Raw genomic sequence first — 47,761 nt, forward strand, 5'->3', positions numbered from 1 at the left:
GCATTCTACAGTTTGTCATCAGTCTCAAAGGCCTGCATCAACAGGCGATTCGGACTCATACTTGCCGGGTGACGCTAACGCGTACCCGGCTTACAACATTGTTATGTTTTTAGACAACATCCAGACCCAGACGGCGATACTGCTCCGCCGGAGCGTCATTTTCTTTCATCAAACGGATAAGTAAGTTGATCATCCTTGCTTCGATGGCCTCATCATGAATAGGATGTTGCTGCTGCGGATCGTCTCTGAGATCAAACAAGAGATGACCAAAGCTATTCACACCTTTATATTTTTCCCTGGCCGGAATACGTAATACCTGAAGCCCTTTAGTGAATTTAAACGGAGGTGCCAGAGATAATTTTCCCAGTTCATCCACGTCATAACGCGCATTCATCTTGATCGGCATTAACGTGTAGTTCGCAATGTCATGCTCACGCCCCGGCTGCGCGGCCCGCATATAAACATAGCGTCCGTCGGTAACATTAACATGTCCGCTAAACACGCCAAACAGCGCGCCTTCCCTGACGGGTTCATCACTGGCAATGACTTTCGCCAGAGGTTGGCCCTGCATATCTGCGGGAATAGGTTGCTGAAAATAATCCAGTAGCGTTGGCGCCCAGTCAATCATCTGCACCAGCGACTGCCGTCGCGCTCCGCATACCGCGCTGCGCGGGTCCCAGATAAACAGCGGGTTATTCGCCACCTCGTTATAATAGGGCATTTGATTTTTAGCCCACCAACCGTGCTCCCCCAGCAAGAAGCCGTGATCGGTACCGACAATCAGCATCGTATCGCGCCAGAGATCGTGTTCATCCATCAGATCAAGGATACGTCCCAGATTGCGGTCGCACATGGAAACCAGGGCCCGATAACGACAGCGAATATGCGCTATCGCCTCCTCACTTTCACTGACTTTGCCGCGCGGCCAGTCATAATGCGAGCCTTGCCACTCATCGTCATAGAGCGATAAATATTCCTCGGTGGTATAAAACGGCTCATGCGGATCGAACGTCTCAACCTGCAATAACCAGTTATCTTCGGCATGATTTTTATGGATAAAATCGCACCCGGCGTCAAAAACTTTCGTCTGGGGGAAATCGGCTTCCTGCTGGATGTATTCGCGGTTCGCCCAGTCATGACGCCATAGCCCGGAAACGCCGCCTCCGGTTTGTTTTTGTGGAACGCGCAGTACTTCCGGAATGGGCGGCTCGCCAACACTTGCCTTCCAGTGATCGCCCTCCTGACCGCGTACTACGTCCCAGGAGCTATAGCGGTTATGGTAGTTACCGCCGCCGTCTTCCCAGTAATGCAGATGATCGCTGATAAGATGGGTGTAGATCCCCGCTTTTTTCAATAATTCCGGCATGGAATCATCAAAGGGTTCCAGCGGCCCCCACTCACGATGCAGGAAATTATAGCGCCCGGTGTGCAGTTCCCGACGGGCTGGCATACAGGGCATACTGCCGACATAACTATTGTCAAAGGTGGCGGCATGTGCCGCCAGGCGTTGAAAGTTAGGCGCTTTCGTTAGCAAATCACCATAGGGCGGCAAATAGTTTTTATTCAGACTGTCAAACAGCAGAATAATCGCTTTCATGACTCACCCTCATTTGTTGAGCAGGTGCGGAAAATTTTTCTCTACCACATCGTAAATCTGTTTACCTATTGATTCGCTATCCATGATATTTTCAATGGGAATGAGATATTGTCCGTGTTTAGGATCGAGGCTAACAACATCAAGCAATTTTTTCGAAATCGCATAAATATCTGCCCAGTCGGTAAATCCACCGACCTCTCCCGCTGCCGTATGCTCCATATCAAAAGAGAAGTCATATTTTGCTAACGCTTTTTTAACAACAGTCTGTAACATTACGCTACTGCCTACACCATAACCGCATACGAATAAAATATTTACAGAATCTTTCATAATAAAATCCTTTATATATAAACCGAATCAATTAAATGGAATAAGGACCAAGATGGAACGTTGAAGCAATAAATTTCAGTAATTCACAAATCGCAGGCCACAGAGTCGCCCAGTCAAATATTCCCGTCCAGCCCACGCCTTCTTTTGCCAGCCCGGTTAAAGGAATGGCCCATACCGTACCGAAAGTCTGAATAATCCCTAACAGGAAAGTACAAATAATAACGGAACGATATCCCCCCATTCGGTTGGCTAATACGCCGATGGGACCGCCGGAAAAGAAGAGCGGAACAAAACCAGGCAATACCATAATAGGGCTATGGATGAGCAGCAGGATGCCCATGGAAAAAATCGTGCCGAAAGTACAAAAGACGAATCCCAGCGTGGCCGCGTTAGGCGAAAAAGGTAATAAAGCAGCAACATCCACAGCCGGTATGGCGTTAGGAATAAAGCGATCCTGCCATCCTTTAAACGAACCGTTAATTTCACCAACCATCATCCGCACGCCCTGCAGCAAGATGACCATATACATAGAGAATTGCAGGCCCAGATTGATAATATAGATATACCAGGGTTTGCCTTTCGCCATTAACTGTACGTTATCGATCCCTGTCGCCAATAGAAAACCGCCAACGAAGAGCGTCATCACAATGGCGATTGCCGTCACGTTGTGGTTAAAAATAGCTAACCAACCGGGAAGTTTCAGGTTTTCGGCGTCATGCTTTTCCGGATCGCCGAATTTATGCGCGAATTTCGAGAAAAACCACAGCCCCAGCATCTGGTTATGCGCGATGGTAAAACCGGCGTTATTGGTCACTTTGGCGATGGGTTTAACAATAAGCGTGGTTGAAAACGCCCAAAAGACCCCGGTCAATACCCCGGCAATCACAATGGATTGTACCCAACCGAACCCTAGCCAGAAGACGATTAACCACAGTACCGCCTGTGAATGAGAGACCCCGGTATTACCGGTAAGAAATATACCTTTTGCGCCGGTATAACGGCCAAATAAAACTAATATCAGGTTAGTAAAAAACGCCAGTACAAAAACGTATCCTACATAGCCGAAATTATCGCCCAGCGCTATTTGCGTCGCAGCTTTCATGGCGTATGAATCCATTAAGTATCCATGTACGCCATAAGCCTTGCTGACTGCTTCTGCAACCGGTTTAAAAGTGGCTGAAAATTGAAAGCCGCCAAATAACACCATCATTAAACCGACCATCGCGCTGATCATACCGGTGATAATTTTTATAGGCGTCTTTTTATCCAGCGCATAGCCAACACCGACTAATATCCCAATTAATATTGCCGGTTCAGTTAAAAACGTTTGAATAACATCTATAAATTTGGCAAACATCGTCTGAACGCCCTCCATAAGCGTGTCTATTCGTTGTCATAATTGACCCCTTTACTGACGTTACGTATTGCTTCGCTGATGCTATTGAAAGTTACCCGATAAACCACCTTGTCTAATTTTGCCTTACACGCACTGTAATAATCAAAATTAGTCATTAAAAGATTTAAAGTGATTATTTGTGATTTGATTTGCAAAAATAGGGTAATATATAACCATGATCGATCGGAGTTTTTCATCGATCGATCATGGTTATTATTATTTATGGATAATTAGACAGTTAATATAGATATTTTGTATGCTTGGCTTTTGGCGCTACAGCCTGCAAAGCAGTGTTAACACTTCATAATGCGCGGTATGGGGGAACATATCGAAAAGCTGAACACGTTGAATACGGTAGTTCGGCAGATGGCGAATATCCTGCGCCATCGTCTGCGCGTTACAGCTCGAATAAATGATAAAACGCGGCGCCATTTGTGCAAGGTAATCGCACAACGGCTTGCCAATGCCGCGGCGGGGAGGATTCACCAACACCAGATCGGGCGTTTCGCCTTGTGCGGTGGCGAATTGGGTGGAATCCAGCGCCTGGAAATGAAGGCGGGTTAATCCCAGCTCGGCAGCGGATTGCTTCGCGCAGGCAATCGCCTCCGGCGCGATCTCAATACCGGTTAATTGCATCTGCGGCGTCGCGCAGTGCAGGCCGAATCCGCCCACTCCGCAAAAAAGATCCCACATATGGCGTACCGGCAATTGCCCTACCCAGTCGCGCGCCGTCGCATATAATCGGCTGGCGACCGTAGGGTTGGTCTGAAAGAAACTTTGCGGACGAATCCACAGCGGCACATCGTTAAAACGTTCCGCCAGCGCCTGCTGATCCGTCAGATAGATTTCCGTCTCCCCTTCCATAATCGCCATATGTACCGGCTGGATATTCGCGGTGATCACTCTGAGCTGCGGCAGTTGCGCGCGCAGCCACGGTAACGCCGCGCGCAGTTGCGTAAGTTTGGTTTCTGAACGCAACACGAAGCGTAGCATCATGCCGCCATCGAACTGACTTTCCGTCAGCAACAGGTATTTCAGTTCGCCGCGTTTTCGCGCCACGTTATAAGGCGTGAGTCCGGCACGGGCAATAAAAGGTTTTAGCGCGCTGAATACGGGGGCAAAGGAGGCGGGATACAGCGGGCAAGCGCAAAGATCGACCGGCGTACCGTCGCGATGCAGCATCCCGAAGAGCGGTTTTTCTACACTACCGCTCACGACCATTTTCGCTTTGTTGCGGAAATGCTGTTCCGGGCCGCTAATCGGCGCGCACCACTGTTCAACAGGCAGCCCGGCCAGCAAACGATGTAAATCGGCTGTTTTTGCGGAAAGTTGTTCGTTAACCGACTGCGTAATCCATTGACAGGAACGGCAGCGACCCGCGTCATAGAGTGCGCACTGCATACCAAAAAACCTTCATATTATCCGGGGTGACGATTATACACATTATTGCAGCCGGAAGAACCGACGGCTGGGAGCGGGAATAAACAGCAGAAACAGAATTAAAAGATCGGGGAGTTTTTGCATGACCAGGGAATGCAGGATATCACGCTTCGATTCTCCCGCGATGCTAAACAACTCCGGATACCCGTAGCCTAACGACGCCGCCCACAGATACCCACTCACAATAATTTGTGCCGCCAGGTACACCCAGCGCGCCCAGCTACGGCCTTTCACCAGCGAAAACGCACAATAAATTTCAATAAAGACCAGCACTAAGCTGGCCAGAAAGACCAGGGTTAAGCTCCACGTCTGCACGCTGCGATGAATAAACTCGCCCATCCCGCGTATGCCGAGGGTATTCATAATCATCAGCACATCGAGACCGCGAATCAAAATAATCGCCATAGCCGCAACCTGCACCAGCGTAGGCACATTTAAACGGGCATGTGATGAGGTTGATTGCTTTATAAATCCCAATGAATGTCTTCCCTGAAAATGATGCCGCGACTCGCGCGGCAACGCATTGCCATAGTGGAAGATTTTAGTGGCTTCAGCCGCGTCTTGCACGCTGGATATCGCGAATCCGCTGTTTTTCCGCTCGCGCCATCAGGTACCAGGCAATAAATCCGATGATTCCTACCACGCCGAGGATTAACGTCGCCAGCGCGTTGATTTCCGGGTTCACACCCATGCGCACGCTGGAGAAAACCAGCATCGGTAGCGTGGTGGCGCCGGGACCGGAAACGAAGCTGGCAATCACCAGATCGTCAAGGGAGAGCGTAAAGGCCAACAGCCAGCCCGAGATCACCGCTGGCATGATCATCGGTAACGTAATGACAAAAAAGACCTTCAACGGCGCCGCGCCAAGATCCATCGCCGCCTCTTCAATCGAACGATCCAGTTCGCGTAATCTCGAAGCGATCACCACTGCCACATAGGCGGTACAGAAAGTGACGTGCGCCAACCAGATGGTCAGCATTCCGCGATCGGAGGGCCAGCCGATAGTATGACCGAGCGCGACAAACAGCAGCAGCAGCGACAGCCCGGTAATCACATCCGGCATCACCAGCGGCGCGGTGATCATAAACGCAAAGCCGTTTGCGCCGCGAAATCGTCCAAATCGCACCATCACCACCGCGGCGATAGTACCGAGCACCACCGCCATCGTCGCCGCGCAGGCGGCAATTGTCAGGCTTAGTCCCACTGCGCTCATCATGGCGGTATCCCGAAAGAGCTCGCCATACCAGCGCGTCGACCATCCCGCCCACACCGTCACCAGCTTCGAACTGTTAAACGAGTAAATCACCAACATTAACATCGGCGCATAGAGAAAAGTAAACCCCAGCACCAGAATCAGAATGCGCCAGGGCGAGCGAACGACCGGTAAGTTATTCATCCGTGCTCCCCCACACTTTTTTGCTGATGTTTATGGAACCACATGATCGGGACTATCAGCAGCAGCAACATAATAATGGCGACCGCAGAAGCCACCGGCCAGTCGCGGTTATTGAAAAACTCCTGCCACAGGACGCGACCAATCATGATACTGTCCGGCCCGCCAAGCAGTTCCGGGATCACGAACTCGCCCACCGCCGGGATAAAAACCAGCATCGAGCCGGCGATGATTCCGCCTTTGGTGAGCGGGACAATGATGCTAAAAAATGTTTTCATCGGTCGGGCGCCGAGATCCAGCGACGCTTCCACCAGCGAATAATCAATGCGCGTCAACGCGGTATAAATGGGCAGAACCATAAACAGCAGATACGCATAAACAATGCCGATATAGACGGCCAGGTTAGTGTGCAGGATCGTCAGCGGCTGATCGATAACCCCTAGCCACAGCAACACATTGTTCAGCACACCGTTGTTTTTCAAAATGCCCATCCAGGCATAGACGCGTATTAAAAAAGACGTCCACGAGGGCAGAATCACCAACAGCAGCAGGATATTGCGCGTGGAGGGCTTGCTGTGCGCCACCGCCCACGCCAGCGGGTAGCCCAGCAGCAGGCAGCAGATTGTGGAAATACCGGCAATTTGTAACGATTGCAGACAGGCTTCGAAATAGAGCGGATCGTCGGTCAGTTGCAAAAAATTGCCGAGGTTGAGCGTAATCGACAACTGACCGTCAGCCCATTCCAGCAGATCGGTATACGGCGGGATCGCCCGCGCCATTTCCGCCAGGCTTATCTTAAAGACGATAAGAAACGGCAGTAAAAACAGCAGAATGAGCCAGATATAAGGCAAAGCAATAACCAGCTTACGCCCATGTTTCATTTGCATTCGCGCCAACCATAGCGCCGCGCCGCCAGGTTTACTGATGCGTGCCGGAGGTTCAAGTGTGCTCATGTTTCCCCCTTATACCGTCAGGACCACGCAGCTATCCGCTTCCCAGCACAAACGCACTTCATCGCCCCAGGTCGGTAACCCTTTCCGGTAACGGTGCGCATTCTGCAGTTGAGCGCTGATCATCTGCCCGCTTTTTAGCCGCACATGATAAATAGACAGATCGCCGAGATACGCAATATGCGCCACTTCGCCGACGGCGAAATTATAGCCATCGGCAGGCGGCGACTCACACAGCATGATTTTTTCCGGACGTAGCGCCACATATACCGGCACATTATCAACGACAGAGGCATCTGCATCGACTTTTAACGGATGAACCAAACCGGGCGCGTCAATGACCAGACCGTCCTCTTCACGCGCTTTCAGTAAGCCCTCAAAAACATTTACCGATCCGATAAATTCGGCGCTATAGCGGGTTGTCGGATGCTCGTAAATCTCCTCCGGTTCGCCAATTTGCACAAATTTTCCACGGTTCATGATGGCAATGCGCCCCGCCATCGTCATGGCTTCTTCCTGATCGTGCGTCACCATGACGCAAGTCACGCCGACGCGCTCAAGGATATCCACCACTTCCAGCTGCATCCGGTCGCGTAATTTTTTATCCAGCGCGCCCATCGGTTCATCCAACAAGAGCAGCTTAAGACGTTTCGCCAGGCTGCGCGCCAGGGCCACGCGCTGACGCTGACCGCCGGAAAGCTGATGCGGCTTACGTTTTGCAAACTCCTGCATGTGCACCAGACCCAGCATCTCATTGACGCGGCTGGTAATCTCCGCCTTCGGCAGTTTGTCCTGCTTCAGACCAAAAGCGATGTTCTGCTCTACCGTCATATGCGGAAACAACGCATAGGACTGAAACATCATATTAATCGGACGCTGATACGGCGGAACATGCGCCAGATCGACGCCGTCGAGCATAATTTGCCCGCTGCTCGGCGGTTCAAAACCCGCCAGCATCCGTAACAGAGTCGATTTTCCACAACCTGACGCGCCCAGCAGGGCAAAAATCTCACCTTTATAGATAGTCAGACTGACATCATCGACAGCATGTTGCCCGTCGAATGACTTCGTCAGGTTGCGAATTTCCAGAAGCGGCGTCAGCGCTTTACGGGTTTTCACCTGCGGGCGGTGGGGGGCATCATTCACAAGGCGCTCTCCGGCATAACACAATCAAACGATACAAACGGTGGAATGCCCGATAGCGCACGCTTATCAGGCCATACCGTTAATAAATTACTTACCGCTTTTCACCTTCGTCCATGCGCGGGTGCGGACGCGATCAATCTTCGGCTCCTGCACTTTCAGGGTAAACAACTTGGCCCGCACATCCGCCGGCGGATAAATTCCTGGGTTATCGCGCACCTGCTGGCTGACCAGCGCCGTCGCCTCTTTATTCGCATTGGCGTAGAAAACGTGATCGGAAATATGAGCAATCACATCAAGGCGCAGCAGATAATTAAGGAACTGGTAGGCCTCGTCTTTATTTTTGGCGTCAGCCGGCATGGCAAACACATCAAAAAATGCCATTACCCCCTCTTTGGGGATCGAGAAAGAGATATTGACGCCATTTTTCGCCTCTTTCGCCCGGTTAGCGGCCTGCCAGACATCGCCCGCCCAGCCGATGGCCACACAGGTATCGCCATTAGCCAGATCGTTAATGTATTGCGAGGAGTGGAAATAGCGAATGTTTGGCCGTAGCTTCAACAACAGATCGGTTGCCGGGCCGGTGTAGTCATCCGCTTTGCTGCTATTCGGATCTTTACCCAGATAATTCAGCACGGTGGCAAAAATTTCTTCAGGCGCATCAAGGAAAGAGACGCCGCAGCTTTTTAGCTTCTCCAGATTTTCCGGCTTGAGGACTAAATCCCAGCTATTCACTGGCGCATCATCCCCCAGCACCGCTTTCACTTTATCAACGTTATAGCCAATGCCCGTCGTGGCCCACATATAGGGCATGGCGTATTTGTTGTCAGGATCGTGCTTCGCTACCAGTTTCAGCAGTTCAGGATCGAGGTTTTTCCAGCCGGGAAGTTTGCTTTTATCCAGCGGCTGAAAAACGCCCGCGGTGAGCTGGCGCTCAAGAAAACTGGCCGATGGCACCACCAGATCGAACCCGGTGCTGCCTGCCATTAACTTGCCTTCCAGCACTTCGTTAGAGTCAAAGACATCATAGATAACGTTAATCCCGGTCTCTTTTTCAAAGTTCGCCACCGTGTCCGGCGCGATATAATCTGACCAGTTATAAATGTGCAGCGTTTTTTGTTCGGCAGCGAGCGTGCCGACAGAGACGACCATCAGAGCACCCGCAACCAGACCCGATAGCCATTTTTTCTTTAAGGCGGTCATCATCGCTTTCCTTCTAAAATCCGTTAACAAATGAACCCATTAGGCGTGGTTTAAAACATGCCTGAAATGTGCATACCTTTTCATTTGATACAAATGAAGAAGAGAGGTCGCCCTCCCTGCCATCAAGCTCGCTATAGAAGCTTCGCAAGAATAACTTTAGCTAAGGTTTGAGGCTATAGCCCAGATTAAAAAACGCCTTTTATCAATTTTTTATGCAGGTTTTGTCTATGTGATAAAGCGAAATGGCCAGAAAGGAGGTGAATAATTCTTTAAATAAAGGTTAACAGCAGCATAAAAAAACGTAAACAGCAGCCGCGCTGGCAGCGACTGCCTGATTATCGGGAGGGATCAGTGAAGAAAATGGTCAACCGCGCTGGTTTTTTGCGCGTCTTCTTCCGCGTTAAACAGAAGCTGATGCGCCCCGGCCTCAAGGATCACCATAGAAATCTGCTCTTCACTTTGGCGAACAAACCATTCGAACTGCTCGTAGGTGACGCCTTGCATAACGGATAAAGACTGGCACACAACCAGTTTTGGCAGATTATCATCCTGCATATCGAGAAAGGCTTTTACCGTCAACGAACTGGCGTTGATAGCAGAGAGATCGGCCGCCAGCGGCAGCAACGCGGAAGGCCTGACCTCCGCCATCGCGGAAAAAAGAACGGTGTTGTCCACCAAATTGATTTTAGCATCGTAGACGCCGTCAAAATTCTGCATATGCGGCAAATGCAGCGCCTGGCAGGTATCACATTCGAAGAAATTCATGCCCAGGTCGTCGAGCCATTGACGCAACGTATCCAGAGTGGGAACGACCAGTGATATCATAATAATGTGCTACCTCTTACGATGACGATGAAAAAATTACCGGCACAGCTTACGCAAAAAGCGTGCTTCGTACTACGGCGGAATCCACGATTGCGATTAGCCGCCGATTTTAAGGCAAAATTCAGGCGTAGCGTGACGTTCTATCCACTGAATCATTCGCCCCGCGATATCCACGCCCGTAGTCTTTTCGATACCTTCCAGTCCCGGCGAGGCATTCACCTCCATCACCAGCGGCCCGCGCGCGGCGCGTAAAATATCGACACCCGCCACATCCAGCCCCAGCGTCTGTGCGGCTTTGATGGCGATATCCCGTTCACGGGGCGTGATCGTCGCGATGCTGGCCACCCCGCCACGATGAAGATTGGAGCGAAAATCACCGGCTTTCGCGCACCGCTCAATCGCCGCCACAACCTCATTGCCGACGACCAGACAACGAATATCGCATCCTTTAGCTTCGGCAATGTATTCCTGAACCAGGATATGGGCATTCAGCCCCCGAAACGCATCAATAACGCTTTCAGCAGCCTGACGCGTCTCCGCCAATACCACGCCGATCCCTTGCGTGCCTTCTACCAGCTTCACGACCAGCGGCGCCCCGCCAACCATCTTAATAAGATCGCTGGTATCATCCGGCGAATGGGCGATCCCGGTAATGGGGAGATCGATCCCCTGGCGCGCCAGAAGTTGTAGCGATCGCAGCTTATCGCGCGCGCGGGTAATAGCGACGGATTCATTCAGCGGATAGCTACCCAGTAGCTCAAACTGACGTAGCGCAGCGGTACCATAAAAGGTAATGGCCGAACCAATACGGGGAATAACGGCGTCAAAATGGGGCAGACGACGCCCCTTGTAATGGATCGACGACGCTGCCGGATTAATATTCATATAGCAGGAAAGAGGATCGAGTATCTCGACCAGATGGCCGCGCCGCATCGCCGCTTCGCGCAGACGTTTGCAAGAATAGAGCGTTCCATCCCTAGACAATATGGCAATTTTCACCCTGCACCTCGCTGAAAACCCTGAAAAGCCCGCGTATCATACACTGGCCCGCAGGTTTTAGCGCGTCGCCCAGCCCTGTTTATGCAAATATTCAAGGATAAATGGGCGATTTTCTTTAATCAGGGTGCGACGGATATGATCGCTCCAGGTATCGCGTCGCGTATTACTGCCGCGGGTCAGATAATACTCAGCCAACTGCTCGTCATAGCGCGCCAGCAGCTTTTCATCAAGCGGTTGATACTGGTTCTCATGAACCACAAGCTCGGCAGGCAGGCGCGGTTTCAGATCCGGATTATCCGCAGGCCATCCCAAACACAGGCCAAAGAGCGGCAATACATGCTTCGGCAATTTTAATAGTTCGGTAACAGATTCAATATTATTACGGATGCCGCTGATATACACGCCGCCTAACCCCAGTGATTCCGCCGCCGTCAGCGCGTTTTGCCCCATCATCGCCGTATCGACGACACCGAGCAGCAGTTGTTCGGCAAGCCCCAACTGCGCGTCAGGACAGATCTGCAAATGACGATTAAAATCGGCACAAAATACCCAGAACTCAGCGGCCTGCGCCACATGCTTTTGCCCGCCCGTCAGGGGCACTAACGCCTCGCGCAGCGCCCGATCGGTAATACGGATTATAGAGCTGCACTGTAAAAAACTGGAACTGGACGTGCTGCGCGCGGCGGCAATAATGGCCTCTCGCTGCGCGTCAGTCACGGGTTCATCGGTGAAATGGCGAATAGAACGATGGCCACAAAGAAGTTCAATGGTCGGACTCATTATGCTTTTCTCTATCTGAACGGGAAGAAATGTCGGGTGGACGTTTCATCAACTGCGGCGCCAGTAACTGCGCAATACGCCACATCATCGCCACCGCGGCGGGGAGGATCAACACGACGCCCAGGAAAACCATCAATACGCCAGCCAGCGACGTATTGAACGGCGCGGGCAGCGTAAGGTAATGATTAAGCGATAGCAGAGCAAGCGCCAGCAAAATCATACCGAGGCATTCCAGTATCAGTACGCTTTTGGGTAACACGCCGATCGTGCGCATATCAAGCCTCCCGGTTAACTGACGCACAGTGTAGAACGTTCTGGTCCGGCGTGCTTAACAGATATAGCCCTGAGTTATCAAAGGAACAGGCGTAACCTGCTTTTCATCTGCCGTAAATCGCGGCATGATAACACCTGTTCGCCGTCTGGCTTTATGTTCGAGGAGAGATATGTTTACTGTTATTTTTGGCCGCCCAGGGTGCCCTTATTGCGTGCGTGCAAAAGAGTTGGCGGAAAAACTGAGCAAAGAACGCGACGATTTCAACTACCGCTATATTGATATCCATGCCGAAGGCATTACTAAAGCGGATTTGGAAAAAACCGTAGGTAAACCTGTAGAAACCGTACCGCAGATTTTTGTCGATCAAAAACATATCGGCGGCTGTACGGATTTTGAAGCATGGGCAAAAGAAAATCTGAATCTTTTCGCCTGATTGCTCTGGCGACGCCCTCTGCCGGAGGGCGCTATCGGCGTTTTTTTCGCCGGTGGCTAAACAGGCTGCTAATAAACAAATAGCAGAGCGCGCCTAACGCACACCAGAATACGGCGCTAAATAACCACGCCAGTTCTTGCCAAAACGATCGGGTAGGCATAAATACCACGCGCATTAACACCAGGCAAAACGGCGCCGCCAGCATCGCCCCGATCAGCGGTCGGATCACCTCGCGTCGGTGAGAACAAAAACTGGCCACCGCACCAAGCAACGTAAAAAATAACAGTCCAATCTCAGGATGCCCTGCCGCGCGAAAAGCGCCTTGTACATGCATAGTTAATGAAAGACACACCACAATAAAGAGTACAAAGCAGCAGACAACGCTTGCCCACCCGTGTTTATGTTTCAACCGTTCCTCCTGACACTCTCTATCGAACACGCTTTCCGCCGTGAGGCATCCAGTCAGATAAAGTCATGTGGCATTCCATGCCAAAAACACACCTGCACAATTCTTATAGCCGTTAGTACGCAATAAGATTAAACTAGCAGGATATATTGTTGTGTTGTTTTTATTTGGATGCTGTATGCAATACGATTGCACCCTTAATTCATGATAAAAACAGTAGCGTAAATTACCATTTCTTTCAACAGCTTACTCGTAAACAAGAAGTTAGTCTCCGTGAATATAAACGTCGCAGATTTGTTAAATGGGAATTACATCCTGTTATTATTTGTGGTCCTGGCTCTTGGCCTGTGTCTTGGCAAGTTACGTCTGGGTTCAGTCCAACTTGGTAATTCCATTGGCGTTTTAGTGGTCTCTCTATTATTAGGGCAGCAACACTTTAGTATTAACACCGACGCGCTAAATCTGGGATTTATGCTGTTTATTTTTTGTGTCGGCGTCGAGGCTGGCCCCAACTTTTTTTCGATTTTTTTTCGCGACGGTAAAAATTATCTGATGCTTGCCCTGGTCATGGTCGGTAGCGCTCTGCTAATCGCCTTAGGCCTTGGTAAGCTATTCGGCTGGGATATCGGCCTGACGGCCGGTATGCTGGCCGGCTCAATGACATCCACGCCCGTGCTGGTTGGCGCAGGCGATACCCTGCGACATTCCGGCATCGCCAGCACCCAACTCTCCTCCGCTCTTGATAATCTGAGCCTGGGCTATGCCCTGACCTATCTGATTGGGCTGGTCAGTCTGATCGTGGGCGCGCGTTACTTGCCTAAACTACAGCATCAGGATTTGCAAACCAGCGCCCAGCAAATTGCTCGCGAGCGCGGTCTGGATACCGATGCTAATCGCAAGGTTTATTTGCCGGTTATCCGCGCCTATCGGGTTGGCCCGGAACTGGTGGCCTGGACTGACGGTAAAAACCTGCGCGAGCTGGGTATTTACCGCCAGACAGGCTGCTATATCGAACGTATTCGTCGTAACGGTATTCTGGCGAACCCGGATGGCGATGCGGTGCTGCAAATGGGCGATGAGATTGCGCTGGTCGGCTATCCGGACGCGCACGCCAGGCTCGATCCCAGCTTCCGTAATGGTAAGGAAGTGTTTGATCGCGATCTGCTTGATATGCGCATCGTGACGGAGGAAATTGTGGTGAAAAACCACAATGCGGTCGGTCGCCGCCTCGCTCAGCTCAAGCTGACCGATCATGGCTGCTTCCTTAACCGCGTCATCCGCAGCCAGATCGAAATGCCTATCGACGATAACGTCGTGCTGAATAAAGGCGACGTGTTACAGGTGAGCGGCGACGCCAGACGCGTAAAAACCATCGCCGATCGCATTGGTTTTATTTCGATCCATAGTCAGGTGACGGACCTGCTCGCCTTCTGCGCTTTTTTTATCATCGGGTTAATGATCGGGATGATTACCTTCCAGTTCAGAAATTTTAGTTTCGGCATCGGCAACGCGGCCGGATTGCTGTTCGCCGGGATCATGCTCGGTTTCCTGCGCGCTAACCATCCTACCTTTGGTTATATTCCGCAGGGCGCGCTTAACATGGTGAAAGAATTCGGCTTGATGGTATTTATGGCAGGCGTTGGTTTAAGCGCCGGCAGCGGTATCAGCAACGGTCTGGGCGCGGTCGGCGGACAAATGCTGATCGCCGGGCTTGTCGTCAGCCTGATACCGGTGGTGATCTGCTTCTTGTTTGGCGCTTATGTGCTGCGCATGAACCGGGCGCTGCTGTTCGGCGCCATGATGGGCGCGCGTACCTGCGCCCCGGCGATGGAAATCATTAGCGATACAGCGCGCAGCAATATTCCAGCGCTGGGTTATGCGGGGACTTACGCCATCGCCAACGTTCTGCTAACGCTGGCGGGGACGCTTATTGTCATCATCTGGCCGGGATTAGGATAAAACTGAAGTTTGCCTTTAAGTGAAAAAATTTTGCCAATAGGTCGAACTTTTCGTTAAAGCATCAGTCATACCTATTGCCACTGCTTTTCTTTGATGTCCCCATTTTGTGGAGCCCATCAACCCCGCCATTTCGGTTCAAGGTTGGTGGGTTTTTTGTTGCCCGACGCAGAGTGACACGACATTGACTCTCCGGCTATTCGCTTTACCATCTGTAAAATCGCTTCACGCGCCAACGGCGTTCGATCCGTCACAAAATGCAGCGTCATCCCCTCGATAAACGCATCCAGCGCGCGGGCGGTCTGTGCGTCAAACCACTGCGCCAGCGTATTCTGGCTACGCTGCATCCAGTTTTGCATGACTATTTTTAACGCTGGCTTATCGCTGGCATAGGCATATAACTGATACATTAACGCCATATTATCCGGCGTCGTAACCTGCGAGCCGTAAATCATTTCCGTTATCGCCTGGCACGCCCCCTCCACATCCGTCACCTGCGCAAAAAAATCCTGGTATTGACGCGACATGTTCTCGGTGAAAAGTGTAAAAGCTTCACTCAATAACGCATCCATACCGGCAAAATAGTAGGTCATCGAGCCAAGCGGCACCTGAGCGATAGCGGCGATTTTCCGGTGCGTCACGGCATGAACGCCATAGGTCTTTACCGCTTCCAGTGTGGCCTGAATTATTTTTTCCCGTCGCTTAGGATCATTGGCGCGTCTTACGGCATTTTCTTTCATGATGAGTTCCACATCTCATTCAGGATGCAGGCGATAGTAGCCTGCCGCTTACGCTGAAAAAACAGACAGCAAAAACTGTCTGCACAACGAAGTATGACGACGATATGTACAAATGTACACAAGCTTGCTAATGTTTACCTCTCGCTTCTATTTTCTGGCCTGACGCTATGACCGTCCTCTCCTCACGTAACGCCTTAAAACGCCGTACCTGGGCGCTGTTTATGTTCTTCTTTTTACCCGGACTGCTGATGGCCTCCTGGGCAACCCGAACGCCTGCTATTCGGGATATTCTTTCCGTCTCTACCGCGGAAATGGGGACGGTCTTATTCGGGCTTTCTATCGGTTCAATGAGCGGTATTCTTTGTTCCGCCTGGCTGGTGAAACGATTTGGCACCCGGAAGGTTATTCACACGACGATGACCTGCGCAGTAACCGGGATGGTTATTCTTAGCGTCGCGCTGTGGTGCGCCTCGCCGCTGATTTTTGCCCTTGGATTAGCCGTTTTCGGCGCCAGTTTTGGCGCCGCCGAAGTGGCGATTAATGTCGAAGGCGCGGCGGTCGAACGCGAGCTGAATAAAACCGTTCTGCCGATGATGCATGGTTTCTACAGTTTCGGCACGCTGGCGGGCGCTGGTGTCGGCATGGCGTTAACCGCATTAAGCGTCCCGGCTAACATCCATATCATCCTCGCGGCTGCCGTGGCGATCGCGCCCATTTTTATCGCCATTCGGGCGATCCCTGACGGTACGGGTAAAAACGCATCGGAAGGTTCTCACCTTCAGGAAAAAGGATTACCTTTTTATCGGGACATCCAGCTTTTGCTTATTGGCGTGGTGGTGCTGGCAATGGCATTCGCCGAAGGATCTGCGAATGACTGGCTACCGCTACTGATGGTAGACGGACACGGTTTTAGCCCAACCTCCGGCTCTCTGATCTACGCCGGTTTCACGCTTGGTATGACCGTTGGCCGCTTTACCGGCGGCTGGTTTATTGACCGCTATAGCCGGGTGACGGTTGTTCGCGCCAGCGCGTTGATGGGAGCGTTGGGCATTGGCCTGATTATTTTTGTCGATAGCGACTGGGTTGCCGGCGTCTCGGTCATTCTTTGGGGCTTAGGCGCTTCGCTCGGCTTCCCGCTGACCATTTCCGCCGCCAGCGATACCGGTCCCGACGCGCCGACGCGCGTGAGCGTTGTCGCCACGACCGGCTATCTGGCGTTTTTGGTCGGGCCGCCGCTGTTGGGCTATCTGGGAGAGCACTATGGATTACGCAGCGCCATGATGGTTGTGCTGGCGCTGGTTATTCTGGCAGCGCTGGTGGCGAAGGCCGTCGCCAAACCTGTATCGACTCCGCAACCGGTGATGGAGCATAACGCATGAGTATTAAATTAATCGCCGTCGACATGGACGGCACTTTTCTGAGCGATCAAAAAACCTATAACCGTGACCGGTTTATGGCGCAGTACCAACAAATGAAGCGGCAAGGCATTCGCTTTGTCGTGGCCAGCGGCAACCAGTATTACCAGTTAATCTCCTTCTTTCCGGAAATTGCGCACGAAATCGCTTTTGTCGCGGAAAACGGTGGCTGGGTGGTCAGCGAAGGAGAGGATGTTTTTAACGGCGAGCTGGCAAAAGCCGACTTCCAGGCGGTTGTCGAACACCTGCTCACACGCGCCGATGTGGAGATCATCGCCTGTGGAAAAAACAGCGCCTACACGCTGAAACGGTACGACGATGCGTTAAAAGCCGTTGCGGCAATGTATTATCATCGTCTGGAGTTTGTGGATAATTTCAACAATATCAGCGATGTTTTTTTCAAATTCGGCCTTAATATTACCGATGAACGGATACCGGAAGTACAGGCGGCGCTGCACGACGCCATTGGCGATATCATGGTCCCCGTTCATACCGGCTATGGCAGTATTGATTTAATAATTCCCGGCGTGCATAAAGCCAACGGCCTGCGTCTGTTACAGCAGCGCTGGGGCATTCATGATAGTGAAGTGGTGGTATTCGGCGACGGCGGCAACGATATTGAGATGCTGCGTCAGGCCGGGTTTAGTTTTGCCATGTCGCACGCCAGCGAAGCGGTCGCGGCGGCGGCGAAATACCGCGCCGGATCGAACAATCAGGAAGGCGTGCTGGATATCATCGACAGCGTATTAAACAACGAGCCGCCGTTCAACGTCTAGCGGATGCCTCTCTACGCCTGATAACAGAAAGCTTATCAGGCGTAGCCGCTCTCTCAGACTGTTTGCAAATTCCCCGTCCGCTTATCTTTTAAGAAGACCAGCATCAGCAGTAGCCAAAGAATACCGTTTGCCAGATTAAACAGGCTAAATAGCCCATTGCCGCCGCTTAACCAGGCGTGTTTACTGACTTCAATGCCAACGGTAAAAATCAGCATTTGTAGCATTCCCATCGCCGCCGAGACCGTTCCTTTACTCATATCGCTGGAAAAGAGCGTCAGACGCACCAGTCCGGCATTCGCCAGCCCAATGCCAAAAGCGTATACGCTTAATCCCGCCGTCATCCATAAATAAGCATGGGATGAAACCACCGTCGCCGCCGCGGCGATGATCAGCCCCGCGACGATAGGCCAGCCGCCCATCACGATCAGCGAGCGAACCGTACGTCGGGAGGTTAAACGCGCCAACACCAGATTACCGGCAATGAGCGCGCCAAAAACGGGCACCTGCAGCAAACCATATTCATAGCTGCTGAGCTGTTCGCCGCTAATGATGATAATCGGCGACTGCGCAATCCAGGCCAACAGCGGCAGGCTGACAAATCCCAGCGCTAACGCCCCTGCGACGAACCGCCGATTTTTTATCACCAGCCGATAATCCCGGCCAAGCGCCTTAAATGACAGCGTTTCGCCCCGCCGCGTGGCGGTCTCCGGCATTGCGCGCTGTAGCCCGAAAAAGGCGATAGCGGCCAGTGCGGCAAATAAAATAAACATCCCCTCCCACGGCAGAACATGCACCCATGCCGCCCCAACTAGTGGTCCCAGTAGCGGCGCGATTAACGCCACGTTCGCCATCAGCGCGGTAATTTTTATACACACCGCCTCCTCAAAGGATTCCTGAATCGCGGCATACCCTACAGCGCCGATAAAACACAGGCTAATCCCTTGCAAAAAACGCAGGAATGTAAATTGTTCGATGTTTTTCGCCAGTAACGTCGCCAGGCAGGTGACAATAAACCACACGACGCCCGCCAGCATCACGGGACGACGGCCAATCCGGTCAGACAACGGGCCAAGCAGCCATTGTAAGAACATACCGCCCGCCAGATAAGCGGTCATGGACGTCGGAACCCAGTCCAGGCCCGCCTGATACTGCTCAACCACCGCCAGCATACCCGGTTGGATCATGTCGTTGCCAATATAAGTAGAAAACTCGTACAGCACCAGACAGAGAGGAAAAAGCAGCGCCTGACGTCCCAGCCTGCCGCCTGATTGTAAACGATTCTGCATACCATCTCTTCGCCAATAAAAACCGCGCAGAGTGTAATGAAAGTCGGGGAACTGAGATAGCGAATTATGAGGCTGCAAGGGAAATAGCGCACATTTTTACAGAAAGCTGCTTAGCGCTTGCGTACTTTAAGGTTAATTTAAGTTTGCGCCGTTATCATCAACGTTATTTTATGCCATTGTCTTAAATCTCTTCATGTTGCCGCCAAATAAGACAATACTGCTTTTCCTCCCTGTTACGCTGCATTTATGCTCAGTTTGCACGGGGATGAGCTGGCTATCCCTTTTGATTTCATTGCTCCGAGCCTGGATGTTATGCTGGAAAACCTTAACAACTCGCTGTTTTATTTTATTAACGCCACGCCTGATTCCGCGCAGTGGATAATTTCGCTCGCTATCTTTATCGCCAAAGATGTCATCAACATCGTCCCGCTCTTAGCCGTGGTACTCTGGCTGTGGGGGCCCCGCGATCGGGTCTGCGCCCAGCGCCAGCTGATCGTTAAAATCGGCATCGCGCTGATTATCAGTCTGGCGGTCTCCTGGACAATGGGACACCTTTTCCCGCACGACCGTCCGTTTGTCGATCATATCGGCTATAACTTCCTGCATCATGCCGCCGATGACTCGTTCCCCAGCGATCACGGTACGGTGATTTTTACCTTTGCGCTGGCGTTTTTGTTCTGGCACCGCCTCTGGTCAGGCATCGTGATGATGGCGATAGCCATGACCATCGCCTGGTCGCGCGTCTATCTCGGCGTACACTGGCCGTTAGATATGATTGGCGCGCTGCTGGTAGCGATGCTTGGCTGCCTGAGCGCACAGCTGATCTGGCAATGGTACGGCGCGCCGCTCTACCAGGCGCTGCAACGTTGTTACCGTTTCTGTTTCGCATTGCCCATTCGAAAAGGCTGGGTACGTGACTAAATAGCGAAAAAAAGAGTAATATTAAGCGCTCTGTATGGTGCGGAGCGCTTATTTAACTCTCCAGGGGAACTATGGAAACGCGACGCGACGAGCGTATTGGTCAATTGCTGCAGGCCTTAAAACGCAGCGATAAACTTCATCTTAAAGAAGCCGCGACCCTGTTGGGCGTCTCTGAAATGACCATTCGTCGCGACCTGAACCATAAAAGCGCGCCTGTCGTGTTGCTGGGCGGCTATATCGTACTGGAGCCCCGCAGCGCCAGTCATTATCTGTTAAGCGATCAAAAATCTCGTCTGGTGGAAGAAAAACGCCGTGCCGCTCAGTTGGCTGCGGGCTTGGTACAAGCGCATCAGACGGTATTTATTGACTGCGGCACCACCACGCCGTGGATCATTGAAGCTATTGATAATGATCTTCCCTTTACGGCGGTGTGCTATTCACTTAATACCTTTCTGGCGCTGCAGGACAAACCCCATTGCCGCGCCATCCTCAGCGGCGGGGAGTTTCACGCCAGCAACGCCATTTTCAAACCGCTTGATTTCCATGAAACGTTAAACAATATTTGTCCGGATATCGCGTTTTATTCCGCCGCCGGCGTTCATACCAGTAAAGGCGCTACCTGCTTTAATCTGGAAGAGCTGCCGGTAAAACATTGGGCCATGACAATGGCCCAGAGCCATGTACTGGTGGTGGATCACAGTAAATTCGGCAAGGTACGTCCGGCGCGGATGGGGGAATTATCACGCTTTGATACGATTATCAGCGACCGCCGTCCCGATGAGGCCTTTGTGGCCTACGCTAAAGCGCAACAAATTACTCTGATGTATTAACCGCAGGTTTGCCGGATGCGACGCGCACCCGGCAACGGGGTTATTTTACGAGAACCAACTGCCAAACCACTGATGGAGTTTCATCAGCACAAAATCCCACATACGGCTGAAAAATCCCCCCTCCTCGACGTTTTCCATCACCATTAACGGGCGTTGCTCAATGGATTTTCCGTTAAGCTGGAAATCGATGGTGCCGACAACCTGCCCTTTCTTCAATGGCGCCGTGAGCTGTGGTTCGTTCAACGTAAAGCTGGCCTTCAGGTTTTTAAGCTGCCCACGCGGAATCGTCACAGACCCCGCATCGCCCGCTCCCAAATTGACCTCACGCTTATCGCCAAACCAGACCCGTTGCGTCACGAATGTCGCGTCAGGTTTAATCGGCGTGACCGTTTCAAAGAAGCGGAAACCCCAGGTCAGCAGTTTTTCTGACTCATTAAAACGAATACGGTCCGTTTTCGCCCCCAGCACGACAGAGATCAGGCGCATATCGCCCTGGGTGGCGGAGGCGACAAGGTTATATCCAGCGCCTGCCGTTGTCCCCGTTTTCATGCCGTCGACATGCAGATTGGTACTCCACAACAGGCGGTTGCGGTTTGGCTGACGAATATTATTAAAAGTAAATTCTTTCTCTTTATGAATGGCGTATTCGTCAGGCACATCGTGAATCAAGGCCTTGCCGAGCAGCGCCATATCGCGAGCGGTACTGAACTGCCCTGGCGCATCAAGGCCGTGTACCGTCTGGAAGGTTGTATTGGTTAACCCCAATCGTTTCGCATAGGCATTCATCAGGCCGATAAAGGACTCCTGGCTTCCGGCGACGTAGTCGGCAAGCGCGATACAGGCATCATTACCTGACTGAATGATGATGCCTTTATTAAGATCCGCAACCGACACCTGATCGCCGGGCTTCAGAAACATCACCGACGACCCACGTAGCGCCGGGTTCCCCGTCGCCCAGGCATCTTTGCCCACCGTCACCATATCGGTCAGCTTGATTTTGCCTGCCTTCAGCGCCTGGCCCACCACGTAGCTGGTCATAATTTTTGTCAAACTGGCAGGGTCGAGTTTCTCATCGGCGTTGCCTTCCGCCAGTACTTTACCGCTGGCGTAATCCATTAAGATCCAGGCTCGCGCATCAACGCCCGGCGGCGCGATCGTTTGTTCCTCTGCCTTTACAGGCGAAGCGAAAAGGAATAAGAGAACCGAACCTGCCGCGAGGCTACGAAGGGAAGAAGCGTATTGCGTCATAGTACCACCCGAGTATCCATTCCAAAAACACACGTCACACCACCGTGTAATAAGTGCGGTGAGTAATAACGCACTCACGACGTTAAAGAAACCGTAACTTGGTAAAGTTTTTAAAGTTTATGCAATAACATCCCGTTACGCTTCCTTCATAACGATTTTTTTACAGACCATTGTGTAAATGTTAGGTTTATCTCACGGTAGGCCGATTACTGTCATCATCCTGATAAAACAGAAGGGGTTAATATGATTACGCTGTGGGGCCGGAACAACTCGACTAATGTTAAAAAAGTGTTGTGGACGCTTGAAGAGCTGGAACTGCCATACGATCAAATTCTGGCAGGTGGAAAATTCGGCGTTAACCAGGATGCCGACTATCTGGCGATGAATCCTAATGGGCTGGTGCCGCTGCTTAAAGATGATGAAACCGACCTGTTATTGTGGGAATCCAATGCCATTGTCCGCTATCTGGCGGCGCAATACGGCCAGAACCGGCTATGGGTTGATAATCCGGCACGGCGTGCGGAGGGCGAAAAATGGATGGACTGGGCGAATCAAACGTTAAGCCCGGCGCACCGCGTGATCCTGATGGGACTGGTCAGAACCCCGCCGGAAAAACGCGACCAGGCGGCAATTGAAGCCGGTATCGAAAAGTGTGATAGCCTGTTTGCGCTTCTTGATGATGCGCTGGCCCACCAGCCGTGGTTCTCAGGGGATAACTTTGGCACCGGCGATATCGCTATTGCGCCCTTCGTCTATAACCTGCTGAACGTGGGTCTGAAGTGGACGCCGCGCCCGAATCTGCAACGCTGGTATCAACAGCTTACCGAGCGCCCTGCTTTTCGCAAAGTGGTGATGATCCCGGTGACCTAACGCGTGGCTGCAGGACTTACCTTGAGTAACTGCCCGTCGGACTCATCGGTTAACACATATAAGTAGCCGTCAGGTCCGACACGCACATCCCGAATACGCTGCTTTCTGTCACCCAGAATACGGCCTTCTTCCGTCACCGTATTGCCATCGACGCGCATCACAATGACCTCTTTATCTTTTAGCGCGCCGATAAACAGTTTGTGCCGCCACGGCGCAAAAACGTCGCTGGCATAAAAAGCCATCCCGCTGATCGCCGGAGAATCCTTCCAGTAGTAAACCGGTTGCTCCGTTCCCTCGACAATTTCACCTTTGGCTTCCGGCACTTTCAGACCACTATAGTTGACGCCCCATGTGGCCAGCGGCCAGCCATAATTTTTGCCTTTTTCCGGGATGTTAATTTCATCGCCGCCGCGCGGACCGTGTTCATGCAGCCATAGCGCGCCGCTCCAGGGATTGATGGCCAGCCCCTGCGGATTACGAATACCGTAAGACCAGATTTCCGGACGCGCGCCCGCCTGATGTACAAACGGATTATCCGGCGGAATTTCGCCCTGCCCGGTCAGGCGCACCAGCTTACCCTGTAATTTATCCAAATCCTGCGCGGTAGCGCGCTGGTTATTTTCACCCAGGGCAATAAAAAGAAACCCTTGCGCATCGAATACCATACGTCCGCCGAAATGGTTGCCGGTAGACAGCTTAGGCATCTGGCGAAACACGGTACGAAAATGCTCCAGACGCTGAAAATCGTCGCTCAGCCGTCCAAAGCCGGCTGCCGTACCGGCGTTTCCTTCGCGGTCAGCTTCAGCATAGCTCAGCCAGACGCGGCGCGACTGGGCAAAATCAGGCGCCAGCACGACGTCCAGCAAACCTCCCTGCCCGTTTGCCCACACTTTCGGTACGCCAGCCAGCGGATCGGAAAGTCCCCGCCCCGTCTGCCAGTGGCGCAGTTGTCCCCCTTTCAGGGTAATGAGCATCCCACGGTTATCCGGCAAAAAAGCCAGCGACCACGGGTGATCGAGTCGGGTTTGCAGCACCTCAACGTTCACCGGCGCAAGATTGGCGTTCGCCCATGAAGAGAAAAGAGAGAATGAAACTATCGCGAGAAGTATTCGACGCATACCGCCTCCTTCAGGGCTCTGCGTTAAAGCGTAGTCAGCATCGCAAGAGGTCGGGTTTATTTTTACAAAACATTAAGCGGCGCGGTCCGGTAAAAAGGGGGAGTCGCCTCCCCCTTATTCAGACCTGTGTAAGCGGTGAATGTGCTTTCAGACTCTGAATACTCAGCGTCAAAGTTGTCAGACAGTTTTCAAGTTTATCTGCGTTGACGGCAATAAAGGTCGGACAATCATGGTGTCCACTCATTAAACAAACGGCGGCGGCTGCAAGCGCGCCTTCGGCACGGCGCAGCGCGTTCCACTCTTCCTGATCGAGATGCAGTCCCTGCCGTAAAGCGTGATCGTGGAGCTCGCGATTCAGTTCAAAAAAATTGTCACGCAGAGTGTCACTTTCGCTGACTGACATATACCCCTTCGCTTTTCGCAATTGCAGATAAGCGGCAAGATCGATACGCGCGTTTATCAGCTTGTTGAGAAGATCGGTTCTCAGTCTGTCAACGACCATACCTTTTTTCCTCCTCTTTTCTACCAGGGTTCAACTTAATAGTATGGTCGTTTTTTAGACAAAGGGGTGTCAGAGATCAAGAATTTTCTTAGAATTGCCCTTTTTCACCTTTTGCTGATAACCACAACGGTTGATGCCGCCGCTCCTGATGAGATTGCGATACAATTTTTGTTCGGATATCTGTAGAATCCCTGCCCTGACCATTCCAATAAATGAACACTTTTTAAGCTATGAGTAATGTAACCCACCAGCCAAAGATCGGCTTCGTTTCCCTGGGCTGTCCGAAAAACCTCGTTGATTCGGAACGAATCCTGACTGAGCTGCGTACCGAAGGCTATGACGTTGTGCCACACTATGACGATGCGGATATGGTTATCGTTAATACCTGTGGCTTTATTGACAGCGCGGTACAAGAGTCACTGGAAGCCATTGGCGAAGCGCTGAACGAAAACGGTAAGGTAATCGTCACCGGCTGCCTGGGCGCAAAAGAAGATCAGATCCGCGAAGTGCATCCGAAAGTACTGGAAATCACCGGGCCGCATAGCTATGAGCAAGTTCTGCAGCACGTACATCATTACGTACCGAAGCCGAAGCACAATCCATTTTTAAGCCTCGTACCGGAACAGGGTGTAAAACTGACGCCGCGCCATTATGCGTATCTGAAAATTTCTGAAGGCTGTAATCACCGCTGCACGTTCTGCATCATCCCGTCGATGCGCGGGGATCTGGTCAGCCGTCCGATTGGCGACGTATTAAGCGAAGCGAAACGTCTGGTTGATGCCGGGGTCAAAGAGATTCTGGTGATTTCGCAAGATACCTCCGCCTACGGCGTAGATGTGAAGCACCGCACCGGATTCCATAATGGCGAACCGATGAAAACCAGTATGGTGAGCCTGTGCGAGCAGTTATCAAAACTGGGCGTCTGGACACGTCTGCACTACGTCTACCCCTACCCACACGTTGATGATGTGATTCCGCTAATGGCGGAAGGCAAAATCCTGCCTTATCTGGACATTCCGCTGCAACATGCCAGCCCGCGGATTCTTAAACTGATGAAACGTCCTGGTTCCGTTGACCGCCAGCTGGCGCGCATTAAGCAGTGGCGCGAAATCTGCCCGGAACTGACCCTACGCTCCACCTTTATTGTCGGCTTCCCCGGCGAAACGGAAGAAGACTTCCAGATGCTGCTCGACTTCCTGAAAGAGGCGCGCCTCGATCGTGTAGGCTGCTTCAAGTACAGCCCGGTGGAAGGCGCAGGCGCGAATGAGCTGCCGGATCAGGTGCCGGAAGAGGTGAAAGAAGAGCGCTGGAACCGCTTTATGCAACTGCAACAGCAAATCTCCGCTGAGCGCTTGCAGGAAAAAGTGGGCCGCGAAATTCTGGTGATCGTCGATGAGGTTGACGAAGAAGGCGCTATCGGGCGTAGCATGGCGGATGCGCCGGAAATTGACGGCGCGGTCTATTTGAACGGCGAAACCAACGTCAAGCCGGGCGATATCGTGCGCGTGAAAGTGGAAAACGCCGACGAATATGATTTGTGGGGCAGTCGGGTTTAACGCCACTTCCCCCGGCGCGGGTGCCGAATGTGTTACCCCACCTGGCGAGCCGGTTCCAGGCCCGCCAGGCGTCAACGCCACCGGGCTGGCTTACCCCTTAATCTTCGGGTCCAGCGCATCGCGCAACCCGTCGCCTAACAGATTAAACGCCAGCACAGTCAGGAAAATCGCCACCGCCGGGAAGAGCGCCACGTGCGGCGCGATGACCATATCCGCCCGCGCTTCATTAAGCATCGCTCCCCACTCCGGCGTTGGCGGCTGCGCGCCTAACCCGAGAAATGACAGGCTTGCCGCGGAAATAATTGACGTACCGATACGCATCGTAAAGAAAACCACAATTGACGAGACCGTTCCCGGCAAGATGTGGCTAAACAAAATCGTCGTGTCGCTGGCGCCGATACTGCGGGCAGACTCAATAAACGTCTGCTGTTTTAAGACCAGGGTATTTCCGCGCACCAGACGAGCAAACGCCGGAATAGAGAAAATCGCCACCGCAACGATCACATTAGCAATACCGCTGCCTAACACCGCCACAACGGCAATCGCCAGCAAAATGCCGGGGAAGGCGAACAACACATCGCAAATGCGCATAATGAAACGATCCCACCAGCCTTCATAATATCCCGCCAGCAATCCCAACACCGTGCCGATTATCGCGCCGATAAATACCGCGAACACGCCCGCCGCCAGTGAGATCTGCGCGCCAACGAGAACCCGGCTAAAGATGTCTCTTCCCAGCGAGTCAACGCCAAACCAATGCTGCAAAGAGGGGCCATTGTTCAGGCTATCGTAGTCAAAATAGTTTTCCGCATCGTAGGGCGTTAGCCAACGGGCAAAAATCGCCACCAGAATTAACGCCAGTACGAATCCCCCGGCGACCAACGCGACATGCTGGCGGCGAAAACGACGCCAGAACTCCCGCCACGGCGTGCGTATCTGGTCGGGTTTTACCACCGGCATAGCATGTAAAATCGCCTGACGGCGCCAGTTAAATAATCGCATCCTTACTTATACCTGATAGCCGGATTAATGGCGGCATAGAGGACATCCACCACTAAGTTGATAAGAATAAATTCCAGAGAAAACAGCAGCACTTCTGCCTGAATCACGGGGTAGTCGCGCATGTCGACGGAGTCGACCAGTAATCGCCCAAGCCCCGGCCAGTTAAACACTTTTTCGACGACGATCGATCCGCCAAGCAGAAAGCCAAATTGCAGTCCCATCATGGTGACGACCGGGATCATTGCATTGCGCAGGCCATGTTTTAACACCACCCACGTTTCACTGACGCCTTTCGCCCGCGCGGTCCTCATGTAATCCTCGCTCAGCACATCGACAAACGAGGAGCGCGTAAAACGCGCCATGACTGATGCCACCGCCGCGCCAAGCGTCAGGGAGGGTAAAATATAATGTTGCCAGCTATCCGCCCCCACGGTCGGTAGCCAGCCCAGATCCACGGAAAAAATCTGCATTAACAACATTCCCAGCGCAAAAGCCGGGAAAGAAATGCCGGTCACGGCAAGCGTCATTCCTACCCGGTCAGGCCAGCGATTACGCCACACGGCGGCGGCGATGCCGATCGCCATGCCAAACAACACCGCCCATATCATACTGGTTATCGTCAGCCACAGCGTCGGCAAAAAGCGGCTGGCGATCTCCTCAGAAACCGGGCGGCGGGAAACCATTGACGTCCCGAAATCGCCTTGTAAAACATGGGTGATGTAATGCCAAAACTGGACATGAAGCGGCTGATCAAGCCCCAGCTGCTGACGAACCAGCGCTATCACCTGCGCGTCGGCTTCCGGTCCGGCTATCAGCCGCGCCGGGTCGCCGGGCAACAAATGAACAAATAAAAACACCAGCACTGCCACAATCAACAGCGTAGGAATTAATCCCAGCAGGCGCTTGAGAACATAGTTAAGCATCACACGAACCTTTTACCGGATGGCGGACAACGCGCGCGCCATCCAGCCCCATCGCATTACTTACTTCAAATCCGCATCGTCAAAGCTGAAACCGGTATCCGGCATAATCCAGAAACCGGTCAAATTTTTACTGTGCGCAGAAACCAATTTCTCCACCACCAACGGTATCCAGGGCGACTCTTTCCAGATAATATCCTGCGCCTCTTTGTATAATCGTGTTTTCTCCTGCGGATCGTTAGTCTTTAAGGCCGCCGCCAAATCGCTGTCGACCTGCTTGTTGCTGTAAAAAGCGGTATTAAACTGCGTCGGCGGCCAGTTTTGTGATGCGAAGAGCGGCGATAACGCCCAGTCAGCTTCGCCCGTCGACGCCGACCAGCCGGTATAGAACATTCGCACGCCGCTCTCTTTTTGCCCTTTGCCCTCAACTTCCGCGGCGCGCTGGCCGGCGTCCATCGCGGTTATCCGGGCTTTAATGCCAATCTGCGCCAGTTGCTGTTGGGTAAACTGCAACACTTTTTGCGCGGTGCTATGGTTGTGCGATGACCACAGCGTGGTACTGAAACCGTCTGGATACCCCGCCTCTTTCAATAGTTCGCGCGCTTTAGCCGGATCATAGGGCCACGGCTGATAGCTTTGCGCATAGGCTATCGACGGCGGCACCACGCCCGTCGCCGGCGTGGCGTATCCGGCAAACGCCACTTTAACCAGCGCCTGACGATTGATAGCGTAATTCAACGCCTCACGCACCTTAGGATTATCAAACGGCTTCTGCGTCACATTCATACTGATATAACGCTGCATAATGGACGGGCTGGCGACCAGTTCGAGGTTTTTATTTTTCGCCAGTAACGCGGCCTGCTCATAAGGGATAGGAAAAGCAAATTGCGCTTCGCCGGTTTGCAGCATCGCCGCGCGGGTATTGTTGTCAGTAACCGGACGCCAGGTAATAGAATCCAGCTTGGGTAAGCCCTGCTGCCAGTAACCGGCGAACTTTTTCACTTTGACAAAGTCGGTCTGATTCCAGGTTTCAAGCTGATATGGACCAGTGCCGACCGGATGAAAACCAATATCCTTGCCATATTTTTCCAGCGCTTGCGGCGAGATCATCGCCGTCGCCGGGTGCGCCAGAATATTAATGAAAGCGGAGAACGGCTGTTTCAGGGTAATTTTTACCGTTGCCGGATCGACGACCTCCGTTTTTGCGATATTTTTATACAGGTTATAACGCTTGAGGTGGTTATCCGGATTGCTGGCGCGATCGAGATTCGCTTTTACCGCCGCCGCATTAAAATCCGCGCCGTCCTGAAATTTCACCCCCTGCCGTAGGGTAATGGTGTAGGTCAGACCGTCATCAGAAACGGTATAGCCTTCCGCCAGGACGTTTTTTACCTTCATGTCTTTATCCAGGCCAAACAGACCTTGATAAAATGACTTCGCCACCGCCTGCGAGAGCGTATCGTTGGCGTCATACGGATCGAGCGTGGTGAAATTAGACCCTACCGCCACCACCACATCTTTGGCCGCCAGGGCCGGAAAAGCCGCAATGGATGAGGCCAGTCCCAGCGCCGCCAGCCATTTATGCGTAATAAATTGCGTCATGTTGTTCTCCTGAAACCCTGCCTGTCTGAATGTTATAAGCGCGAGAGCGCATTATCCTGCAGCGGCCGCGCAACATAATGTCCCGGCCCGACCAACTGTAATGAAACGGCGGGCGTCTCTTCGCCACGTTTATGAATATTGCTGGGTATATCATCTGATAGCAGAACGCGCCGCGGCCGGTGTCTGGAGGGATCGGCAACCGGCACCGCCGCCATCAATTTACGCGTATAAGGATGCTGCGGATTTTCAAAAACGGCGCGCCGCGGCCCCATCTCAACAATTTGACCAAGATACATCACCGCCACGCGATGGCTAATTCGCTCCACGACCGCCATATCATGCGAAATAAACAGGTAGGCGATCCCCATTTCCCGTTGTAAATCGAGCAGTAAATTAATGATCTGTCCGCGAACGGAAACATCCAGCGCGGAGACCGCCTCATCAGCAATAATCACTTTAGGATTCAATGCCAGCGCGCGAGCAATGCAGATGCGCTGACGTTGACCGCCGGAAAACTCGTGCGGATAACGCCAGGCATGTTCAGGACGTAATCCGACACGCTCAAGCAACCAGGCCACGCGCTTTGCCGCAGCGTCCCCCTGCCCCAGACCATGAATCCGTAAAGGTTCCATAATGGAATACCCCACGGTCTGGCGCGGGTCGAGCGAGGCGTAAGGGTCCTGGAAAATACACTGAATATCGCGGCGCAACGGCTGGAGTTTACCCGCAGACAGCGTGTCAATGCGCTGGCCGTTAAAGATAATCTCCCCCTGCCGGGATTCAACCAACCGCAGCAGCGCGCGTCCGGTCGTCGATTTTCCGCTACCGGACTCGCCCACCAGCGATAGCGTTTCGCCGGGCCAGAGATCGAAACTGATATTCTCAACGGCATGAACTTCACGCGTAACGCGGTTAAAGAGACCGCTACGCAGCGGGAATCGCGTCACCAGCCCCCGAACCTGGAGAATAGGTTCGCCTTCCACCACCGTGTCTTGCTCAATCTGCGATTCATAAAGGGCCGGTTCGTCAGCGGAAATCAACGGGAAACGGCGTGGCAGCGAGTGGCCTCGCATCGCGCCAAGCTGAGGGACGGCGGCCAGTAACGTTTGGGTATAAGGATGCGTCGGCGCATGGAAAATCTGCTCTACGCTGCCGGTTTCCACGGCCTCGCCCTGATACATCACCAGCACGCGATCGGCAATATCCGCCACGACGCCCATGTCGTGAGTGATAAAAATCACGCCCATCGACATCTCTTGCTGCAACACTTTGATAAGTTGCAGAATTTGCGCCTGGATAGTGACATCCAGCGCCGTGGTGGGTTCATCGGCAATCAATACCGCCGGACGGCAGGATAGCGCCATCGCAATCATGACTCGCTGGCGCATCCCGCCGGAAAGCTGATGCGGATAACGCGATAAAATCGCCTGCGACTCCGGGATCCGTACCTGATCGAGCATACGTTTCGCTTCCGCCAGCGCCTCTTCGTGGCTGGCCCCCTGATGCAAACGAATAGATTCGGCAATTTGCTCGCCAACGGTAAATACCGGGTTGAGCGAGGTCATTGGCTCCTGGAAAATCATGGCGATATCCGCGCCGCGCACACGCCGCATCTGCGCGTCACTCTGCTCAGACAGCTCAATCACCTGGCGATTACGCCGACGCAACAGCATTTCGCCGCAGCGCACGTTCGCGCCCGACTGCTCAATCAGCCGCATTAACGCCAGCGCCGTCACCGATTTTCCCGAGCCCGACTCGCCGACAATCGTCAGAGTCTCTCCACGCTTCAGGCGTAATGACACATTACGCACGGCGTCTACCTGTTGCCCTTCGTGGTGAAACGCGATATTCAGGCCACTGACGGACAGAACATCGCGGCTATCCAGTTCATCGCTGTGCGGCACCTGCGGCTCCTTATTCCCGGTAAATTCCTGTGGTAGGCGTATCCCCGGCATATCCCCAGGCGCGATACATCCCTTCGCTGTTAAACGGCAACGCGACATTACCTTCGTGATCAACGGCGATTAATCCACCGCTGCCGCCCAGCGCCGGTAATTTTTCCATCACCACGCGCTCACAGGCGTCGGCAAGGCTGAGTCCGCCATATTCCATCAATGCGGCGATATCGTAAGCCGCGAGCGTGCGAATAAAGACCTCTCCCGTTCCGGTACAGGAAACGGCGACGCTGGCGTTGTTGGCATAACACCCGGCGCCGACCAGCGGGCTGTCGCCGACGCGCCCGGGCAATTTATTGGCCATCCCGCCGGTAGACGTTGCCGCCGCCAGATTGCCGAATTTATCCCGCGCCACCGCGCCGACTGTACCCATTTTTTTCGTTTCGTCCAGCGGCGCGCCGCTGTGATCGAGCGCCATTTCGCCCGCCGCACGCGCCGCCAGCAATTGCTCGTAACGCGCCGGGGTGGAAAAGATATCCGGCGAAACGCGCGCCATCCCCTGTGAAAAGGCAAAGTTTTCCGCCCCTTCCCCCACCATGAGTACATGCGGGCTGCGCTCCATCACCAGTCTGGCGGCGAGCACAGGATGGCGAACATGACTCACGCCCGCGACGGCTCCGGCTTTCAGGGTATTGCCGTCCATCACGCAGGCATCCAGTTCATGAGTTCCGTCTCGGGTATAGACCGCGCCGATACCCGCATTGAAGAGCGGACACGCTTCCAGCAGGCGCACCGCTTCCGTCACTACATCAAGCGCGCTGTCACCCGCTTCCAGCATCTTTTGCCCGCTTTCGACAATCTCTGACAGCGCCTGGATATAGCGTAGCTCCTGCTCATGGCTCATTTGCGCGCGAGCAATCGCGCCTGCGCCGCCGTGAATCGCAATCACTGCTTTATTCATTTTTAGGGTCCATTAACGGTGGCACACAACTTTTACTATAACTATCAGAATTGTTGTGAGTTATTCATTCGATTTTTGAATATAGAAAGATGCGTAAGGTATGTAAAGGCGCAAGGCCGTCTCTAAGACTGAGGTAGCATACTGCCCGCCACTGTTTTCTGACATAATAGCCGGATTCGATTTTGCCTCGCAGGAGTATGTTCATGGAATTTTCCGCCGGATTGATGCCGCTTGAAACGGCGCTGACCCAGATGCTTTCACGTATTACCCCGCTCACCGCCGTAGAAACGTTGCCGCTGATGAACTGCTTTGGCCGCATCCTGGCGACCGATATCGTATCTCCCCTTGATGTCCCCGGCTTTGATAATTCAGCTATGGATGGTTATGCGGTACGTGTGGCGGATTTGTCCGCCGATAAGCCGCTGCCCGTCGCCGGCAAAGCATTTGCCGGTCAGCCTTACCAAGGAGAATGGCCTGCGGGAACCTGTATTCGCATTATGACCGGCGCCCCGGTGCCGGCAGGTTGCGAGGCGGTCGTCATGCAAGAGCAGACGGAACAAACTGATGACGGCGTGCGTTTTACCACCGATGTTCGTTGCGGACAAAACATCCGCCGCCGCGGCGAGGATATTCGCCAGGATGCGGTGGTCTTTCCAGCCGGTACGCGCCTGACTACTGCCGAACTGCCGGTGCTGGCGTCGCTGGGAATTGCCGATGCGCAGGTAGTACGTAAAGTGCGCGTAGCGCTGTTCTCGACCGGCGACGAGCTCCAGCTTCCGGGCCAGCTGCTGGAGGCGGGACAAATTTATGACACTAACCGTCTAACTATACATTTGATGCTGCAACAGCTTGGCTGCGAAGTGATCAATTTAGGCATTATTCCTGACGATCCCGGTAAGCTTCGCGCCGCGTTTGTCGACGCCGACAGCCAGGCCGATGTAGTGATAAGCTCCGGCGGCGTCTCGGTTGGTGAAGCGGACTATACCAAAACCATCCTTGAGGAGCTGGGCGAAATCGCCTTCTGGAAGCTGGCTATCAAGCCAGGCAAACCGTTTGCCTTCGGCAAGCTCAGTAATAGCTGGTTCTGTGGCCTGCCGGGGAATCCAGTCTCTGCGGCGCTCACGTTTTATCAACTGGTTCAGCCCTTACTGGCGAAGCTTGGCGGCAATACGGCAAGCGCTGTACCGCCGCGCCAGCGTGTACGCACAACATCTCGCCTGAAGAAAACGCCGGGGCGTCTCGATTTCCAGCGCGGCATCCTGCAACGTAGCGCCAACGGCGAACTGGAGGTCACGACCACCGGACACCAGGGCTCACATATTTTCAGCTCGTTTAATCTGGGCAACTGCTTTATTGTGCTGGAGCGTGAACGCGGCAATGTTGAGCCGGGAGAATGGGTGGAAGTCGAGCCGTTTAATGCTCTGTTCGGAGGCCTGTAATGGCGGAACTTAGCGACCAGGAGATGCTGCGCTATAACCGACAAATTATTCTGCGCGGCTTCGATTTTGAAGGGCAGGAAGCGTTAAAAGATGCGCGGGTATTAGTGGTCGGGCTGGGCGGACTCGGCTGCGCGGCAACGCAGTATCTGGCCGGCGCTGGCGTCGGGCAACTGACGCTACTCGATTTTGATACCGTTTCCGTTTCCAATCTCCAGCGTCAAACCTTGCACAGCGACGCCACGGTCGGGCAGCCAAAGGTAGAGTCCGCCCGCGACGCGCTGGCGCGAATCAACCCGCATATTACCATTACGCCCGTTAACGCGCGGCTGGACGACGACGCTATGACCAGCCTGATTGCCGGGCATTCGCTGGTGCTGGACTGTACCGATAACGTTAGCGTACGTAATCAACTTAACGCCGGGTGCTATATCGCGAAAGTGCCGCTAATCTCCGGCGCGGCCATTCGTATGGAAGGACAAGTTACCGTCTTTACGTATCGGGAAAACGAACCCTGTTACCGCTGCCTGAGCCGTCTGTTTGGCGAAAACGCTCTGACCTGCGTAGAAGCTGGGGTGATGGCGCCGCTGATTGGCGTGATCGGTTCGCTACAGGCAATGGAGGCCATTAAGCTACTGGCGCATTACGGTCAGCCTGCCAGCGGAAAAATCGTCATGTACGATGCGATGACCTGTCAGTTCCGCGAAATGAAGTTGATGCGCAACCCCGGCTGTGAGGTCTGCGGGCAGTAGTCACTTTACGGATAAACATACCAAAGCACGGTCTATGGCCGTGCTGTATCAACAGATAATTACTGCCATCAGACGCAAAGCCAGCTTACCCAAGCTCCGACTGACGATCGGCTCAAGCAGCGCGGCATCATCTTAAACGCCATATCACAGCCTCAACCCGTGATGTTGTACCTCATTTAACGCCTCTTTGTCAGAACCTCTCCATTCGTTGACGCACATCAAGATAACTTTCATTCGAAAGTAATTTAATCTTTACATGAAATAAGAGAGGCCGTTTATGATCTTCAATATTCAGCGCTATTCCACCCACGATGGCCCCGGTATCCGTACCGTAGTATTTCTCAAAGGCTGTTCGTTGGGCTGTCGCTGGTGCCAGAACCCGGAAAGCCGCGCCCGCGCTCAGGATCTGTTATACGACGCGCGGCTGTGTCTCGAAGGATGCGACCTGTGCGCGCAAGCCGCGCCGGACGTCATTGAGCGCGCGCTAAACGGCCTGCTCATCCATCGCGAGAAACTGACCGACGCCCATTTTTCCATCCTGGCGCATTGCTGCCCCACACAGGCGTTAACCGTGTGCGGCGAAATAAAAAGCGTGGATGAGATCATGGCGACGGTACTGCGCGATAAACCTTTTTACGATCGCAGCGGCGGCGGTCTTACGCTTTCCGGCGGCGAACCGTTTATGCAGCCGGAGCTGGCGGCAGAGCTGTTTAAAGCCAGCCATGACGCCGGTATTCATACAGCGGTTGAGACCTGTCTGCATGTCCCATGGAAATACATTGCGCCCTCACTGCCTTATATCGATCTGTTTCTGGCTGATTTGAAACACGTCGCCGACGGGCCGTTTAAGCAGTGGACCGATGGCAGCGCCTCGCGGGTGCTGGAAAATCTCAGGAAACTCGCCGCCGCGGGCAAAAAAATGGTGATTCGCGTCCCGCTGATTCAGGGATTTAATGCCGATGAGGAGACCATTAAAGCCATTACCGACTTTGCCGCCGACGAACTGCACGTCGGGGAAATTCATTTTCTGCCCTACCACACGCTGGGCATCAATAAATACCACTTACTCAGTCAGCCCTATCATGCCCCGGATAAACCACTGGATGCACCGGCGTTACTTGATTTTGCCCAGAAGTACGCCTGCCAAAAAGGTTTAACCGCGACCCTACGAGGATAATTATCATGACCCAACTGAAACTGGACACGCTCAGTGACCGCATTAAGGCGCACAAAACCGCGCTGGTACATATCGTGAAACCGCCGGTCTGTACCGAGCGCGCGCAGCATTATACCGAAATGTATCAGCAACATCTGGATAAACCGATTCCGGTACGCCGCGCGCTGGCGCTGGCCCATCACCTGGCGGAACGCACTATCTGGATAAAACACGATGAACTGATCGTCGGCAACCAGGCAAGTGAAGTCCGCGCCGCGCCGATTTTCCCGGAATATACCGTCTCGTGGATTGAAAAAGAGATCGACGACCTGGCAGACCGGCCCGGCGCAGGTTTTTCCGTAAGTGAAGAAAACAAACGTATTCTGCACGACGTCTGTCCGTGGTGGCGCGGTCAAACCGTCCAGGATCGCTGCTACGGCATGTTTACCGATGAACAAAAAGGGCTTCTGGCGACTGGCATTATCAAAGCCGAAGGTAATATGACTTCCGGTGACGCGCACCTGGCGGTGAACTTCCCGCTGCTGCTGGAAAAAGGGCTTGATGACCTGCGCGATAAAGTCGCCGAGCGCCGCTCACGCATCAACCTGACCGTGCTGGAAGATCTGCATGGCGAGCAGTTCCTGAAGGCGATTGATATTGTGCTGGACGCGGTAAGCCAGCATATCACGCGCTTTGCCGCGCTGGCGCGCCAGATGGCGGGCGAAGAGTCCCGTGAAAGCCGTCGTAAAGAGCTACTTACCATCGCGGAAAACTGCGAGGTGATCGCCCACCAACCGCCGCAGACCTTCTGGCAAGCACTGCAATTGTGCTACTTCATCCAACTGATTCTACAAATTGAGTCTAACGGTCACTCGGTGTCATTTGGTCGTATGGACCAGTATCTTTACCCCTATTATCGTCGCGATGTCGAACTAAACCAGACGCTGGATCGTGAGCACGCCATTGAACTGCTGCACAGCTGCTGGCTGAAACTGCTGGAAGTAAACAAGATCCGCTCCGGTTCGCACTCTAAAGCTTCCGCGGGCAGCCCGCTGTATCAAAACGTCACCATTGGCGGTCAGAATCTTATCAACGGTCAGCCAATGGACGCAGTGAATCCGCTGTCTTACGCTATTCTGGAGTCCTGCGGACGTTTGCGTTCTACCCAGCCCAACCTCAGTGTGCGTTATCACGCCGGAATGAGTAACGATTTCCTTGACGCCTGCGTCCAGGTCATCCGCTGCGGCTTTGGGATGCCGGCGTTTAACAATGATGAAATCGTCATCCCGGAATTTATCAAGTTGGGGATCGAACCACAGGACGCTTACGATTACGCGGCGATCGGCTGTATCGAAACCGCCGTCGGCGGGAAATGGGGTTATCGCTGCACCGGCATGAGCTTTATTAACTTCGCCCGCGTCATGCTGGCGGCGCTGGAAGGCGGTCGCGACGCCACCAGCGGCAAGGTATTTCTGCCGCAGGAAAAGGCGCTCTCCGCAGGCAACTTTAACAATTTTGACGAAGTGATGGCCGCCTGGGATACCCAAATTCGCTACTACACGCGCAAATCGATCGAAATTGAGTATGTGGTCGACACCATGCTGGAAGAGAACGTCCACGATATTCTGTGCTCAGCGCTGGTAGACGACTGTATTGAACGCGCGAAGAGTATCAAGCAAGGCGGCGCAAAATATGACTGGGTATCCGGTCTGCAGGTCGGTATCGCCAACCTGGGCAACAGCCTCGCCGCCGTGAAAAAACTGGTCTTCGAACAGGGCGTTATCGGTCAACAGCAGCTTGCCGCCGCGCTGGCCGATGACTTTGACGGGCTGCCCCATGAACAGCTGCGCCAGCGTCTGATTAACGGCGCGCCGAAATACGGTAACGACGATGACAGTGTCGATACCCTGCTGGCGCGCGCTTATCAGACCTATATTGATGAGCTGAAGCAATACCATAACCCGCGCTATGGTCGTGGCCCTGTGGGCGGCAACTATTACGCCGGTACGTCCTCTATCTCAGCAAACGTGCCATTTGGCGCCGCAACTATGGCTACCCCGGATGGTCGCAAAGCGCATACACCGCTGGCGGAAGGCGCAAGCCCTGCATCGGGTACGGATCATCTCGGCCCGACGGCGGTGATTGGTTCCGTAGGCAAATTACCTACCGGTTCCATTCTCGGCGGCGTGCTGCTCAATCAGAAACTGAACCCAACGACGCTGGAAAACGAATCCGACAAACAGAAACTGATGGTTCTGCTACGGACGTTCTTTGAGGTGCATAAAGGCTGGCATATTCAGTACAACATCGTGTCACGCGAAACGCTGCTGGATGCGAAAAAACATCCGGACCAGTACCGCGATCTGGTCGTGCGTGTGGCAGGCTACTCCGCCTTCTTCACCGCGCTGTCGCCGGACGCGCAGGACGATATCATCGCCCGTACCGAACATATGCTGTAATTTGCCCAGGCGCCATCGGCAATATGTCCGAACTGCCTGATGGCGCTACGCTTAACAGGCCTACGCAGGCCTGTTAATCAGAAGGGATCGGTGCCGTCAAGCACGGCCTGAATGACGTTGAGCGCGCCTTGATGGTTATTATCATCAGTGTGATAACGTGAAAGCGCTTTGATATTGTCTGCGGCATTGCCCATGGCAAAAGAGTAATGCGCCATTTTCAACATTTCCGCATCATTACCGCTGTCGCCAATGGCGACGACATTCTGTGGCGACCTGTTCCAGCGCTTTAACAGACGACTGATGCCATTCGCTTTATGCAGTCCCGGGATAATCAGGTCGATAAAACCGAAGCCGCTGGTGACAGGCTTCATGATGCCATCCAGAGATACGTGCAGTTTGTCGATAACCAGCGGAATTTGTTCATCGGGCAAATTCAGGGAGAACTTAAACAGGATATCGTCAATGTCGTGATAATCGTTTACCGGCTGCAGGCGGTGATAATGTTTGGCCATCAGCGCCACGAAAGTCTCGGGAGCGTTTTTGCTGACATAAGCGCTTTTCAGACCGCAGGCGACGAAGTTAAGCTGCTTATCCTTCAGCAGTTCGCCAATCACAATACGCGATTCATGCCGGGTTAGCTCTCCGTGAAACAACTGCTTGCCATGTTCATACACCAGCGCGCCATTTTCTGCGACGAAGGAAATTTCGTCTTTCAGCTCGGGGAAGAAGGAGATCAACTGATAGTACTGATTACCGCTGGCGACCACAAATTCGATATTACGTTTTTTCAGTTCCTGGTATTGCGCCATGAAGCGTACACGATCGTACTGCTTGGCATCGTCGAGAAAAGTGCCGTCCATATCGGTAACGACAACGTTAACGGTCATACTTAAGCTCCTGGCTGTAACTGCGACCAGAAACATTTTAATAACAATGTGAGCAGAACCACAAATTTATTTCGAATGAAAAGTGGCTGAACGAAAGGAATAGCCGCATAAGACATTAAGGCGTCCTGGCCACCTTACGTTTTCCTCTCGCTTCCCTCCTTGTGCGCCCCTGCAATATTTTAAACTTGCATTAACCTTATTTTAACTTAAAGTATCACATGTAACTAATTTTACTTTCGAACGAAAGATGGTGAGGTTGATATGACGACTCCTTTTACCTACGAAACGCTGCCCGCCGACCCAAAAGCGGCCATTCGTCAGATGAAGCAGGCGCTACGCGCGCAAATCGGCGACGTACAGGCGGTGTTCGACCGTTTGAGCGCCACCATAGCAGCCCGGGTGGCGGAAATTAACGATCTGAAGGCGCAGGGACAGCCGGTATGGCCAATTATCCCTTTTAGCGAACTGGCGACGGGCAACATTAGCGATGCTACCCGCGCCGAGGTTAAGCGCCGCGGGTGCGCGGTGATTAAAGGTCATTTTCCACGCGAACAGGCGCTGGCATGGGACCAGTCGATGCTCGACTATCTGGACAAGAACCATTTTGACGAGGTGTATAAAGGACCGGGGGATAATTTTTTCGGTACGCTGAGCGCCTCCCGGCCTGAAATCTATCCTGTCTACTGGTCGCAGGCGCAAATGCAGGCCCGCCAAAGTGAAGAGATGGCGCTGGCGCAGTCGTTCCTCAACCGTCTGTGGCAGGTAGAGCGCGACGGCAAGCGATGGTTTAATCCGGATATCAGCATCATTTACCCGGATCGCATCCGTCGCCGCCCGCCGGGCACCACATCCAAAGGACTGGGAGCGCATACCGACTCCGGCGCGCTGGAGCGCTGGCTGCTACCAGCCTATCAGCAGGTATTCGCCAGCGTGTTTAACGGCAACGTCGAGCAGTACGATCCGTGGAATGCGGCGCACCGTACCGAAGTTGAAGAGTACACGGTGGATAACACCACAAAATGCTCGGTATTTCGCACCTTCCAGGGCTGGACCGCGCTCTCCGATATGCTGCCCGGTCAGGGGTTGCTTCATGTCGTCCCTATTCCGGAGGCGATGGCGTATATTCTGCTGCGCCCGCTGCTGGATGATGTCCCGGAAGATGAATTATGCGGCGTCGCGCCGGGCCGGGTGCTGCCGATTTCTGAACAGTGGCATCCTTTACTGATGGCGGCGTTAACCAGCATTCCGCCGCTGGAAGCCGGGGATTCCGTGTGGTGGCATTGCGATGTCATCCACTCCGTCGCCCCCGTCGAAAATCAGCAGGGCTGGGGCAATGTGATGTACATTCCTGCCGCGCCAATGTGTGAGAAAAATCTGGCCTATGCGCGTAAGGTGAAAGCGGCGCTGGAGACAGGCGCATCACCGGACGATTTCCCGCGCGAGGACTATGAAACCACCTGGGAAGGGCGTTTCACGCTGCGCGATCTGAATATTCACGGCAAGCGGGCATTAGGTATGGACGTTTGACGGTCGTACAGCCCTGCCCGCTCAACTGCGGTGTGCCCTTTGTCTGGGCGCACCCGTCTTACCAGATCTACGCGCCAGGATACGTAGGCCCGGTAAGCACAGCGCCACCGGGCGTCAGTGTTTAGCTTTCAATCCCTTTACTACGCAAATAATCGTCGTAGTTACCGCTGAAGTCCACCACGCGCTCCGGCGTAATTTCAATGACGCGGGTTGCCAGCGAGCTGACGAACTCACGGTCGTGCGAAACAAAGATCAGCGTGCCCTGATACAGCTCCAGCGCCATATTCAGCGATTCGATCGACTCCATATCCAGGTGGTTAGTCGGTTCGTCCATGATCAGGATATTCGGCTTTTGCATCATCAGTTTGCCGAACAGCATACGGCCCTTCTCGCCACCGGAGAGGACTTTCGCAGGCTTTTTGATATCATCCTGGCTAAATAACAGGCGGCCCAGAATACTGCGCACTGCCTGCTCGTCGTCGCCTTCCTGTTTCCACTGACTCATCCATTCAAACACCGTCAGGTCATTTTCGAATTCATATTCGTGGTCCTGCGCGTAGTAACCAATACGCGCGTTTTCCGACCATTTAACGGTGCCGTGATCGGCGTCCAGATCGCCAACCAGCGTCTTCAGCAGCGTAGATTTACCCACGCCATTGGTGCCGAGTACCGCCAGCTTCTCGCCGACTTCGAGCAGCAAATTGACATTTTTAAACAGCGGACCGTTATCAAAACCTTTCGTCAGCGCCTCCACTTCCAGAGCGTTACGGAACAGTTTTTTATCCTGCTCAAAACGGATGAACGGGTTCTGACGGCTGGAGGCTTTCACCTCTTCCAGCTTGATTTTATCAATCTGCCGCGCGCGCGACGTTGCCTGACGCGATTTAGAGGCATTGGCGCTAAAACGGCTAACAAAAGATTGCAGCTCGGCAATTTGCGCTTTTTTCTTCGCATTATCGGCCAACAGACGTTCACGCGCCTGGGTCGCCGCCGTCATATACTCATCATAGTTACCCGGATAGACGCGCAAGTCACCGTAATCCAGATCCGCCATATGCGTACAAACCATGTTCAGGAAGTGACGGTCGTGCGAAATGATGATCATCGTGCTATCGCGCTCGTTCAGCACCTGCTCCAGCCAACGGATAGTATCAATATCCAGGTTGTTGGTCGGTTCGTCGAGCAACAGGATGTCCGGATTAGAGAATAACGCCTGCGCCAGTAGCACACGCAATTTCCAGCCTGGCGCGACTTCACTCATCAGACCGTAATGCTGCTCCAGCGGGATGCCCACCCCCAACAGCAGTTCGCCCGCACGCGCCTCAGCGGAATAACCGTCCATCTCGCCGTATTTTACTTCCAGATCGGCGACTTTATAGCCGTCTTCTTCGCTCATTTCCGGCAAGGCATAGATACGGTCGCGCTCCTGCTTGACTTCCCACAGTTCGCCATGCCCCATAATGACAGTATCAAGTACGGTGAATGTTTCAAAAGCGAACTGGTCCTGACGCAGCTTACCGATGCGCTCATTCGGATCGAGGGAAACATTGCCCAGCGTCGGCTCCAGGTCGCCGCCGAGGATTTTCATAAAAGTGGACTTTCCGCTACCGTTGGCGCCGATCAGGCCGTAACGGTTGCCGCCGCCAAATTTGACGGAAATATTTTCGAACAGCGGCTTACTGCCGAACTGCATGGTAACGTTGCTGGAAACTAACACAGGCTTATCCTGAAAAAAGATGTGACAAACCGCTTATTATGCCACAAGTCTGAAATAAGATCGCGCCCTATACAAAGGGCTACACTGAACCGTAAGGGGAAAAAAACGTGATTTCGTACACATCTGAATTCCCTGTTTACTGGAATGCACCTATAATGCGCTCCCAACATGACAGAATTCTCAACCTACTAGCCTGCTTGGCACAGAATCTCGCATAACATGAATATGAAATTAACAACGCTTTTCGCGGCGGCTTTCGCTGTAGTTGGTTTTTGTAAAACAGCCTCAGCAGTCACTTACCCGCTGCCTACCGATGGTAGCCGTTTAATTGGGCAAAATCAGGTCATCACCGTTCCGGAGGGCAATACCCAGCCGCTGGAGTATTTTGCCGCGGAGTATCAGATGGGGCTCTCCAACATGCTGGAAGCCAACCCTGGCGTGGATACCTTCCTGCCGAAGGGCGGTACCGTGCTGAATATTCCGCAGCAGCTGATCCTGCCGGATACCGTACACGAAGGCATTATCATCAATAGCGCGGAAATGCGCCTCTATTACTACCCGAAAGGCACAAACACCGTTATCGTCCTGCCGATTGGGATCGGTCAGTTAGGTAAAGACACGCCTATCAACTGGACGACCAAAGTTGAACGTAAAAAAGCCGGTCCGACCTGGACGCCTACGGCAAAAATGCACGCTGAATATCGCGCCGCCGGCGAGCCGCTGCCTGCCGTCGTGCCTGCGGGCCCGGATAACCCGATGGGCCTGTACGCGCTGTACATCGGTCGCCTGTATGCTATTCACGGCACCAACGCCAACTTCGGCATCGGGCTTCGCGTGAGCCACGGCTGCGTACGTCTGCGCAACGACGATATCAAATTCCTGTTTGAAAATGTGCCGGTCGGTACCCGCGTGCAGTTTATCGATGAACCGGTAAAAGCCACCACCGAGCCGGACGGTAGCCGTTACATTGAGGTGCATAACCCGCTGTCAACGACGGAAGCGCAGTTTGAAGGTAAGGAAGCGGTGCCGATCACGCTTAATAAGAGTATCCTGGCCGTCACCAACGAGCCTGACGTTGATCAGACCGTCGTACAACAGGCAGTTCAGGATCGTTCCGGGATGCCGGTTCGTCTGAACTGACAGACTCTGCCTGCGAAGCCCGATAGACACTATCGGGCTTCTCTTACGGCATCAGTTGCAATAATCCATATCCCACCAGCGCCGCCCATGCCAGCATCGGCAGCGAATAGAAATGAAATCGCCACCAGATTCGGCGATCGTTCGCCATCCGTAAAGCAATAAGATTTGCCAGCGACCCCGGCAGCAGACCAAACCCGCCGATATTCACCGCCCACGCCAGCAACGTCGAGGCCGGTACATAGTTCAGCAGGAGAATGGTACTGGGCACATTACTGATAACCTGCGACAGGCCGATAGCGGTTAGCCAAAGTCCCAGGTGAGACAGTGCGCCAACTTGGTTGAAAACGCCCTGCAACGCCGGCAATTGCGTTAGCAGATGGACATCAATAAACATCGCCATAAATACCAGCAGCAGCGTCCAGTCCACGCTGACTATCACCCTGCGCGCCAGCACAATAAACCCAGCCGCCACCAACACCAGTCCCCATAACTCTTGCCTGAGCTCCAGCGCGGTAAGAAAAACGACATATAATGCCAGGCAACTCCACACCAGACGGGGCTGCCACTGCGGCGAACGCGTACCGGTATGATACTGTAACGCCCTACCCGGAAAACAAAACCAGCACAGGAGCAGTAACGTCAGCATCATCATGACGGCAAGCGGCGCCATTTGCCCGCTAAATTCAGCAAAGCTTAAGCCGGAGCGTCCCCACAACAGAATATTTTGCGGATTACCGACAGGCGTCAGCAGCGAACCGGCGTTCACCGCTAACGCTTCAAAAATAATCAATCGGTTGACCGGAATCGCGCACAGTTTTTTTAACGTTATCGTCAGCGGCACAACGATAAACAGCGCGACATCGTTTGTCAGAAAGGTCGACAGCGCCGCCGCAGCCAGCACCAGGAACATCGCCAGTTGCCGCTCGGTATGAAATCGGCGCGTCATCTTGCGTCCCAGCACATCAAAATAGCCGCTCAGCTCAACGCCTTTAGTGAGCAACATTAACCCACTGAGGGTAATAATGGTGTGCCAGTCAATCGCGCCAGGCCAGGCGCGGGGCGCAAAAGGAACAAACAGGCTTAACGCCATCCCCACAATGATCAACAACTGAAAAAAACGGTCACGCCGCAGCGCCCGTAAAAAGGCCAGATTCATTCTGCAGATGTTCCATGCTGTTGCGTGAAGGCCAAAAAGGCATCTAATGTCTCTTGGCTGACATGGTGTTCCATCCCTTCCGCATCACGACGCGCGATTTCCGGGCTTACGCCTAATACCAGTAAAAAATTTTCGACAATTTGATGCCGCTCGCGGCTTTCCTGCGCCAGCTTCTCCCCTTCCGGCGTCAGAAAAACGCCGCGCCAGGGGATCATTTGAATAAATCCTAACGATGCCAGGCGCTTAAGCATTTTGGCCACAGTCGGCTGGGAGACGCCGAGCCGCGCCGCCATATCCACCTGACGCGCTTCCCCTACCTCAATAATTAAATCGGAAATCAGCTCAACGTAGTCGTCTATCAACTCACGCCGATGCGCCTCTCTGACCTGACGAAATCCTTCAACGTGTTCTTCTACGTTCACCAATTGCGTCACTTTTTTTGTTGTTGGCGTACCTGCGCGACGACCCATTTTGCTTCCTCGTTTCTGTGACGCGTTAACGCGTCAGCTGACAGAGCGCTCATTGTAAACCAGAGTTGTCCGGGCACAAAAAATTAACGTTTTAGCAATAGCTATAAAACATAGCCTGTGCTATATCTGTATGTAATGCAGACATCCCTCACGGATCGATGGGATAGAAACATCAGGAGGTTTATATGAACGAATTTAAGAGGTGTATACGCGTGTTCAGTCACTCTCCCTTTAAAGTCCGGTTAATGCTGCTCTCTATGTTGTGCGATATGATCAACGGCAAACCGGAACAGGATAACCCTTCCACGAAATAACGCGGCGGTGCGGTACGCCGCTTTATTTTGCATCCTCAACGGAAATGGCGCCCATTTCCCCTGTTTTTTTTGTGGTTTTGCTATTCTCTTCGCAAAACATTTTCTTTCCGGCGGTTGGCCTTCTTACCCGCACGCTCTATCTTCTGGCAGCCTTGAATATTTTGCGACTCGCCGTTGCGAACCCAATACCTTTTTTACGCATAATCAGGCAGGTAATGACCCTTCGCGCCAGGGTTAGCACATGGCGTTTTTGCAATAGTGGCATATGAATTCAACCCTTATCGATTCACTTCTGGCCCGTCGTCGGGCTGTAAGCCCATGGGCGGGCCTCTACTTTTTACAGTCGCTGCTGATTAACCTCGCGCTCGGCTACCCCTTTAGCCTGCTTTATACCGCGGCGTTTACCTGCCTGTTGCTGCTGCTCTGGCGCTACCTGCCTCGCGGACAAAAAGCGCTGCTCGGCATCTGTTCGCTGGTAGCCGCTTGCTATTTTCCCTTTGGCCAGGCTTACGGCGCGCCGAACTTTAATACGCTGCTGGCGCTGCACTCCACCAATATGGAAGAGTCGAGCGAAATCCTGACCATCTTCCCGTGGTATAGCTACCTGACCGGACTTTTTATTTTTGCGCTGGGTATTATTGCGCTTCGCCGCCGAAAAGAAGAGGTCAGGCCGCGCTGGAATAGCCTCGACAGCCTGTGCCTGCTGATTAGCGTCGCGGCATTTTTCGTCGCGCCGGTACAAAATCTGGCCTGGGGCGGCGTTTTTAAGGTTATTGATACCGGCTATCCGGTTTTTCGCTTCGCCAAAGACGTTATCGTCAATAACAACGAAGTCATTGAAGAGCAGCACCGTATGGCGCAGCTATCCGGCATAAAAGATAGCTGGACGGTTACTGCGGTGAAACCCAGATATCACATCTATGTCGTGGTGATTGGTGAAAGCGCGCGACGGGATGCCATGGGCGCTTTCGGCGGCCACTGGGATAATACCCCCTTCGCCAGCCATGTGAATGGCGACTTCTTTATGGATTACATCGCCGCCAGCGGCTCAACGCAAAAATCGCTCGGTTTAACGCTCAATCGCGTGGTGGATAACAAACCGCAGTATCAGGATAACTTCGTCACGCTGGCTAACCGCGCCGGTTTTCAGACATGGTGGTTTTCCAATCAGGGGCAAATCGGCGAATACGACACGGCCATCGCCAGTATCGCCAAACGCGCCGATGAAGCGCATTTCCTGAAAAACGGCGATTTTGAAGCGGATAAAAATACTCGCGACGACGCGCTGTTAACCATGACGGCGCAGGTATTGGCGACAGAACGCACGCAACCGCAGTTGATTGTGTTGCATTTAATGGGATCGCATCCCCAGGCCTGCGACCGTACTCATGGAAAATACGCGACGTTTGTCCAGTCGAAAGAGACGTCTTGTTATTTATACACCATGACGCAAACCGACGATTTGCTCCGTCAGCTCTATACTCAGCTTCGTCATAGCGGCGACAGTTTTTCGCTCGTCTATTTCTCCGATCACAGGCTGGCGTTTAAAGAGCGCGGCAAAGCGGTACAGTACCTGGCGCATGACGACAAATTCCAGCAAAACTTCCAGGTGCCGTTTATGGTGCTATCCAGCGACAGTAAAGCGCATCGGATCATTAAAGCTCGCCGTTCCGCGAACGATTTCCTGAGTTTTTTCTCGCAATGGACAGGAATTAGCGCTAAAGAGATCAAAAATCGCTATCGATTTATTTCGGAACAGAAAGCCGGGCCCGTTTATATCACCAATTTCAAATTACAGAAAGTGGACTATAACCATCTGGGCAGCGATATTTTTTCACTAAAATAATGCACGTTTCAGGCAATAAATATCCTCCGGCATAGCCGGAGGTTTTTCTGATGCGCCTGTAAGGCTCTCTTACCAGCCGCGCCCTAACAGGCGCATACGATCTGACATTTGCATCAAACTTCGTTACTTACGGC

The 47,761-nt window shown here is 53.1% G+C and carries 44 protein-coding genes; 16 read left to right on the top strand and 28 right to left on the bottom strand.

Annotated features, from left to right (window positions below; all coding sequences use genetic code 11):
• Positions 1–109: 109 nt before the first annotated feature.
• From AAYN39_RS09955 to AAYN39_RS10015, 13 genes are all read right to left on the bottom strand, one after another.
• Positions 110–1,597 (bottom strand): sulfatase, encoded by a 1,488-nt coding sequence (locus tag AAYN39_RS09955; protein ID WP_000644028.1) that lies wholly within the window; start codon positions 1,595–1,597, stop codon positions 110–112.
• Positions 1,598–1,606: 9 nt separating this feature from the next.
• Positions 1,607–1,927, bottom strand: coding sequence for a PTS sugar transporter subunit IIB (locus AAYN39_RS09960; protein WP_000655400.1), 321 nt, complete (start codon positions 1,925–1,927; stop codon positions 1,607–1,609).
• Between the two features lie 31 nt (positions 1,928–1,958).
• Positions 1,959–3,302, bottom strand: coding sequence for a PTS sugar transporter subunit IIC (locus AAYN39_RS09965; RefSeq protein WP_000399318.1), 1,344 nt, complete (start codon positions 3,300–3,302; stop codon positions 1,959–1,961).
• 294 nt (positions 3,303–3,596) lie between these two features.
• A complete protein-coding gene (gene rlmC, locus AAYN39_RS09970) occupies positions 3,597–4,724 on the bottom strand; it encodes a 23S rRNA (uracil(747)-C(5))-methyltransferase RlmC (protein WP_001149787.1) in 1,128 nt (375 codons plus the stop codon).
• A gap of 42 nt (positions 4,725–4,766) precedes the next feature.
• Positions 4,767–5,240, bottom strand: coding sequence for a YbjO family protein (locus AAYN39_RS09975; RefSeq protein ID WP_001763976.1), 474 nt, complete (start codon positions 5,238–5,240; stop codon positions 4,767–4,769).
• Positions 5,241–5,313: 73 nt separating this feature from the next.
• Positions 5,314–6,159 carry a putrescine ABC transporter permease PotI gene (gene potI, locus AAYN39_RS09980; RefSeq protein ID WP_001061634.1) on the bottom strand — a complete coding sequence of 282 codons (846 nt, stop codon included), beginning with the start codon at positions 6,157–6,159 and terminating at the stop codon, positions 5,314–5,316.
• Positions 6,156–7,109: a putrescine ABC transporter permease PotH gene (gene potH / locus AAYN39_RS09985; protein ID WP_000105449.1), complete on the bottom strand. Its 954-nt coding sequence runs from the start codon at positions 7,107–7,109 to the stop codon at positions 6,156–6,158. Before potH ends, potI begins: the two co-directional genes overlap by 4 nt.
• A gap of 9 nt (positions 7,110–7,118) precedes the next feature.
• Entirely contained in the window at positions 7,119–8,252 is a 1,134-nt protein-coding gene (gene potG, locus AAYN39_RS09990) for a putrescine ABC transporter ATP-binding subunit PotG (protein WP_000996054.1), read from the bottom strand.
• 87 nt (positions 8,253–8,339) lie between these two features.
• A complete protein-coding gene (gene potF, locus AAYN39_RS09995) occupies positions 8,340–9,452 on the bottom strand; it encodes a spermidine/putrescine ABC transporter substrate-binding protein PotF (RefSeq protein WP_000125773.1) in 1,113 nt (370 codons plus the stop codon).
• A 348-nt stretch (positions 9,453–9,800) separates the two neighbouring features.
• Positions 9,801–10,277, bottom strand: coding sequence for a YbjN domain-containing protein (locus tag AAYN39_RS10000; protein ID WP_000624817.1), 477 nt, complete (start codon positions 10,275–10,277; stop codon positions 9,801–9,803).
• 96 nt (positions 10,278–10,373) lie between these two features.
• Positions 10,374–11,276, bottom strand: coding sequence for a 30S ribosomal protein S6--L-glutamate ligase (rimK, locus tag AAYN39_RS10005; RefSeq protein WP_000684361.1), 903 nt, complete (start codon positions 11,274–11,276; stop codon positions 10,374–10,376).
• 57 nt (positions 11,277–11,333) lie between these two features.
• Positions 11,334–12,056 carry a nitroreductase NfsA gene (gene nfsA / locus AAYN39_RS10010; RefSeq protein ID WP_000075306.1) on the bottom strand — a complete coding sequence of 241 codons (723 nt, stop codon included), beginning with the start codon at positions 12,054–12,056 and terminating at the stop codon, positions 11,334–11,336.
• Positions 12,040–12,330 (bottom strand): YbjC family protein, encoded by a 291-nt coding sequence (locus tag AAYN39_RS10015; protein ID WP_001259133.1) that lies wholly within the window; start codon positions 12,328–12,330, stop codon positions 12,040–12,042. The genes nfsA and AAYN39_RS10015 overlap by 17 nt, the downstream gene beginning before the upstream one ends.
• Positions 12,331–12,499: 169 nt before the next feature.
• On the opposite strand from AAYN39_RS10015, the gene AAYN39_RS10020 reads away from it, so the two are divergent.
• On the top strand, positions 12,500–12,763 hold the full coding sequence (locus tag AAYN39_RS10020) for a GrxA family glutaredoxin (RefSeq protein ID WP_000495513.1): 264 nt from the start codon (positions 12,500–12,502) through the stop codon (positions 12,761–12,763).
• A gap of 31 nt (positions 12,764–12,794) precedes the next feature.
• Here the strand turns inward: AAYN39_RS10020 and AAYN39_RS10025 are convergent, their stop codons facing one another.
• Positions 12,795–13,172: an inner membrane protein YbjM gene (locus tag AAYN39_RS10025; protein WP_000680848.1), complete on the bottom strand. Its 378-nt coding sequence runs from the start codon at positions 13,170–13,172 to the stop codon at positions 12,795–12,797.
• A 270-nt stretch (positions 13,173–13,442) separates the two neighbouring features.
• Between AAYN39_RS10025 and AAYN39_RS10030 the strand changes: the two genes are divergently transcribed.
• A complete protein-coding gene (locus tag AAYN39_RS10030; RefSeq protein ID WP_001024851.1) occupies positions 13,443–15,128 on the top strand; it encodes an aspartate:alanine antiporter in 1,686 nt (561 codons plus the stop codon).
• A 116-nt stretch (positions 15,129–15,244) separates the two neighbouring features.
• Here the strand turns inward: AAYN39_RS10030 and AAYN39_RS10035 are convergent, their stop codons facing one another.
• Positions 15,245–15,865: a TetR/AcrR family transcriptional regulator gene (locus AAYN39_RS10035; RefSeq protein WP_000661882.1), complete on the bottom strand. Its 621-nt coding sequence runs from the start codon at positions 15,863–15,865 to the stop codon at positions 15,245–15,247.
• A 167-nt stretch (positions 15,866–16,032) separates the two neighbouring features.
• Here AAYN39_RS10035 and AAYN39_RS10040 point away from each other — a divergent pair, with 167 nt between their 5' ends.
• Both AAYN39_RS10040 and AAYN39_RS10045 read left to right on the top strand, forming a co-directional pair.
• A complete protein-coding gene (locus AAYN39_RS10040; RefSeq protein WP_000217437.1) occupies positions 16,033–17,244 on the top strand; it encodes an MFS transporter in 1,212 nt (403 codons plus the stop codon).
• On the top strand, positions 17,241–18,056 hold the full coding sequence (locus tag AAYN39_RS10045; protein WP_000023559.1) for a Cof-type HAD-IIB family hydrolase: 816 nt from the start codon (positions 17,241–17,243) through the stop codon (positions 18,054–18,056). Before AAYN39_RS10040 ends, AAYN39_RS10045 begins: the two co-directional genes overlap by 4 nt.
• A gap of 53 nt (positions 18,057–18,109) precedes the next feature.
• Here AAYN39_RS10045 and AAYN39_RS10050 read toward each other — a convergent pair whose 3' ends face one another.
• The gene (locus AAYN39_RS10050) at positions 18,110–19,342 is read right to left on the bottom strand and encodes an MFS transporter (protein ID WP_001181284.1); all 1,233 of its coding nucleotides are present in this window, start codon (positions 19,340–19,342) and stop codon (positions 18,110–18,112) included.
• A 312-nt stretch (positions 19,343–19,654) separates the two neighbouring features.
• On the opposite strand from AAYN39_RS10050, the gene ybjG reads away from it, so the two are divergent.
• Positions 19,655–20,263: an undecaprenyl-diphosphate phosphatase gene (gene ybjG / locus AAYN39_RS10055; protein WP_001520197.1), complete on the top strand. Its 609-nt coding sequence runs from the start codon at positions 19,655–19,657 to the stop codon at positions 20,261–20,263.
• Positions 20,264–20,334: 71 nt separating this feature from the next.
• Positions 20,335–21,093, top strand: coding sequence for a DNA-binding transcriptional repressor DeoR (gene deoR / locus AAYN39_RS10060; protein WP_000450106.1), 759 nt, complete (start codon positions 20,335–20,337; stop codon positions 21,091–21,093).
• Between the two features lie 45 nt (positions 21,094–21,138).
• Here deoR and dacC read toward each other — a convergent pair whose 3' ends face one another.
• Positions 21,139–22,341 (bottom strand): serine-type D-Ala-D-Ala carboxypeptidase, encoded by a 1,203-nt coding sequence (gene dacC / locus AAYN39_RS10065; RefSeq protein WP_000195712.1) that lies wholly within the window; start codon positions 22,339–22,341, stop codon positions 21,139–21,141.
• Positions 22,342–22,584: 243 nt separating this feature from the next.
• On the opposite strand from dacC, the gene AAYN39_RS10070 reads away from it, so the two are divergent.
• Entirely contained in the window at positions 22,585–23,211 is a 627-nt protein-coding gene (locus AAYN39_RS10070; protein WP_000631908.1) for a glutathione S-transferase family protein, read from the top strand.
• Here the strand turns inward: AAYN39_RS10070 and AAYN39_RS10075 are convergent.
• Both AAYN39_RS10075 and bssR read right to left on the bottom strand, forming a co-directional pair.
• Positions 23,208–24,329 (bottom strand): PQQ-dependent sugar dehydrogenase, encoded by a 1,122-nt coding sequence (locus AAYN39_RS10075; protein ID WP_001252735.1) that lies wholly within the window; start codon positions 24,327–24,329, stop codon positions 23,208–23,210. The two genes, AAYN39_RS10070 and AAYN39_RS10075, sit on opposite strands and share 4 nt — an antisense overlap.
• A gap of 118 nt (positions 24,330–24,447) precedes the next feature.
• Positions 24,448–24,831, bottom strand: coding sequence for a biofilm formation regulator BssR (gene bssR / locus AAYN39_RS10080; RefSeq protein WP_000259651.1), 384 nt, complete (start codon positions 24,829–24,831; stop codon positions 24,448–24,450).
• A 230-nt stretch (positions 24,832–25,061) separates the two neighbouring features.
• Here bssR and rimO point away from each other — a divergent pair, with 230 nt between their 5' ends.
• Complete coding sequence (gene rimO, locus AAYN39_RS10085; RefSeq protein ID WP_000073304.1) at positions 25,062–26,387, top strand: 30S ribosomal protein S12 methylthiotransferase RimO; 1,326 nt, start codon at positions 25,062–25,064, stop codon at positions 26,385–26,387.
• Between the two features lie 90 nt (positions 26,388–26,477).
• Here rimO and gsiD read toward each other — a convergent pair whose 3' ends face one another.
• Genes gsiD through iaaA form a run of 5 tightly spaced genes read right to left on the bottom strand, consistent with a single transcriptional unit; the run spans position 26,478 to position 32,767 of the window.
• Positions 26,478–27,389 (bottom strand): glutathione ABC transporter permease GsiD, encoded by a 912-nt coding sequence (gene gsiD, locus AAYN39_RS10090; protein WP_001236024.1) that lies wholly within the window; start codon positions 27,387–27,389, stop codon positions 26,478–26,480.
• A gap of 2 nt (positions 27,390–27,391) precedes the next feature.
• Positions 27,392–28,312: a glutathione ABC transporter permease GsiC gene (gene gsiC / locus AAYN39_RS10095; protein ID WP_000936066.1), complete on the bottom strand. Its 921-nt coding sequence runs from the start codon at positions 28,310–28,312 to the stop codon at positions 27,392–27,394.
• 60 nt (positions 28,313–28,372) lie between these two features.
• Complete coding sequence (gsiB, locus tag AAYN39_RS10100; protein ID WP_000191432.1) at positions 28,373–29,911, bottom strand: glutathione ABC transporter substrate-binding protein GsiB; 1,539 nt, start codon at positions 29,909–29,911, stop codon at positions 28,373–28,375.
• A gap of 32 nt (positions 29,912–29,943) precedes the next feature.
• The gene (gene gsiA, locus AAYN39_RS10105; protein ID WP_001120605.1) at positions 29,944–31,815 is read right to left on the bottom strand and encodes a glutathione ABC transporter ATP-binding protein GsiA; all 1,872 of its coding nucleotides are present in this window, start codon (positions 31,813–31,815) and stop codon (positions 29,944–29,946) included.
• Between the two features lie 10 nt (positions 31,816–31,825).
• On the bottom strand, positions 31,826–32,767 hold the full coding sequence (gene iaaA, locus AAYN39_RS10110; protein ID WP_001030500.1) for a beta-aspartyl-peptidase: 942 nt from the start codon (positions 32,765–32,767) through the stop codon (positions 31,826–31,828).
• Positions 32,768–32,970: 203 nt separating this feature from the next.
• Here iaaA and moeA point away from each other — a divergent pair, with 203 nt between their 5' ends.
• The 4 genes from moeA (at position 32,971) to AAYN39_RS10130 (ending at position 38,570) form a co-directional block, all read left to right on the top strand.
• Positions 32,971–34,206 (top strand): molybdopterin molybdotransferase MoeA, encoded by a 1,236-nt coding sequence (gene moeA, locus AAYN39_RS10115; RefSeq protein WP_001681592.1) that lies wholly within the window; start codon positions 32,971–32,973, stop codon positions 34,204–34,206.
• Positions 34,206–34,955: a molybdopterin-synthase adenylyltransferase MoeB gene (moeB, locus tag AAYN39_RS10120; RefSeq protein WP_000829275.1), complete on the top strand. Its 750-nt coding sequence runs from the start codon at positions 34,206–34,208 to the stop codon at positions 34,953–34,955. Before moeA ends, moeB begins: the two co-directional genes overlap by 1 nt.
• Before the next feature lie 277 nt (positions 34,956–35,232).
• Complete coding sequence (locus AAYN39_RS10125) at positions 35,233–36,132, top strand: glycyl-radical enzyme activating protein (RefSeq protein ID WP_000576948.1); 900 nt, start codon at positions 35,233–35,235, stop codon at positions 36,130–36,132.
• 5 nt (positions 36,133–36,137) lie between these two features.
• Positions 36,138–38,570: a glycyl radical protein gene (locus AAYN39_RS10130; protein WP_000192654.1), complete on the top strand. Its 2,433-nt coding sequence runs from the start codon at positions 36,138–36,140 to the stop codon at positions 38,568–38,570.
• A gap of 77 nt (positions 38,571–38,647) precedes the next feature.
• Here AAYN39_RS10130 and AAYN39_RS10135 read toward each other — a convergent pair whose 3' ends face one another.
• Positions 38,648–39,457, bottom strand: a complete 810-nt coding sequence (locus AAYN39_RS10135; protein WP_000217910.1) for a Cof-type HAD-IIB family hydrolase — start codon at positions 39,455–39,457, stop codon at positions 38,648–38,650.
• 261 nt (positions 39,458–39,718) lie between these two features.
• On the opposite strand from AAYN39_RS10135, the gene AAYN39_RS10140 reads away from it, so the two are divergent.
• Positions 39,719–40,984 carry a DUF1479 domain-containing protein gene (locus AAYN39_RS10140; RefSeq protein WP_000210972.1) on the top strand — a complete coding sequence of 422 codons (1,266 nt, stop codon included), beginning with the start codon at positions 39,719–39,721 and terminating at the stop codon, positions 40,982–40,984.
• A 121-nt stretch (positions 40,985–41,105) separates the two neighbouring features.
• Here the strand turns inward: AAYN39_RS10140 and AAYN39_RS10145 are convergent, their stop codons facing one another.
• On the bottom strand, positions 41,106–42,701 hold the full coding sequence (locus tag AAYN39_RS10145; RefSeq protein ID WP_000961480.1) for an ABC-F family ATPase: 1,596 nt from the start codon (positions 42,699–42,701) through the stop codon (positions 41,106–41,108).
• A gap of 219 nt (positions 42,702–42,920) precedes the next feature.
• Here AAYN39_RS10145 and ldtB point away from each other — a divergent pair, with 219 nt between their 5' ends.
• On the top strand, positions 42,921–43,841 hold the full coding sequence (gene ldtB, locus AAYN39_RS10150) for a L,D-transpeptidase (RefSeq protein WP_001056404.1): 921 nt from the start codon (positions 42,921–42,923) through the stop codon (positions 43,839–43,841).
• A 43-nt stretch (positions 43,842–43,884) separates the two neighbouring features.
• On the opposite strand, the gene AAYN39_RS10155 is transcribed toward ldtB, so the two are convergent.
• Entirely contained in the window at positions 43,885–44,997 is a 1,113-nt protein-coding gene (locus AAYN39_RS10155) for an anion transporter (RefSeq protein ID WP_001046516.1), read from the bottom strand.
• Positions 44,994–45,467, bottom strand: coding sequence for a manganese-binding transcriptional regulator MntR (gene mntR, locus AAYN39_RS10160; RefSeq protein WP_000533542.1), 474 nt, complete (start codon positions 45,465–45,467; stop codon positions 44,994–44,996). Before mntR ends, AAYN39_RS10155 begins: the two co-directional genes overlap by 4 nt.
• 185 nt (positions 45,468–45,652) lie before the next feature.
• On the opposite strand from mntR, the gene mntS reads away from it, so the two are divergent.
• The gene (gene mntS, locus AAYN39_RS10165; RefSeq protein ID WP_001001755.1) at positions 45,653–45,781 is read left to right on the top strand and encodes a manganase accumulation protein MntS; all 129 of its coding nucleotides are present in this window, start codon (positions 45,653–45,655) and stop codon (positions 45,779–45,781) included.
• 265 nt (positions 45,782–46,046) lie between these two features.
• The gene (locus AAYN39_RS10170) at positions 46,047–47,627 is read left to right on the top strand and encodes a phosphoethanolamine transferase (protein WP_001089326.1); all 1,581 of its coding nucleotides are present in this window, start codon (positions 46,047–46,049) and stop codon (positions 47,625–47,627) included.
• Positions 47,628–47,761: the final 134 nt, after the last annotated feature.

The sequence above is a fragment of the Salmonella sp. K21076 genome, from assembly GCF_039650795.1.
In the GTDB taxonomy this organism is placed as follows: Bacteria; Pseudomonadota; Gammaproteobacteria; order Enterobacterales; family Enterobacteriaceae; genus Salmonella; species Salmonella enterica.

What these genes read in the sequence shown, in the direction of transcription:
- AAYN39_RS09955 (WP_000644028.1), bottom strand. Translation starts at nt 1,597, where the DNA reads ATGAAAGCGATTATTCTGCTGTTTGACAGTCTGAATAAAAACTATTTG.
- AAYN39_RS09960 (WP_000655400.1), bottom strand. Translation starts at nt 1,927, where the DNA reads ATGAAAGATTCTGTAAATATTTTATTCGTATGCGGTTATGGTGTAGGC.
- AAYN39_RS09965 (WP_000399318.1), bottom strand. Translation starts at nt 3,302, where the DNA reads ATGGAGGGCGTTCAGACGATGTTTGCCAAATTTATAGATGTTATTCAA.
- rlmC (WP_001149787.1), bottom strand. Translation starts at nt 4,724, where the DNA reads ATGCAGTGCGCACTCTATGACGCGGGTCGCTGCCGTTCCTGTCAATGG.
- potI (WP_001061634.1), bottom strand. Translation starts at nt 6,159, where the DNA reads ATGAATAACTTACCGGTCGTTCGCTCGCCCTGGCGCATTCTGATTCTG.
- potH (WP_000105449.1), bottom strand. Translation starts at nt 7,109, where the DNA reads ATGAGCACACTTGAACCTCCGGCACGCATCAGTAAACCTGGCGGCGCG.
- potF (WP_000125773.1), bottom strand. Translation starts at nt 9,452, where the DNA reads ATGACCGCCTTAAAGAAAAAATGGCTATCGGGTCTGGTTGCGGGTGCT.
- AAYN39_RS10000 (WP_000624817.1), bottom strand. Translation starts at nt 10,277, where the DNA reads ATGATATCACTGGTCGTTCCCACTCTGGATACGTTGCGTCAATGGCTC.
- nfsA (WP_000075306.1), bottom strand. Translation starts at nt 12,056, where the DNA reads ATGAGTCCGACCATTGAACTTCTTTGTGGCCATCGTTCTATTCGCCAT.
- AAYN39_RS10015 (WP_001259133.1), bottom strand. Translation starts at nt 12,330, where the DNA reads ATGCGCACGATCGGCGTGTTACCCAAAAGCGTACTGATACTGGAATGC.
- AAYN39_RS10020 (WP_000495513.1), top strand. Translation starts at nt 12,500, where the DNA reads ATGTTTACTGTTATTTTTGGCCGCCCAGGGTGCCCTTATTGCGTGCGT.
- AAYN39_RS10035 (WP_000661882.1), bottom strand. Translation starts at nt 15,865, where the DNA reads ATGAAAGAAAATGCCGTAAGACGCGCCAATGATCCTAAGCGACGGGAA.
- AAYN39_RS10040 (WP_000217437.1), top strand. Translation starts at nt 16,033, where the DNA reads ATGACCGTCCTCTCCTCACGTAACGCCTTAAAACGCCGTACCTGGGCG.
- AAYN39_RS10045 (WP_000023559.1), top strand. Translation starts at nt 17,241, where the DNA reads ATGAGTATTAAATTAATCGCCGTCGACATGGACGGCACTTTTCTGAGC.
- AAYN39_RS10050 (WP_001181284.1), bottom strand. Translation starts at nt 19,342, where the DNA reads ATGCAGAATCGTTTACAATCAGGCGGCAGGCTGGGACGTCAGGCGCTG.
- ybjG (WP_001520197.1), top strand. Translation starts at nt 19,655, where the DNA reads ATGCTGGAAAACCTTAACAACTCGCTGTTTTATTTTATTAACGCCACG.
- deoR (WP_000450106.1), top strand. Translation starts at nt 20,335, where the DNA reads ATGGAAACGCGACGCGACGAGCGTATTGGTCAATTGCTGCAGGCCTTA.
- dacC (WP_000195712.1), bottom strand. Translation starts at nt 22,341, where the DNA reads ATGACGCAATACGCTTCTTCCCTTCGTAGCCTCGCGGCAGGTTCGGTT.
- AAYN39_RS10070 (WP_000631908.1), top strand. Translation starts at nt 22,585, where the DNA reads ATGATTACGCTGTGGGGCCGGAACAACTCGACTAATGTTAAAAAAGTG.
- AAYN39_RS10075 (WP_001252735.1), bottom strand. Translation starts at nt 24,329, where the DNA reads ATGCGTCGAATACTTCTCGCGATAGTTTCATTCTCTCTTTTCTCTTCA.
- bssR (WP_000259651.1), bottom strand. Translation starts at nt 24,831, where the DNA reads ATGGTCGTTGACAGACTGAGAACCGATCTTCTCAACAAGCTGATAAAC.
- rimO (WP_000073304.1), top strand. Translation starts at nt 25,062, where the DNA reads ATGAGTAATGTAACCCACCAGCCAAAGATCGGCTTCGTTTCCCTGGGC.
- gsiD (WP_001236024.1), bottom strand. Translation starts at nt 27,389, where the DNA reads ATGCGATTATTTAACTGGCGCCGTCAGGCGATTTTACATGCTATGCCG.
- gsiC (WP_000936066.1), bottom strand. Translation starts at nt 28,312, where the DNA reads ATGCTTAACTATGTTCTCAAGCGCCTGCTGGGATTAATTCCTACGCTG.
- gsiB (WP_000191432.1), bottom strand. Translation starts at nt 29,911, where the DNA reads ATGACGCAATTTATTACGCATAAATGGCTGGCGGCGCTGGGACTGGCC.
- iaaA (WP_001030500.1), bottom strand. Translation starts at nt 32,767, where the DNA reads ATGAATAAAGCAGTGATTGCGATTCACGGCGGCGCAGGCGCGATTGCT.
- moeA (WP_001681592.1), top strand. Translation starts at nt 32,971, where the DNA reads ATGGAATTTTCCGCCGGATTGATGCCGCTTGAAACGGCGCTGACCCAG.
- moeB (WP_000829275.1), top strand. Translation starts at nt 34,206, where the DNA reads ATGGCGGAACTTAGCGACCAGGAGATGCTGCGCTATAACCGACAAATT.
- AAYN39_RS10125 (WP_000576948.1), top strand. Translation starts at nt 35,233, where the DNA reads ATGATCTTCAATATTCAGCGCTATTCCACCCACGATGGCCCCGGTATC.
- AAYN39_RS10130 (WP_000192654.1), top strand. Translation starts at nt 36,138, where the DNA reads ATGACCCAACTGAAACTGGACACGCTCAGTGACCGCATTAAGGCGCAC.
- AAYN39_RS10135 (WP_000217910.1), bottom strand. Translation starts at nt 39,457, where the DNA reads ATGACCGTTAACGTTGTCGTTACCGATATGGACGGCACTTTTCTCGAC.
- AAYN39_RS10140 (WP_000210972.1), top strand. Translation starts at nt 39,719, where the DNA reads ATGACGACTCCTTTTACCTACGAAACGCTGCCCGCCGACCCAAAAGCG.
- ldtB (WP_001056404.1), top strand. Translation starts at nt 42,921, where the DNA reads ATGAATATGAAATTAACAACGCTTTTCGCGGCGGCTTTCGCTGTAGTT.
- AAYN39_RS10155 (WP_001046516.1), bottom strand. Translation starts at nt 44,997, where the DNA reads ATGAATCTGGCCTTTTTACGGGCGCTGCGGCGTGACCGTTTTTTTCAG.
- mntR (WP_000533542.1), bottom strand. Translation starts at nt 45,467, where the DNA reads ATGGGTCGTCGCGCAGGTACGCCAACAACAAAAAAAGTGACGCAATTG.
- mntS (WP_001001755.1), top strand. Translation starts at nt 45,653, where the DNA reads ATGAACGAATTTAAGAGGTGTATACGCGTGTTCAGTCACTCTCCCTTT.
- AAYN39_RS10170 (WP_001089326.1), top strand. Translation starts at nt 46,047, where the DNA reads ATGAATTCAACCCTTATCGATTCACTTCTGGCCCGTCGTCGGGCTGTA.